This window comes from Microbispora sp. H10949 (assembly GCF_014161435.1).
Taxonomy (GTDB): Bacteria; Actinomycetota; Actinomycetes; order Streptosporangiales; family Streptosporangiaceae; genus Microbispora; species Microbispora triticiradicis.
Map to the genome: position 1 here is coordinate 1 of NZ_JABBWZ010000001.1, position 56,221 is coordinate 56,221.

Sequence of the window (56,221 nt, forward strand, 5' to 3'; positions counted from 1 at the left end):
CCTCTGTGAAGGACTCGGCGGGTCTCGCGGGAGACACTCCCGCGAGACCCGCCGGAAACCCGGTCGGTGACGGCCGGCCCGGACCTCGGCAGCGCCCCGTCCGGCAGCGCCCGGACGGCCCCGCCTTCTTCGCGGCAGACGAGCGATGGCCCTTTCCGCCCCTGCCGGAAAACCAGGCGTGAGCGAACCAGCTGCTCATATACCGTGTTGCGGGTGATCTCGCCCATCCTGCGCCGCGCCCTCCCGCCTGGACCACAGCCGTGCTGAACCGGCTGCTCCGCGCATACCTGCGGCCCTACTCGCCCGCACTCACCGCGGTCGTGCTGTTCCAGCTCGTCGGCACCATCGCCTCCCTCTACCTGCCGAGCCTGAACGCCGACATCATCGACCACGGGGTGGCCACCGGCGACACCGGTTACATCCTGGCCACCGGCGGCTGGATGCTGACCGTGTCCCTCGTGCAGATCGCCTGCTCGATCGCGGCGGTCTACTACGGCGCCCGGGTGGCGGCCGGGTTCGGCCGGGACGTCCGATCGGCGGTCTTCCACCGCGTGAGCGGCTTCTCCGCCCGGGAGGTCTCCCAGTTCGGCGCCCCCTCGCTGATCACCCGTAACACCAACGACGTGCAGCAGATCCAGATGCTCGTGGTGATGACCTGCACGATGCTGGTCGCCGCGCCCATCATGGGGGTCGGCGGCATCATCATGGCCCTGCGTCAGGACGTCGGGCTGTCGTGGCTCATGCTGATCTGCGTCCCGGTGCTGCTGGTCTCGATCGGTTCCATCGTCTTCCGCATGGTCCCGCAGTTCCGCGCCATGCAGACCCGGATCGACACGGTCAACCAGGTGCTCCGTGAGCAGCTTTCCGGCATCCGCGTGGTGCGCGCCTTCGTCCGGGAGCGTGAGGAGACCCGCCGCTTCGCCGAGGCGAACGACGCGTTGACGGGGACGGCGCTGCGTGTCGGGCGGCTGACCGCGCTCATCTTCCCCACCGTGATGCTGATACTCAACGCCTCCAGCGTCGCGGTGCTGTGGTTCGGCGCCGCCCGGGTGGACAGCGGCGAGATGCAGGTGGGCGCCCTCACCGCATTCCTGATGTACCTGATGCAGATCCTCATGTCGATGATGATGGCCACCTTCATCTCGATCATGATCCCGCGGGCCGCGGTCTGCGCGGAGCGCGTCACCGAGGTGCTGGACACCGAGTCGTCGGTGCGCCCGCCCGAGCGGCCCGTACGGCACGTGGACCGCCGGGCCGAGCTGGAGTTGCGTGATGTCGAGTTCCGTTATCCGGGCGCGGCGGCACCGGTGTTGTCCGGTGTCTCCTTCCGGGTGACGGCGGGACGGACCACCGCCGTCGTCGGCAGCACCGGATCGGGGAAGACGACCCTGGTCTCCCTGGTGCCCCGGCTGTTCGACGTGACCTCCGGCGCCGTGCTGATCGACGGCGCCGACGTGCGCGACCTCGACCCGCGGATGCTCTGGACGCGCATCGGCCTGGTGCCGCAGAAGCCGTACCTGTTCACCGGCACGGTCGCGAGCAACCTGCGCTACGGCAAGCCGGACGCCACCGACGAGGAGCTGTGGGAGGCTCTGGAGGTCGCCCAGGCCCGCGACTTCGTCGAGGCGATGCCCGAGGGCCTGCAGGCGCCGATCTCCCAGGGTGGCACGAACGTGTCCGGCGGGCAGCGGCAGCGCCTGTCCATCGCCCGCGCGCTGGTCGCCAAACCCGAGATCTACCTGTTCGACGACTCGTTCTCGGCTCTCGACCTCACCACCGACGCCCGGCTGCGCGCCGCGCTCCGCCCGTACACGGCCGGCGCGGCGGTGGTGATCGTCGCCCAGCGGGTCTCCACCATCGCCGACGCCGACGAGATCGTCGTCCTGGACGACGGCGTCGTCGCCGGTGTGGGCACCCATGACGAGCTGCTCGGCTCCTGCCCGACGTACGTCGAGATCGTCGAGTCCCAACTCACCGCGGGGAGTGCGGCATGAGCGACCGGCCCACAGCACCCGTACGACCGCGACCGATGGGAGGCGGCGGTTTCGGGCCCTTCGGCGGCGGTCAGATGCCGGCGGAGAAGTCGCTCGACTTCGGCCCCTCCGCCCGGCGGCTGCTGCGGCGGCTGAACCCGGAACGGCCGAGGATCCTGGCCGTCATCGGCCTCGCGGTGGTCAGCGTGGCGTTCTCCGTCATCGGCCCGAAGCTGCTCGGCCGCGCGACGGATGTGATCTTCAGCGGGGTGATCGGCGCCCGGCTGCCCGCGGGGGCGACCAAGGAGCAGACCGTGCGGGCGCTGCGCGCCTCGGGCCACGGCGACTTCGCCGACATGCTCGCGGGGATGGACGTGGTGCCCGGTCACGGCATCGACTTCGGCGCGCTCGCCACGGTCCTCACGTGGGTCCTGGGGCTCTACGTGGCGGCGTCGCTGTTCATGTGGCTGCAGGGCCGGCTGCTGAACGACGTGACGCAGCGCACGGTGTTCCGCCTCCGGGCCGACGTCGAGGACAAACTGCACCGGCTTCCGCTGAGGTTCTTCGACGGTCAGCCGCGCGGCGAGCTGCTCAGCCGGGTCACCAACGACATCGACAACGTGTCCCAGACCCTGCAGCAGACGCTGAGCCAGTTGCTGACCTCGCTGCTCACCGTGGTCGGCGTGGTGGTCATGATGTTCCTCATCTCACCGCTGCTCGCGGTGATCGCCCTCGTGACGATCCCGGTCACGATGATCGTCACTGCGCAGATCGCCAAGCGCTCGCAGAAGCAGTTCGTCGCCCAGTGGGCGCACACCGGCACGATGAACGCCCACATCGAGGAGGCGTTCACCGGTCACGAGCTGGTGCGGGTCTTCGGGCGGGGCCCGGAGGTCGAGGAGGTGTTCCGGGAGCGGAACGAGGCCCTGTACAAGGCGAGCTTCGGCGCCCAGTTCATCTCCGGGATCATCATGCCGACGATGATGTTCATCGGGAACCTGAACTACGTCGCCATCGCGGTCGTCGGCGCCGTGCGGGTCGCCGGCGGGTCCATGAGCCTCGGCGACGTCCAGGCCTTCATCCAGTACTCCCGGCAGTTCACCCAGCCGCTGACCCAGGTCGCCTCGATGGCCAACCTGCTGCAGTCGGGGGTGGCCTCCGCCGAGCGGGTCTTCGAGCTGCTGGACGCCGAGGAGCAGGAGCCCGACCCCGCCGCCCCGGTGCTGCCCGGCACCCGGCGGGGACGCGTCGAGTTCGAGCACGTGTCCTTCAGGTACGACCCCGAGCAGCCCCTCATCGAGGATCTCTCGCTGGTGGCCGAACCCGGGCACACGATCGCGATCGTCGGCCCGACCGGCGCGGGGAAGACCACGCTGGTCAACCTGATCATGCGCTTCTACGAGCTGGACGCGGGCCGCATCACCCTCGACGGCGCCGACATCACCGCGATGCGCCGCCACGACCTGCGCGCCCAGATCGGCATGGTGCTTCAGGACACCTGGCTGTTCGGCGGGACGATCCGCGACAACATCGCCTACGGCGACCCCCGAGCCACCGACGAGGAGATCCAGGCGGCCGCGCGGGCGACGTACGTCGACCGGTTCGTCCGCACCCTGCCCGACGGGTACGACACCGTGATCGACGAGGAGGGCGGCAACGTCAGCGCCGGTGAGAAGCAGCTGATCACCATCGCCCGCGCCTTCCTCGCCAACCCGTCCCTGCTCATCCTGGACGAGGCCACCAGCTCGGTCGACACCCGCACCGAGGTGCTGGTGCAGCACGCGATGGCCGCGCTGCGCAGCGACAGGACGAGTTTCGTCATCGCCCACCGGCTGTCCACCATCCGCGACGCCGACCTCATCCTGGTGATGGAGGCGGGGAGCATCGTCGAGCACGGCACCCACGACGAGCTGCTCGCCGCCCGGGGCGCCTACCACCGGCTGTACTCCGCGCAGTTCGCCGGCGCCCTGGCCGGTGACGACGCCACCGCCGCCGAAGTGGGGTGACCGGTCCCGGCGCGCTCCGCGCCTCACATCACCGCTCGGCCACCGGTTCGCGGTCAGGCACGGCGGGCTCGGCGGGCACGGGCGCCTCGACCGGCACGGCCGCCTCCGGGGCGCCTTCGAGCCCGCGCAGCGTGGCACTCGTCGCGGCCAGGGCGCAGCACACCACGAGCGCGCCGCCGATGGCGAGCAGCGCGCCGACGCCGCCGGCCCGGTCCGCCAGGACACCGCCCAGCAACGGCCCGAGCGGGGCGAGGCCCATGGTCGCCACCCGGAGGAGCGAGGTCAGCCGGCCCATCATCGCGTCCGGGACGAGCGTCGCCACGAGTACGCGCAGAACCACGTTGAGCGCCGGAGCCGCGATCATCGCCAGGATGAGCGGGACCGCCGGCCAGTAGGCGCCGAACGGGAGGGTGGTCGCGCAGACGGCGAGCGCGAACACGCCGACCACCACCAGCATCAGCTTGCCGGGCGGCAGCAGGGCGCCGATCTTCGCCGACAGGGCGGCGCCGAGCAGACCGCCCAGCCCCAGGCCCGCGAGAACCATCCCGGTCACCGCGGGGTCACCCCCGCGGGAGCCGACCAGCACGACCACCGGTAGCAGCAGCGCGTTGGCGGCGAGGTTGGAGACCAGGGAGAAGATCAGCCCCGCCCGCAGCGCGGGACGACTCCACAGCCAGCGGCCCGCCTCCGCGATGTCCGCCCGCATCCGGGTCCTGCCGGAGCTCTCGACGTTCCCGGGCCGTCGCGGGACCCCGGCCAGCAGCACGCACACCATGGAGACCACGTAGGTGACCGCGTCCACGGCGAAGGGGACGACCCGGCCCAGGCCGAACAGGAGCCCGCCGAGCGGCGGCCCCGCGAGGACCGTCGCGTGGCCGCGCGCCTCGTCCTGCGCGTACGCCGACATGAGCCGGCTCGCGGGGACGACCGCCCGGATCGCCGCGTCGCGGGCGGGCCGGAAGAACGCGTCCGCGGCCCCGTTGGTCATGGCCACGGCGATCAGGTGCCCCATCGTCACCCGGTCGGCGAGGACCGCCACCGCGAGGGTGGCCAGAGCCACCGCCCGCACCCCCTCGCTGCAGAGCAGGATCCGGCGCCTGTCCCACCGGTCCACCCACACCCCCGCGGGGAGCGAGACGAGGATCCCGGCGGCGATGCGGCAGGCGGCGGTGAGCCCGGCCAGCGCGGCGGAGCCGGTGACGGCCAGGATCAACAGCGGCAGGGCGAGCCCGGTCAGCGAGGAGCCCAGCTCCGACGTCACCGAGCCCAGCCACAGGAACTGGAACCGCAGGTTGCGCCGCAGGGGCGGGGGTTCGCTCATGGGCCACCTCTGCCGGTGCCGACATCGACGGGAGAATCGAGGGCGGGAGTCCACGCGCCGCCCCGGACAGGTACCGGCATGGTGGACGCGACGCCGGTTGGGACCGCGCCGGTATGCGCGGCGCCGGTATGCGCGGCGCCGGTATGCGCGGCACCGGTATGCGCGGCATTGGGCGCGACCGCCCGCTCCGACGAGGCGGCGGCGGCGACCACCGCGTCGGCGGCGGCCGCGGCGCCTCCTGATGAGTTCAGGCGCGCGCCGAGCGCCCGCACGCGCTCGCCCAGCCCGCCCGCGTACGCGGTGCCGAGCGCCGCGACGCCGTCGCCCGCCGGTCCCGGGCCCGGGGGAAACCCGACCGCCACCCCGGCCCGTACGCACGCCTCGGACAGCAGCGGCTGCTCCGAGCCGATCGGCGCGACCGCCAGGGGCTTTTCCCGCATGAGCGCGGCGAGGACCGGAGACGAGGTGCCGTTCGTCAGCACCAGGTCCGACAGCTCTATCAGGGGGCCCATCCAGGGTTCGCGCACCACGACGACGTCCGCTTCCGGGGCGGGCCGCGGCTCGCCGGAACGGCCCCGCTCGACCACCGCCTGGAACGGGCCGCCGGTGAACGTCGTGTTCAGCCGGGGCCACATGCTCTCCCCGCCGAACACCCGGCCGAGATGCACGTACACGACGGGTTTGCCGATCCGGCGCACCCGCGCGGTCAGCCGGTGCAGCGCGGCCGGGTCGGCGGCGGGCTCCCACGGGCACGGCCCCACGTGGCGCACGCCCTCGGGCAGCTCCGCCCCCGGATGCTCCAGCGCCGGGTCGCCGCGGAGCAGCAGGCCCGAACCGATCAGCGGGAGGTCCCGCCGCCGGTCCCGGCGGGGCGGCAGCCCGGCCCGCTCCCGCGCGAGCTCGTATCGGCGCAGCAGCTCCAGCAGCCGCTGCTCCCGCATGGCGGCGCGCCCGTGCCGCTCCCCCTCGCCACCCCGGCCGTACGTCCACAGGTGGGCCGCGAAGCCCAGCACCACCACCGGCAGGTCGAGCGCCTCGGCGGCGAGGAGCGCGCCGTGGCACAGGATCGAGGTGACCAGCGCGTCGGCCCGGACCTCGCGGGCGGCGCGGACCACGGCCCGATACTGGGCGGCGCCGGTCTCGCCCCACCAGGCGACCGAGAAGGCGCGGGCTCCGCCGTACTCGTGCGCGTCCAGCGCGGCGAAGCCCGCCTCGCCCACGACGCCGGCCGCACCGGGCCGGACGAGGGGGAAGACGGCGTGCCCGCGCCGGCGGAGCCGCCGGCCGACCGCGAGGGCGGGGTAGAGGTAGCCGGCGTCGCTGAACGGGCAGAGGAGGACGTTCACGGCAGGCCCACCGGGTCGAGGCCGCAGTGCCGCGCGAGGAAGGCGATGACGTCGGCGAGCAGCCCGAGCTTCGCCGACACCGACCTGGCGCCGTGACCGACGCCCCGGTCCAGCCGGTGCAGCACGGGGCCCGGACCGGCCGACGCGTGCTGCAGCAGCGCGCACATCTTGCGCGAGTGGCCCGGGTCCACCCGGGTGTCGCCGTCGGCGACGGCGAACAGCACCGGCGGGTACGGCAGGCCCTCGCGCACCCGGTGGTAGGGCGAGTAGGCCAGCAGCGCGCGGAACTCCGCGGGGTCGCGCACGGTGCCGTACTCCGCCCGCCAGCTCGGGCCCATGCCCAGCCGCTCGTTGGCGAGCATGTCCAGCAGCGGCGCGACGCAGACGACCGCGGCGTACTTGTATGGATGCTGGGTGAGCGCCGCGGCGGCGAGCAGGCCCCCGTTGGACTCCCCCAGGACGCCGAGGCGGTCGGGGGCGGTCCAGCCCTGCCCGATCATCAGGTCGGTGGCGGCGTCGAAGTCGTCGAAGACGTTCTGCTTGCGTACGCCCGTCCCGGCGCGGTGCCACTCCTCGCCCTCCTCTCCCCCGCCGCGCAGGCACGCGATCGCGTAGACCCCGCCGGCCCGGACCCAGGCCAGCGCCTGCGGCGTGTAGGCGGGGGTCATGGAGGTGCCGAAACCGCCGTACCCGGTGAGGATCGCCGGGCGCCTGCGGTCCGGCACGCCGTGCGGCGAGAGGACGAACATCCGCACCATGACGCCGTCCCGGGACGGGAACGCGACCTGCGTGGTCGTCACCGAACCCGGCTCCGGCGACGGGAGAGGGGCCCCGCGACAAGCCGCGGGAGAACCCGGGACGGACGCCGGGGAGACACCCGGCGCACCAGACAGGACGGGTGCCCGCGACGGAGAGGCCATGGTGGGCGCCGCCGGGCACGGCCAGACCTCCAGCGTCCCCGTCCGGGCGTCGTAGCGCAGCACCGTCGGCGGCGTGACGTGGTCGTGGTAGCCGAACCACACCTCGTGCCCGCCCTCGGGCCGCATGCCGAACCGGCCGAGGGTGCCCCTGCCCGGCAACGGCACCTCGGCCAGTTCCCGGCCGTCGGCGAGGTCGTGCAGGGTGATCTCGGACACGGCGTGACGGGTCCAGGAGACCAGCGCCAGCGGACGCGGCAGCGCCGGGCCGCGCAGCGGCGCGAAGTCCTCCAGCACCGCGTCCGGCCGCTCCGGGATGAGCGTGCGCCACCGTTCCGCGCCGGTCTCGGCGCCGGCGGTGTCTCCGACGGTGCCGGTTACGGTGCCGGCGGGGGTGGTCACCACGATCCGTCCCCGGGGGGCGTCCAGATCCGTACGCAGCCAGATCGGGTCGCCGGGCGCCGTGCCCGGGCCGATGCGGAGCCTGCTGCGGGCCGGGCTCCCCGTCCGCACGGCGCGCAGCCGGGGCCGGTCGAGTGCGCCGTCCAAGCCGTCCACGTCTGTCAGGTCGGCCAGCCACAGATCGGTCGCGGGACGGGTGCCGACGGTCGACGAGACGCTCAGCCAGCGGCCGTCCGAGGTGAGGGCGACGGTGTGGAAGCTCGTCTTCTCCCGGCCCTCGCCGAAGACGAGCACGTCGTCGTCCGGGTCGGCGCCCACCCGGTGCAGAAAGACGCGCCGGTGGTAGCGCTCCTCCCCCGGATTCAGGCGGGGATGCAGCCGGCGCACGTAGTAGTAGGCCCGGCCGCCCGGCAGCCACGCGACCGGGGTCCGCCGCACCCGGTCGACGGGGCCGTCGACCACGGCGCCGGTGGCGACGTCGATCACCCGGAGCACGCAGTCCTCCATGCCGGCGGCGGACACCTGGAAGGCGAGCAGGTCGCCCTCGACGGAGGGATGCCACGCCTCCAGCACCGTGCGCCCGCCGGGGTCCAGGGCGAGCGGGTCCACCAGGGGCCGTACGGCGCCGTGTTCGGCGACCAGCAGCACCGGGTGTTCCGCGCCGGGCTCCCGGTGGGTGAAGAAGACGCGGTCACCGCGGGGGCGGGGCACCGACGACAACGGGAACGCGTGCAGGCGGGCCAGCGCCACCTGCCACTTCTCCAGGTGCGGCCACGCGGCCCGCTCGGCGTCGAACAGCGCGTCCTGGGCCGCGACCCACGCGCGGGTCCGCTCGTCGCCCGAGTCCTCCAGCCAGCGGTACGGGTCCACCACCACGTGACCGTGGAACACCTCGGTCCGGTCCTCCCGGGGAGCCGTGGGGTACTCCCCCGTACGGCCCTCGGTCATGCCCGCAGCCGGCCGGTCGCGCTGAGGTGGTCGAGGTGCGCCGCGTCCACCCGGTCGCGGAACCCCGCCGCCGCCCGCGTGTCGTCGGCCCGCCCGTACGTGTCCTCGCAGGTGAACCAGCGGTCGTCGGTCCGCTCGCGGGGCAGGTAGCCGTCGCGGGCCGTGCCAACCCGCCACTCGGGCCTGCCCGCGGTGGTCCAGGAGCTGTACAGTGCGCCGTCGGGGTTGACGACCGCGCCGTACTTGCCGTCGCGGTAGGAGCACGCTTTGCAGGGCCGCCGGACGCGGGGACGGGGTACGGCGAAGCCGAGGTCGATCGCGCGGCGCTGCCAGCGGATGAACCGGTCCGCCAGATCGTCGGAGTACGCCAGCGTGTCCTCGTAACCGACGCCGGCGTCGCCGACGCGGGCGAAGTGGATGGAACACCGGGACGGGTCCAGCGCAGCGGCCAGGCGCTCGACCAGCGTGTCGATTCCCGCCACGTTCCGGGCGGAGACGTTGACCCGCAGGTCGCATCTGAGCGAGGTGGTCTCCGTCATCGCGGCCATGGCGTCCACGATGGCGTCGAACGTGCCGCCGCCCGTCCTGCGCACCCGGATCCGGTCGTGGTCGGGCCGGTCGCCGTCGAAGGTCACCTGTACGTACCGCAGCCCCAGGTCGGCGAGCTGCCGGGCCAGCCGCGGGGTCAGCAGCGTTCCGTTGGAGATCATGCCCGCGCGGCGCAGCCCGTAGCGGGCGGCGCGTTCGAGCAGCTCACGGCAGCCTCGCGGGTTCATCAGCGGCTCTCCCCCGAAGATGGTGAGGACGAGGCCGTCCAGCCCCGACTCCGCCTGCCGCCGCCCCACGAACGTGAGGATCTCGGCGATGACGCCGGGGGTCAGCCTGACCGAGGCGATGCGCGGCGGCTTGGTGCCGCCGCCGTCCTGGTCCAGGTTCTGGAAGCAGTAGGCACAGCCCAGGTTGCACGCGGTGGCCGTCAGCACGGTCAGGGAGTAGCTGCGGCTGGGCCGTACGGTGAACAGCCCCTGCTCGCGGAGCCCGCGCTCGACGTCCGGGCGCAGCGTGCGCGCCGGGGTCAGATGCCCGTCCCCGAGCCGGGCGATGCCGCCCGGGCCCAGGAGCCACCAGCCGCGCTCGCCCCGGATCAGCCGCGGGGGCGCCTCGCCCTCGCGGTTGCTCCCTTCGATCACCGGATCCTCCAAGCGGGGACGACGAGGATGCCCGGCCCTCACGGAGGACCGGGCCGAGACGTGTCCGGGCGGCGTGACGGGCGCCGGGGCGTCCGGAGGATGTCCGGCCGCACCGGTCGGCCCGGCCGCCGGCTCACCTAAGTCGTGTCTGACAAATCAAGCCCTGCTGCGCGTGGAGCAGGCGGCGCCTCGCTGCGTTGTCGTCGTCGCCGATAACGCTGTTATCGGCTCCTCCTCCGCCTTGCGATGCATCCACCTGGATCCCCGCTCGCGACGGGCAGCATTTGTCAGACACTCCCTAGCCCTGCTCGATGTGGATCCCGTAGCAGTCGGGACCGTCTTCGGACTCCTCGTCGGAGTGCGCGACGACCTCGGGGGCCTCCTCGTCGGTGATCTCCGGCTCGACGCTCGGGTTGTCGCTCGCCTCGGGCATGGCTACTCCTCGCCTTCCAGGGGGCCGAAGCCGCTCACCAGGGACGACCCCTAAAGTAGGGAAGGCCAGTTCGGCGATGGTATGGCGACGGCATGGAGCCGCCATGGCACCGCTCGTGAGCGGCTCGGAGGCGGCGACGCTCAGGAGCGGGCCGACAGGGTGAACTCCTTGCGCGGTTCCTCGATGGCCCCCAGCGACACGATCTCCCTGGGGAAGAACATCCCGAGCGTCCAGTCCATGAGGATCCGGGTCTTCTTGTTGAAGGTCGGCATCCGCGTCAGGTGGTACGTGCGGTGCATGAACCACGCGGGGAACCCCCGGAGCTCCCGCCCGTAGATCTGCGCGACGCCCTTGTAGAGCCCCAAGCTCGCCACCGACCCCGCGTACTTGTGCCGGTACGGCCGCCGGGGCTGCCCGCGCAGCGTCGCCAGCACGTTGTCGGCGAGCGTCTTGGCCTGCCGTACGGCGTGCTGGGCGTTGGGCGGGCAGAACTCCCCCGGCCGGGTGAGGTCGGGGACGGCGGCGCAGTCTCCGGCGGCGAAGGCGAAGTCGGTCCCGTGCATGCGCATCGCGGCGTCGACCCTGACCCGGCCCTTCTCGTCGACCGGCAGGTCTCCGGCGCGCACCAGCGGGTGCGGCTTGACGCCGGCGGTCCAGACGAGGGTGTCGGTGTCGAACTCCTCGCCGTCGCTGAGCACGATGTGGCAGCCCTCGGCCGACTTGAGCATCGTCTTCATGCGGACCTCGATGCCCCGCTCACGCAACTGCTGGGCCGTCCACCTGCCCATGTCCGGCCCCACCTCGGGCAGGATCCGGTCGGTCGCCTCCACGAGCACCCAGCGCATGTCCGCGCGGCTGATCCCCTCGAAGTACTTGCAGGCGTCGGCGGCCATGTCCTCCAGCTCCGCCAGGGCCTCCACCCCGGCGTATCCCCCGCCGACGAAGACGAAGGTCAGCGCCCGGCGCCGAACCTCGGGGTCGGGTGTGGAGGCGGCCACGTCGAGCCTGCCGAGCACGTGGTTGCGCAGCGCGATGGCCTCTTCGATGGTCTTGAACCCGATGCCGTTGTCGGCCAGGCCGGGCACCGGCAGGAGCCGTGAGATCGACCCGGGGGCCATGACCAGGTAGTCGTACGCGATGGTGAGAGCGGGTCCCTCGTGCGGCTCGAACTCCGCCTTGCGGTCGGCCAGCCGCACCTGGGTGATCCGTCCGCTGAGGATCTGGCACCGGTTCAGCACCCGCCGGAGCGGGACGACGACGTGCCGGGCCTCGATGTTGCCGGCCGCGGCCTCCGGCAGGAAGGGCTGGTAGGTCATGTAGGAGTCGAGGTCCGCGACGGTGACGAGCGCCTCGCCGCGGCGGAGTCTGCGCTGCAGGCGCAGTGCGGTGTACATGCCGACGTATCCGCCGCCGACGATCAGAATCCGTGGGACAGCCATGGCCGTCCCCTACCCTCACTCCAGGAGGAAACGCATCACCACGGTGCTCCCACCGGGTCCGGCGGTGACGCGGAGGTCGTCGCTCAGCAGGCGGGCCACCCACAGGCCCATGCCGCTGGTCGCGTTCTCGGGCGGCGGGTCGTGGCCCGGCACGGCCGGCGGACGCCACTCGCGGCCGTCGTCGTGGACCGCCACCACCAGGGCCGGCCCCTCACGCCACAGTCCCAGCCGGGCCTTCGTCGACCCGTGTGTGACCGCGTTCGTGGCGACCTCGTTGAGCGCCACGAGGAAATCGCCCAGCGCGTCTTCCGGCATGCCGCGGCGCTGCGCCTCGGCGGCGGCGAACTCCCGCAGATCAGGAAGATCGGCTAAGGAGAAGGTACGCTCCCTCGCCGCTCCGGTGACGTGCGCGGGAACGCCGTCATCTTTCACGCGGTACACGCCTCCCGCCGCCAATTCGGGCTATCTAAGGACCTGTGGGCTGTGGGCAGGACGAAGATACCTCGGAGCACCGCCTGAACACAGGCGGTGCTCCGGGTATCGTCGCGATCTCCTCATCCCGCGACGAGCTCCGCCCGAAGCTGGTCGAGGGTCTTACGGAGGATCCGCGACACGTGCATCTGCGAGATGCCGAACTCCGCCGCGATCTCGGCCTGCGTCATGTTGCCGTAGAACCGCAGCAGGAGGATGTTCTTCTCCCGTTCGGGGAGAAGGTCGATGAGAGGCTTCAGCGCTTCCTTGTCCACGAGGGTGTCGAGCGCGTCGTCCTCTTCGGGGATCACGTCGCCGAGCGCGGCGGCGTCGTCGTCCGCGCCGATCGGCGCGTCCAGGGAGAGGGTGCTGTACGCCGCGGAGGCGTCCATGGTGAGGAGCATGTCCTCCTCGGACAGACCCATCTTCTTCGCGAGTTCGGCGACGGTGGGGAACCGGCCGAGCTCCTGGGTCATGTCGGCGACGTGCCGGTTCAGCTCGGCGCGGCGCTCCTGGTAGAGGCGGGGCACCCGGACGGCCCAGGTGCGGTCGCGGAAGTGCCGCTTGACCTCACCCGTCATGGTGACCATGGCGTACCCGCGGAAGCTGTGACCCAGGGTGGGGTCGAAGCCGTTGATGGCCTTCATGAGGCCGACGTACGCGGCCTGAAGGAGGTCTTCCATCGGCTCGCCCCGATTGAGGTACCGCCGGGCGATGTCCCTCGCCATCGGGCGGTGCATTTCGACGATCATTTCACGGAGGCGTTCCCGCCGGGCCTCGGACACGTCGTCCCGGGTGAGCTCGTCCAGGAGCTCCTCGGCGGTCGGATTGCTGGCGGTCTCTGCACGGACCTCGGCAGCCATCTGCGCAGTCCCCTCGTATTTCTTCTCGCGAGGGCGCCTACGCGGCTGGGGTGACCAGGCAGAAGGCACGCCTCGCTACAGTATCGAGACGAGGCCCTCTGCTGGACCTCTGCTTCAGTATATTGCCGCAAAGTCGGGAGTTTCACCACCCCTTCCGCGCCAGTAATGTTGCGGCAGAGGAGGCGCGAGGTGTCGAACAACGGATTGCTGTCCCTGTCGTCGAGCATGGCGGGAGACATCGTGGTGATCCACGTGAACGGCGTTCTCGACGCCACCACACGTGATCAGTTCTCGGACTTCCTGGACGCGGCGGCCGACGACCACGGCCCCGACATGGTCCTCGACCTGGGCGGCGTCACGTTCATGGACTCCCGGGCGCTCGGCCTGATCGTGCATCACTGGCAGCGCTCCACCACCGCGGGCGGCAACTTCGCGCTGGTCTCCGTGCAGTACCCGAACTCCAAGGTGATGTGGGTGACGGGCCTGTCCCAGCGGCTGCCGCTGTTCGACACGCTCGACGAGGCCCTGGCCGCGTTCGCCGCCTGAACCGCCGGACCACCCGAGCCGTTCGCACCGCTGGGCCGTTCGCGCCGGCGGGGCGCCGGAGGGCCGGCGGCCCGCCGCCCAGCGCCCGTGCCGGGCCGCGGGAACGTCGGGACAGGTGATCACTCCGGCGCCGCTCCCCCGTGCTTCTGCTGGTGCTCGGTGACGAGGAGCCGGGCCAGGTCGGCCACCTTGACCTGGTGGTGCTGGGACACCCGCCGGAGCTCCTCGAACGCCTCCTCGGCCGAGCAGCCGCTCTTGGACATGATGATCCCCTTGGCCTGGTCGATCACCGAGCGGCCGGCCAGCGCCTCCTGCATCTGCGCCGCGCCGGTCAGCACGTCGTCGAACTCCCAGATGTTGGCCAGCGCCACGGTCACCTGCTCGCGCAGCAGGGCCATCAGCGAGCCCCCGGAGGTGAAGACGCCGGGACGCACGCCGTACAGGCCGATGATCGCGACGGCGTTGTCGACCGCGACGGGCACGACGAGGACCGAGCGAACGCCGTGCCGTACGGCGGTGGCGGCGTAACGGGACCAGCGCGACTCGCGCATCACGTCCGGGATCGACACCGGGCGTCCGCTCGTCAGCGCCTCCCTCGACGGGCCTTCCCGCAGGTCGCGCTCGCGGTCGATGAGCGTGGTGAGCTCGCTGTGGGAGGCGGCGAGCAGCACCCGCTCCTCCATCCACAGCTCGGCGGTGCCGCCCGCGCAGCCGGGCACGCCCCGCGCGACCGCTTCGGTGATCCCGCGCAGGACGCTCTCCGCGGACGTGCCTTCCGTCACACGGCCGAGGGCCGCGAGGTCACGCGCGAGGATGGACGTTGTCTCCATGGTTGAAAGACCATTCCCATAGGTTCGGGGTTAATCCACGCCGGCCCGACATGCCGGCCGGGTGCCGGCAAGCGGCGTAATCCATGCCTGGGCTGCACGGTTCCAAGTGTACCGTTGGGACCATGGCTGAACGTATGAGCGTCCGGGAACTCCGGGACAACCTGGGCCGCCGCATCGACCTCGCCCACTACACCGGCGAAGCGACCATCGTGGAGCGGAACGGCGAACCACGTGCCGTCCTCGTCTCCTACGCCTCGTGGGTCGAGCAGCAGAACCGTCCCGCCTCGGCCAGGTGACGCCGATCCGCCGCTGCGCCGAATCGCTGTTCCCGCCCCGGTAGTCGATAGAGTCCGCTTCACCCCGGCTTGAAGGCCGCGGAGCACTGTGGACGAATCCGGTAGCGTCTACGTCGAGAGAGGGGGGCAGCTTGCCCGACACCGCCGAACTCGAGCGCGCGCTGAGCGGGCTCGCCGACCGCATCGCCACGCTGCGGGAGGATCCCGACCCGGCCGCGATGCTACGCGAGCTGGACGCCGCGGAGGAGCTGCTGCGCAAGGCCGTGGCCGAGGTGGCACGCAGCCGCAGGCGCAGGGACGGCGGCAGTCAGCGCGAGCAGAAGCTGCTGCGCCAGGTGTTCCGCGCACTGCCGATCCCCGTGATCATCATGGACACGGGCGGCACCGTGCGCCGCATCAACAACGAGACCACCCGCCTGCTCGGCAGCCCGGCCGGCTACCTCATCGGCCGCGCCTTCCCGCTCCTCATCGACGTGGCCGCCCGCGCGGCGTTCCGCCAGCGTCTCGCCGCCGTGCTGCACGGCGAGGACAGCGTCTCGTTCCCGACCCGTCTGGCACACCAGGGCCGCGCCCACAACGTACGGCTGGTGCTGAGCCGCCTGCGGATGCCGGGCGAGCCGCAGGAGATGCTCGCCGGGGTCGTGCTGCCGACGGAGGTCCAGCTTCCGGAACCGGCGGCGGAGGCGGACGTCCCCGACGACACGGACCTTCTGGCGGCGGCGCGGCGGCACGAACTGCTGTCGCGGCTCACCCGGCTGCTGCTCGACGAGGAGAGCCTGCGCGAGCCGGTCGCCCTGCTGCGCGCGGCGCGGCTGCTGGCCGCGGAGACGGCCGACTGGGTGATCGCGGATGTCGCCAGGGACGGCGAGCAGGTCAGGTCGGTCGTCATCGGGCCGAGCGACCAGCCGGTCGGGCGGCTGCAGCGGACGGTCGAGGAGGCCCCGCCCGCCGCGGCGCCGGTCGTCGGACAGGTGCTGACCACGCACAGCGGCGTCGTCCACGAGATGCTGAGCGACGACTCGCTGCTCGGCGGCGACGTGCTGCAGGCGATGCGCGCCGGCTCCCTGCTCAGCGTGCCGATCCGGACCGAGGAGGAGGTGCGCGGTGTGCTCACGCTGGTGCGCCTGCGCGAGCGGCCTCCGTTCGGCCTGGCCGACCTCGGCCTGCTGGAGGAGGTGGGCCTGCACCTCGGCCTGGCGATGCAGGCGCAGCGGGGCTTCCAGCGCCGCTCGCAGGCAGCCGACACGTTGCAGACCGGGGTGCTCCCCCGGACGCTGCCCGACATCCCCGGCTTCGAGATCGCGGCGGTCTACCACCCCGGCTCCGGCATGCGCGCGATCGGCGGGGAGTTCTACGACGTCTTCCCGGTCAAGAACGGCTGGGGCTTCGTCGTCGGCAGCGCGGCCGGGCGCGGCGAGGAGGCGGCGTCGGTGACCGCGATGGTCCGCAACGGGCTGCGCGTGCTGAGCGTGTGGGAGGACGACCCCGGAGAGGCGCTGCGCAAGGTCAGCGACGCGCTCGTCGCACAGAACACGGGCCTGTTCGTGATGGCCGCGGCGGGCTTCGTACGCGGCCGGAAGGTGCGGCTGGCCTCCGCGGGCCACCACCCGGCGGCGCTGGTCCAGCCGGGCGGCGGCGTCCGCTTCTCCGAGGGCGGCGGCGTGCCGCTGGGCTTCGAGGAGGGATCGGTGCCCGCCACCGAGGACCTCACGCTGTCCGCCGGGGAGACGCTGGTGCTCTACAGCGACGGCCTGGTGGGCTCGCAGAGCCCCGCCGGGGACAACTACGGCGAGGATCGGCTCACCGAGGTCCTCGCCCGCTGCGCCGGCCAGCCGCCGAGCACGGTCGTCAAGGCGATCGAGGAGGACCACCGGGGCTTCTGCGGCACGCACGCCGTCGACGAGATCACCGTGCTCACGCTGCGCCGATCCCGCTGAGCCGGACCTCGCGGGGGCACGGGAGATCTCATGATTTTTCCCGATTAGGTGTTTAGCGCGAATCGGAGTAAGGTAAACATCATCTACATCGATCGTGCCTAGGACGCAGGCACACCTTTTCAAGCGCCTTCCTGTCTTGAGGTGTGCCATGGATATCGCGATCGTCTCCGCGCACGAACTTACTCCCGACACGCCCGCCATCGCGCGTGAGCTGGCCAGAGGCCACCGGGTGACCGTCTACACGCGGTCGAGGACGAAGGTCGACGGCGTCGAGCACGTGCCCGCCGGACCCGACGTGGAGCTGTCCGAAAGCGACCTCCTCCCCTACATCCCCGACTTCAGCGCCGGCCTGGCCCAGCGGTGGCGGGAGCACCGGCCGGACATCATCCACGCGTACTCGTGGTCGAGCGGCCTGGCCGCGATCGCGGGCTCGGAGGGCCTGGACGTGCCGGTCACCCAGACCTTCCACAGCCACTACGACGACAGCCGGACCCCCGCGCCGGTGCGCCGGCTGGAGTGCGCGATCGGCCGCCGGGCCAGGGCGGTCATCGCCGCCTGCGCCGACGAGGAGTCCGAGCTGATCCGGATGGGCGTGCCCCGCCGCAACATCTCGGTCGTCCCCCACGGCATCGACGTCGAGCGCTTCCGCCGTCAGGGCCCGGCCTTCCCCAGGGGCGAGCGGCCCCGCCTGCTGCACGTGGGTCACGTGGGAGCGGAGTACGCGGTGCACGCGCTGCGGGCCGTGCCGGAGGCCGACCTGGTGATCGCCGGCGGCGACGACCAGAGCATCGAGCGGCTGCGGGCCCTCGCGGGCGAGCACGGCCTGGCGGACCGCGTGCAGATGCTCGGCATGGTCCCGCACACGGCGATGCCCAAGCTCATGCGCAGCGTCGACCTGGTGCTGTCGCTGCCGCCGACCGTCCCCACGGGCACGGCCGCGCTGGAGGCCATGGCGTGCGGCATCCCCGTCATCGCCTCGGCGTCCGGAGCCCACCTCGACTCGGTGGTGGACGGCGTGACCGGCTTCCTGACCCGGCCCGACCGCCCGCTGGAGATCGCGCACCGCATCCGCCGCCTGCTCGGCGACGCCACGCTGCGCACGGCCATCGGGTACGCGGCGGCCGACCGCGCCCGTTCCCGCTATTCGGTCGAGCGCATCAGCATGGAACTGCTCCGCGTGTACGAGAAGACGTGCGCCTGACCGGCAAGCGGCATTACCAGTTCCATCCCGTTATAAATGTCAATTCCTGTGGTTAACTCGGCTCATGTCACTTCATGGACCTGGTTCAGCTGTGGCGGCGGCGATGCTCATCGTCGCCGCCACCGCATGTTCGAGCGGGGACTCCACGAAGGTGTTCAACGCGGGTGGTGAGTCCGCGGCGCGGCCCCCCACCTCCTCCCCCGACCTTCCCGGCTCGGCGCCCAACGCGGCCGGAGCGGGCGCCACCCGGACCTCCGGCCCCGGCGACGAGGCCTCCACGGGCGACAGTGCCTCCAAGGGCACCTCCAGAACCTCCTCCGGCGCTTCGGCGGAGGCCGACGGCCGGTCCGTGCACGAACTGGGCGACGAGGCCGCGGAGACGGCCGCCGAGAAGATCGCGGACGAGCCGGTCGGCCTCGGCGACCCCGCGCCCTCGACCGGTCCGGCGCCGCGCCCGTCGCTCGTCAAGCGGGCGACGCCCCCGCCCACAGCCGCGCCGGGGGCCAGGAGCACCGGCAAGACCACCGGCAAGACCTCGGACGAGACCGATCACCCGATGCGCCCCGCCCAGCCGGCGCACACCGGCCCCCGGCAGGTGGACATCGTCCAGCCGCACGACGCCTCCGACGATCCAGTGATCACCGACCGGACGGGCGGGACCGCCACGGGGAGGCGGAGCTCCGGCGACGGCACGGCGGCCGGGTGGAGCGGCCCGGTTCTCACCGAGGACTTCGGCGACCAGCTCGACCCGTCCGGCTGGACGGCCACCGGCTCGCGCGGAGCGGGCGGCATCGGCGGCGGGGCGCTGCGCCTGACCGGCGGGACCGGCCTGGCCGGCAGACTCACCCAGCAGTACGGCCGCTGGGAGGTGCGCCTGCGCGCCACGGAGGGCTCGGGCACCCCGGTGGTGTCGCTGCGGCCGGGTGGCGGCGGCGCGGAGATCGGGCTGGCCGCGATCGGCGACCCGGGCCGGCAGGCGGCGGACGCCTTCGTCACCGTGGACGGCGGAGACCGCACCCACGGCGCGCTGCGGGCCGACTTCACGGGCTGGCACACGGTCGCCGTCGACTGGCTGCCCGACCGGGTGAGCGTCTGGCTGGACGGCGCCCGGGTCTGGGACCACACCGGCCGCGTCCCCGCACAGCGGATGGGCCTGTCGCTGCGCAACGTCTGCGAGGGCTCGGCGGCCTGCGGCGGGACGCTGTTCGTCGACTGGCTGCGCGTCTACCGGGCCGCCCAGCGCTGACGCCCTGGCCGCGTACGGCACCGGCGCCCCGGCGGCGAGCCCCTGGCCCGGCCCGGGACGCGGAAGGCGCCTCGGGAACCGGAGGCGTCGCGCGGGACCGGTGGTGCGACGTGCGGCGTGACGTGGAACGACCGGCGCGACGGCAGGACGCGGCGGTGCGGCGGGTCAGCCGCCGCCGAGGAGGGCGGCGGCCTTCAGCGACAGGTGGAGCAGCAGGCGGTCCTCGCCGTCGGCGAGGTCGAGCCCGGTGAGGTGGCTCGCCTTGTCGAGCCGGTAGTACAGCGTCTGCCGGTGCACGCCGAGCGCGGCCGCGGTCTCACCGGCGTGGCCCGCGTGGTCGAGGTACGCCTCGACGCTGGCCGCGATCCGGGGCGTGAGGGCGGCCGACTCGGCGGCGAGGCCGGCGAGGTCGCGCGGGGACAGCCGGACCAGCAGCCGGTAGACGCCGAGCGTGGCCCAGTCGGCGACCGGGGCGTGCCGCTCGGCGTGCTCGGCCACCCGCAGGGCCAGCAGCGCCTCGCGCCAGCTCTCCCACGCCTCGCGGGGGTCGTCGCGGGGGCCTCCGATCCCGGCGGCGAGGCCGTACAGGCCGTGCAGCAACCCCGCGACCCGGGCCGCCTGCGCGGCGGGCGCGAGGATCGCGAGGACCGCCCCGCCTGTGCCCGGCACGCCCGCCCCCGGCACGCCCGGCCCCCGCACGGCAGACCCGAACACGGCCGCCCCCGGTTCGCCCGTTCCCGCCCCGCCCGTCTCCGGCCCACCGATCTCCGGCCCACCTGTCCCGAAGCCCACCCCGAGTTCCCCTGTTCCGGGCCCACCTGTTCCGGGCTCGATCACGTCGGGGTCGGCGAGCACGCCGCGCGGCAGCGTCCGCGGCAGGGTGGGCGGCAGGCCCGCGTCCTGCGCCGGAGTCCGGACCGCGACGGCCGTCACCGGCCCCTCGGCCACCACCCCGGCGGCGGCGCGGGCCGCGGGGTCGGCGGAGAAGAACTGGCGCAGCGGGGCGTACCGGCCCCGGGCCTGCGCCGCCAGCAGCGCGGCCACCCGGCCGACCAGTGGCCCGGCTGCGGCCAGCCGCTCGTCGGTGAGCTCTCCCGACTCCAGCGCCCACAGGTATCCGTAGGTCACCCCGTCGTGCCGCAGCGGCACGCACACCCGGCCGAGCACGCCGGGCAGCCCGGGGATCCGCACCGGCCCGGTCGCCGTCGCGATGCCGTACGCCTCGAAGTGGGCGCGCACCTCGTCGGAGGCGCGCCTGCGCAGGATCGACTCCTGCCGGACGCTGTCGATGTCCCCGCTCTGCGCGCCGTACGCCAGGAGGTTGAACGATCGGTCCTCAAGCGTCACCGACGCGCCGAGCAGCCGGGAGATCTCATCGACGATGTCTTGCATGCTGACATTGTTGTGCATTTGTCCAAGAATGCTGTGGCGGATGTCCGTGGAACTTTGGTGACGTGCGGATTTAGCCTGTGGCCATGCTCGGTTCCCTGCTTCTCGCGGGCTCACGCAGCCCGCTCGCCCGCCGGGCCGTGTCGGGCCTCCCGCTCACGCGCAAGGTCGTCGACCGCTTCGTGGCCGGGGAGTCCGCCGCGGACGCCGTCGAGGCGGCGCGCCGCCTGACCGGTTCGGGGCTCTCCGTCACCATCGACCATCTGGGCGAGGAGGTCCGCGACTCCGGGGCCGCCGTCGCCGCCGCCAAGGCCTACGTCTCGCTGCTGGAGGCGCTGCGGCCACTCGGCCTCGGCGACCGGGCCGAGGCGTCGGTCAAGCTGTCGGCCGTCGGGCAGGCCCTCGATCCCGGCCTGGCCCTGGAGAACGCGCGGCAGATCTGCGCCGCGGCGCGGGAGTGCGGCTCCACCGTCACCCTGGACATGGAGGACCACACCACCGTCGACGCGACGCTCGGCGCGCTGCGCACGCTGCGGGAGGACTTCCCGGAGACGGGCGTCGCGATCCAGGCGTACCTGTTCCGCAGCGAGGCCGACTGCCGCGACCTCGCCGGGTCGCGGGTGCGCCTGGTGAAGGGCGCCTACGCCGAACCCGCCTCCGTGGCCCACCAGCGCAGGACCGACGTGGACCGCGCGTACGTGCGGTGCCTGCGGGTGCTGATGGCGGGCAGCGGTTATCCCATGGTGGCCACGCACGACGACCGGCTGATGGCGATCGCCGAGTCGCTCGCGGTGAGCGCCGGGCGCGGCCCGGACGACTACGAGTTCCAGATGCTCTACGGCATCCGGGCCGACAGGCAGGCGGCGCTGGCCGCGGCCGGGTCGCGGGTGCGCGTCTACGTCCCCTACGGCGACGACTGGTACGGCTACTTCATGCGCCGCCTCGCCGAGCGCCCGGCCAACGTCGCCTTCTTCCTTCGCGCTCTGAGGGGTGGATGATGGATTCGATCACCGAGGTCCCGGTGCCGGCGAACGAGCCGGTGCACGGGTACGGGCCCGGCAGCGCCGAGCGCACTGCCCTGGAGACCCGGATCAAGGAGCTGGCCGGGGCGTCCCTCGACCTCACGATGACGATCGGCGGCGAGCGGCGCATGGCCGGCGGCGCCCCCATCGACGTCGTGCAGCCGCACAACCACGCCGCCGTGCTCGGCCGTACGGCCGACGCGACCGCGGCCGACGTCCGGGCGGCGGTGGACGCGGCGCTGGAGGCGGCGCCGCGCTGGCGGGCCCTGCCGTTCGAGGAGCGCGCGGCGGTCTTCCTGCGGGCCGCCGAACTGCTGAGCGGCCCGTGGCGGGCCACGCTGAACGCGTCGACCATCCTCGGCCAGTCGAAGTCGGCGCAGCAGGCCGAGATCGACGCCGCCTGCGAGCTGATCGACTTCTTCCGGTTCAACGTCTCCTACGCCCGCCGGCTGCTCGCCGAGCAGCCGCAGTCGTCGCCGGGGGTGTGGAACCGGATGGAGTACCGCCCGCTGGAGGGCTTCGTCCTGGCGATCACGCCGTTCAACTTCACCTCCATCGCGGCCAACCTGCCGGCCGCGGCGGCGCTGATGGGCAACGTGGTGGTGTGGAAGCCGTCTCCGACGCAGCAGTTCTCGGCGCACTTCACGATGCGGCTGCTGGAGGCGGCCGGGCTGCCGCCCGGTGTGATCAACATGGTCACGGGCAACGGCGCGGCCGTGTCCGAGGTCGCGCTGCCGCATCCGGAGCTGGCCGGGATCCACTTCACCGGGTCGACGGCCACCTTCCAGCACCTGTGGCGCACGGTCGGGGAGAACATCGCGGGCTACCGCGGCTACCCGCGGCTCGTCGGCGAGACGGGCGGCAAGGACTTCGTCCTCGCCCACCCCTCCGCGGAGCCCGGGGCGCTGGCGACCGCGCTGCTGCGGGGGGCGTTCGAGTACCAGGGCCAGAAGTGCTCGGCGGCGTCCCGGGCGTACGTGCCGCGCTCGCTGTGGGCGCGCATGCGCGACGACTTCGTCTCGGCCGCCGAGTCGCTCACCGTCGGCGACGTGTCGGGCGACCTGTCCACGTTCATGGGCGCGGTGATCGACGCGCGGGCGTTCGCCAAGCACCGCGAGGCGATCGACCGGGCCCGCTCGACGGACTCGATCGAGGTCCTGACCGGCTCCTACGACGACTCGGCCGGCTACTTCGTGCGGCCGGCGGTGCTGGAGTGCGCCGACCCGGCCGACGAGGTCTTCGTGAAGGAGTACTTCGGCCCGATCCTCGCCGTCCACGTCTACGACGACGCCGCCTACGACGCCGTGCTCGACCAGATGGAGAGTGCCAGCCCGTACGCGCTGACGGGGTCGGTCATCGCCCAGGACCGGTACGCCGTGGAGGCGGCCACGGAGCGGCTGCGCTTCGCGGCGGGCAACTTCTACGTCAACGACAAGCCCACCGGGGCGGTCGTCGGGCAGCAGCCCTTCGGCGGGGCCAGGGCCTCGGGCACCAACGACAAGGCGGGCTCGATCTTCAACCTGATCCGGTGGGTCAACGTCCGCACGGTCAAGGAGACCTTCGTGCCGCCGGTGGTCGGCGGGCCCTACCGGGGTGACGTGCCGCAGGGCGGCTGGCAGCAGCCCGACCTGGGTACCCTCGGTTACTGACCGCGCCGCCCTCCCCCGCCGCCGCTACAACGCCGGCGGGGGATACCGGTGGATCTCCGCCCGATGGCCCGTGGATCCGGCGAACTTGGCGTCGTCCGTGAGAAGCGGGACCTCCAGCGCCTCGGCGAGTGCCACGTACATCGCGTCGTACGCGGTGAGGTTGTCGCGGAGCTCCAGTGCCCTGGGCTGCAGCGGCAGCATCGGGTGCCGGACGATCTTGAGCTGCGCGTAGCGCTCCAGCATCGTCCGAGCCCGTGCCTCCGAGATGCGCACCTCCGGCTTGCCGATCAGATGCCCCCGTACGACACTGGCGATCTCGACGTCGATCAGCGCGGGCGCGTGCAGTTTTCGGGCCAGCCTCTGCCGGAGCAGGTCGTCGCCTTTCACGTTGGCCAGCAGGCGGAAGACGATCGAGGTGTCCACCACGAGGCTCACGGGCGGCCCTCGCGCAGGATCTCACGCACGAAGTCCGGGTCGTACGCCACCGGCTCGTCGTCGGCGATCCGCGCCATCACCTCGTCGAGGGTGGGGGTGGCGGCCTCCTCGTTCAGCAGGTCACGCACATACGCGGTGAGCGACTTGCCCTCCCGCTCCGCCCTCTCCTTGAGCGTGCGCTCGGTCCCGTCCGGCACGTCTCGAACCTGAATGATCCCCATCCCCACACACTAGCATGCAACTTGCATGCACTCCCAGGACTCCGGCGGACTGGAGAGGCGGGCCGAGGGGCGCTGCCGGAGATTGGGTGTTTGGGGAGGTAGGAGGCGCGTTTTCGGGTACCGAGGGCGAAAGACGCTCCGCGAGCGAGCCGAGGTCGACATGCGTAGGTTCCTGGCAGCTCTTCTCATCGGGGCCGTGGCCCTGACCGCCGCCTGCTCCGACATCAAGCAGGACTGGTACACCCAGACGATGCCGCAGAACGACGGGGCGAACGCGAACCTGCCCGGGCTGCTGCTCCGCAACGCGTTCGTCATCGGCCCGCAGACACCGGCCTCGCCCGGCGCCGACATGCCGATGTACCTGATGCTGCTGAACGAGAGCGGGCGCTCCGACCGGCTCGTGTCGGTGGACACCGGCGGCGTCTTCCGGGAGGCCCGCCTGCCGGCCGGCGGCCTGGAGATCCCCGGCGGGAGGTACGTCGGCGGCACGGCGCTCCCCCAGGTGCTGCTCGCCGGCCTCACCCGCCCGCTGACCGCGGGCACCGCGATCCCCGTCACGTTCCGCTTCCAGAACGGGGGCGAGACGCGGGTGAACGTCCCGATCCTGCCGCCGGGACAGTGGAGGGCGACCTACTCCCCCTGGCCCGGAGTGCCGGAGCCGTCGCCCGCCCCCTCGCCCACCCGCTCGCCGACCCCGCTGCCCACGGGCGCGCCGCCCACGTCGGGCTGACCGGTCAGCGGATCGCCGGATTCGCGACGATGATCTCCTCGGCAACGGTACGCAGGCGGGGAAGGTAGGCCGTCACCTCGCGGGCCCGGTGCCGAAGCGCGTCCGGCGACCCGGCGCCCAGGTCGGCCGCGAGATCCGCGAACCCCGCCGCGTGCCCCGTCTCCCCTGGCGCGTCCACGGCGAGGATCTTCAGGCACCGGGCGTACGTCGCGGCGATCCAGAAGACGGCCTCGCGGTGCAGGCCCCGCAGGAGGAGGTCGCGGCTGCCGTCGACGGCCACCGGCCGGGCCGCCCCGGTGATGTCGGAGGAGAAGGGGAACGGCGTGCGGGCCACGGCCGCCGCCGCGTCGAACGCGCTCGTCATCGCGGCGAGGTGGCCGCCGATCCGCTCGCGGGTCAGGTGCGCGCAGCCGAGCAGGCCCAGCAGTTCCTCGTAGACGTCCATCCGGCCGTACGCCTGGAGCAGGTCGCGGACGGCCGGGTAGCGCAGCCGTACGGTGGGGTTGCGCAGACCGGCGGTGAGAAGCACGTGCGTCGTGATCCCGGCGGGGAACAGCCAGGCCGTGACCTGGTCGTGGAACGGCCGGTCCGGGTCGAGCGACGCGAGGCCGCCGATGATCCTGCGCTCGGCGTCCTCGCACCGCAGGCGGACCCACCGCCGTTCGGCGAAGCCGGCCGACACGGCGGCCCGGAGGCGGGCCAGCCGTCCGGTCGGGTCGGCGATCAGGGTCGCGGGGTCGTCGGCGCGGAAGGCGCCCGCCAGGTGGCAGGAGGCCAGCACGTCCGGCGCCGAGGCGATCTGGTTCCAGGACAGGTACGTGACCTCCACGAGCACCCCCTCGAACGCGATCTTTCCGAGCTTGGGGGGCGCGACGGGATCGGTGACGACCACCGTCACGTCGACGTCCGACGTGGGCGGCAGCACCGCGCCGGGGTCCGCCCAGGCGGCCGACCCGGTCAGGAAGGCCCCGGCGAAGTTCGCGGCGGAGGTGGCCTCGGCGGCGACCCATCGGGCCGCGGCGGCCCGCGCCTCCCGGACCCGTGTCCCTCGCATGATCCACAGTGAACCACAGGGACGGACGGCCGGGGTCAGATGGGGATCTTGAGCACCATGACGGCGATGTCGTCGCGGGGCAGCCCGGACTGGAAGGCGACGGCCTCGTTCACGATCGCCTCGGCGATTCCCGCCGCCCCCATCGCGCGGGAGGCGCCGAGCAGGCGCCGCAGCCGTTCCTCGCCGTACATCTCCTTGTCCCTGCGTCCCTCGACCACGCCGTCGGTGTAGAAGAGGACCGCGTCGCCGGGGGCGAGGTCGACGTCGACGTCGGTGAGCCTGACCCTGGGCAGCAGGCCGAGGACGTTGCCGGGCCGCCCGATCTCGCCGACCGCGTCCCCGCTCGCCCACAGCGGGTATGGGTGACCGGCCAGGGAGACGGTCAGCCGGAAGTGATGGCCGACGGGCGCGAGCTGGCCGTACACGGCCGTCACGAACCGGCCCGCCCGCTCGCGCAGCAGGGTCCGGTTGAGCGCGGACAGCACCGCCGAGGGGCTGGGTTCCCGGATCGGCGCGGCCCGCAGGGTGTAGCGGGCCAGGCTGGTGACGACGGCGGCGTCCACACCCTTGCCGCACACGTCGCCGAGGGCGAGCGCCCAGCCGCCGGCTGTCTCGTACATGTCGTAGAAATCGCCGCCCACCAGTTCGCCGCGCCCGGCGGGCCGGAACGCCCCGGCGACCTGGAGTCCCGGGATCTCCGGCAGGGCCGGGGGGATGAAGCTGCGCTGCAGCGTGCGGGCCAGCTCCCGCGCCTCCGCCTCCGACCGCTCGGCGCGCTGGCGGGCGCGCAGCAGCTCGCGTTCGTACTCCCGCCGGTCCGTCGCGGCGAAGACGCAGAAGCGGATGACGCCCGGGTCGTCCCGCATGACCGCGTTGAGCAGCACCGGCAGCCGGGTGCCGTCGGCGCGGCGCACGTCGACCGCGATCTCGCGGACGATCGACTGCATCGCGAGCAGCGGGGAGAAGTGGGGCTCGTAGAAGATGCGGTCGCCGACGGCCAGCAGGTTCTGGATCCGCATGCCGCCGGTCAGCTCGCCGGGGTCGTACCCGGTGAGCTCCAGCAGCGTCCGGTTGACCCGGATGATCGTCCCGTCGGGGAGGGTGGACAGGTATCCGCACGGCGCGTGCTCGTAGAGCTCCTCGAAGTCGTCCTCGACGCCGCCCGCACCGGCACCCGGGACAGGTCGGCGCGGTTGTCGGACATGAACGTCACCGTCGCGAACCGCCTGGCGATCTCCGGATCGGTCCGGCAGAAGCTGTTGGTCAGCTCGGCCCCCAGCTCGGGACGGCCGGGGTTGCCCATGATCACTGGAGCCATGGCGCCGGACCAGCCGAGGTAGTTGCTGTCGAGGGACTCCAGCAGTTCCTCGATGTCGGCCGCGCTGAAGCCGCCGACGTAGCCCTCGTCGTCGATGTAGCGGGGCGAGGGCCCGACCATCACCAGCGCCCCGAAGCGCGCCGGCTCCCTGATGGCCGCCAGCGCGCCGATCACCGCGCTCACGCAAGCGCATCACCGGCGATTTGGGGGGCGGCCGTGTACGTGGCGCGGTCACGGGTAGGCGGCGTGAATCCCCTAGGCAACGGAGGCGTCATGGACACCATCTCCTCCAGGACCACCGCACGCACGCCCGTGCAGACGGCCGCCCTGGTCGTGGGCGTCGTGTTCCTCCTGGTCGGCGTCCTGGGCTTCATCCCCGGGATCACCCGGAACGTGGACCAGCTGCAGTTCGCCGGGCACCACTCCGACGCCATGCTGCTCGGCGTCTTCGAGGTGTCGATCCTGCACAACATCGTGCACCTGCTGTTCGGTGTGGCCGGGGTGACGCTGGCCCGCACCTGGTCGGGCGCCCGCTCCTACCTGATCGGCGGCGGCGCCGTCTACCTGGTGCTGTGGCTGTACGGCCTGCTGGTGGGCCACGACAGCGCGGCCAACTTCGTCCCGGTCAACAACGCCGACAACTGGCTGCACCTGTTCCTCGGCCTCGGGATGGCCGCCCTCGGCTTCCTGCTGACCCGCCGCGCGGTCCACGACCGCATCTGAGCATCGCTCCGCGGCCGGCCTCCCGGCCGCACCCGACACACACGAAGAGAGGAGAAGGCATGACGACCGCTCGCGACATCATGACTCCCTGGGCGGAGTTCGTGCGCGCCGACGAGACCGTCTACGACGCCGCCGAGAAGATGGCCCGCCTCGACGTGGGCTCGCTGCCGATCTGCGGCACCGACGACCGGCTCAAGGGCGTGCTGACCGACCGCGACATCGTCGTGAAGGTGCTGGCCCGGGGCAAGGACCCCAAGTCGTGCCAGGCCGGTGACCTCGCCCAGGGCGAGGCCGTCACGATCGGCGCCGACGACGACGCGGCGGAGATCCTCGACACGATGGCCTCGCACAAGGTCCGCCGCCTGCCCGTCATCGACGGCAACAAGCTGGTGGGCATCATCGCGCTGGCCGACGTGGCCCGCGCCCTGCCCGACGTGCCCGTCGGCGACCTCGTCGACGCGATCAGCACCGACTGACACAGGCCGCCGTACGGCGGACGATCGCGAGCCCCGGCTCTGTGAGCCGGGGCTCCGTGTGTCCGGCACGCCCGCGACCGAACGGCGCGCCGAGGGAGAGATCGGTGCCTCAGCGGGGCACGCCGTACGCCTCGTCGCTCACGAGCCTGGCCGCGCCGATGACCGCGGCGTGCTCGCCCACGTCGCTCAGCACGATGGGCAGGTTCTTCGTCGCCAGGGGCAGCGAGCGCCGGTAGATGACGCTCCGGATCTCGGCGAGCAGGACGTGGCCCAGCACGGCGAGCCCGCCGCCCAGCACGATGAGGCTCGGGTTGAAGAACGACACCAGGCCCGACAGCACCTCGCCCACGCGCCGTCCACCGGTGCGCACCAGCTGGAGGGACGTCGCGTCGCCGGCCGCGACCGCCTCGGCCACCGCGGCGGCGTTCAGCGTCCCGTCACGTTCGAGAAGCTCCCCGAGCATGGGCGAACGCCCCGACCTGACCGCTTCGAGGGCGTCGCGGGCCAGCGCCTCGCCGCCGAAGGTCGCCTCCAGGCATCCGCTGTTGCCGCACGCGCAGACCGCGTCGGAGTCGGCGACCTGGATATGCCCGATGTCTCCCGCGCAGCCGTCCATGCCGCGATAGAGCTCGCCTTTCGCCACGATTCCGCACCCGACGCCGGCGCCGATTTTGACGAACAGGAAGTTCTCGACCGTGCGCGCCGCGCCCGCGTGTTGTTCGCCGAGCGCCATGACATTGACGTCGTTGTCCAGCACGACCGGGCATTCGAACCACCGGCCGAGAAGATCGCGAACGGGGTATCCGTCCCATCCCGGCATGACCGGCGTCGCCACGGTGATTCCGCGGCGGAAGTCGACCGGGCAGGGGACGCCGACTCCGACTCCGAGCGGCCGGTCCACTCCCGCCTTGGCGAGCAGCCCGCGAGCGCGCTCCGCCGCGAGTTCGAGCACCGGTTCGGGACCTTGGCGCACGTCGCACTCGGTGCGTTCGAACGCGACGATCCGCAGCCTGCCGTCGGTGATCGCGACGGACACCGCGCCGGTGTCCACGGCGATCGCGACGAATCTGATGTCGCCCGCGATATCGATGACGGTCGAACGCCGCCCTCCGCGGGATGCGGCCGGGCCGATTTCGGCAATAAGGCCCATGGCCGTCAGCCGGCCGAGTTCCGCCCCCATCGTCGTACGCGACACTTCGAAGTGGTCCACCAGCTCAATGCGGGATCGAGGACCGGCATCACGTAATCGCGCGAGTATTCTGGCCTGCAGTTTCGTTTCGGGGCGGCCTGGGACCGATGTATCCACCCGATAAGTTTCTCACCAGGCGCGCGTGGCTTGTCACTCGGCGGGAACGGGAATTCGCGCGTCAATGCGGGACGCGGGACCCATTCCGGCGTGATCGTCAGCCCGCCTCGCCGTGCTCGGCGACCTGGCCGAAGGTCCTGTCGCGGGCCAGGTCCGACAGGCGCACCGTGTCCACTCCGTCGCAGACCAGTTCGGTCGAGGCGATCGCGGCCCGCACCGCGGGCGTGTCCGGCCCCGGCAGGGCCACGGTCGCGGTCTGCAGGTACGTCCACTCACGCAGCGCCTTCAGTGACGCCTCGGGCAGCCGGGCCGAGTATTCGATCACCAGGGCGTCGTCCTTGACGAGCAGGTGATCGAGGCTCGTCCTGGTGGGGATGTCCTCGTCGGACGGTTCGTAGAAGGACTTGGCCGGATGGGTCCAGGAGGTCACCTCGCCGGGGGCCGTCCGCGGCCGCAGGTCGCACGTCACCGGAGACCCCGCCGTACCGGCCGCGGGCCCGCTCGCGGCACCGGCCGCGGACGCGCCGGCGGAGGGGGCTGCGGAGGTGGCACCTCCGCACCCGGCGCAGAACGCGAGCGACGTCACGGCGAGTGCGACCCGGGTGAGGGCCTGGCGCATGGATCACTCCTGGTTCTCGTCGGAAAGGCGCCGGTGGCCCGGGCGCGTCGCGCGCCCGGGCCACCGGGAGGGGGTCAGCGCCCGCTGACCTTGAGGGAGGCCGAGCGGGAGACGACCTCGCCGGTCGGGTCGGTGATGCGGACCCGGTACTCGGAGTCCGCGACCTCCGGCGCCGCCGTGACGGCGATGGCGAAGGACTTCTCGCCGGTCATGTCGGTCCAGTCGGCCGAGCCCGGCGACTTCACCTGCCACTGGTAGGCGACGTTCCGGCCCTCGGCCGGCGCGGAGAAGACCGCGAGCTCGCCGGCGCCCACGGCCGTCGTCTTCGGCTGGGACACGAAGCCCAGGTGGACGCTCTTGCCGTCGAGGGTCCTCATCCAGGTGACGAGCTCGTGGGCCCGGTCCCGGAGCACGCTGTGCGCGCGCCCGCCCTGGCTGGAGTCGATCAGCCGGCGAAGGGTGGTCGCCTGCGTGAGCGCGTCGGCGTAGTCCTTCACCAGGTAGGCGTCGTACGACGCGGTGAGCGCCTGGTTCAGGTCGGCGGCCAGACCGGCGTCGATGGAACCGTCGGCGGTGCCGGCGGCGACGAGCTTGCGCACTTCGTCGTGGCTGACGCAGTTCGCCTCGGTCCGGCCCGCGGCCCACTTGATGCCCTCGAGCATGTTCTTCTGGAACAGCGGGTCGAGGGTGTTCTGCCAGTTGTGGAGGAGCGCCTGGGTGAAGGAGCGTCCGCCGTCGTAGTTCTGGCACCAGGAGATCGGGTGGTCCGCGCCCTCGACCCGGCCCGCGCTGGCGCCGATGCTGCCGACGTACGTCGACTCGTTCAGTGTCTGCAGGACGTGCGTCTTCTGGCGCGGCAGGCCGACCCAGTTGTAGAGCTCGTCGACGATCTTCAGCCGCTCCGGGAACTGGCTGGTGGCCGGGTTGGTGTCGTCCTCGGTCACCAGCTCGCCGATGTTGCAGGCCCCACAGGTGTTCTGGAGACCGCTGCCGTTGGAGCCGTGGTTGTCGAACTCGCCGCCGGCCAGGCCCTTGTACCAGTCCCACCCGTGCATGGAGTCGGTGGCGCCGTGCAGCGCGACGAAGCCGCCGCCCTGGTTGACGAACTGCTTGAGCACGGCCTGCTCGTCGACCTTGACGTTCGGGTCCGCCTGAGTGGGGCGGGCCGTGGAGAACACGCCGTTGCCCACGCTGGAGACGCCGATGACCACGTCGTACTTCGACAGGCGCTCGATGCTCTCGAACGGGTTCGGCACCGACACGTCGGGGCTGAGGTAGTCGTAGACGTCGACGTCGAAGTTGTTGGCCCGGCCCATGTCCTGGATCACGGCCATGGTCAGCGGGATGTGCTCGTGCCGGAAGGCGCCCGGCTGGTTGCCGAAGAGGAGGACCCGGAACTTCGGCTTCTTGTTGACCACGGACGCGGTCGGGAGCCGGAAGGGGGCGCGCTCCATACCCGGCGCCGCGCTCACGGTGACGCCGGTGGCGACGTCGGGGTGCTTGACCCCGCGCAGTTCCTCCACCAGGTAGGCGGCGTCCTGCACGAGGGAGTCGCGCATGTAGCCCTCGGGCACGACCTGCGCGGCCAGCGCGCCGAAGCTCGTCAGGGCGGACACCGCGGCGTCGCCGCCGGCGTCGGCCTGGGCGAGCAGCGCGAGCAGGCGGTCGCCGTTCGACGCCGAGACCTTGCCGGCGGAGACGTACCGCTGGACCAGGGCCCGGACGTCCCCGACCGAGGTGGTGATCTGGAAGGTCAGGGTGTACTTCGCGCCGTTGCCGGCGGCGTCTCCGAGCGCGACCGCCCAGGTGTGCACGCCGACGGACAGGGTGGCCGGGTCCAGCGGCAGGGGGTAGGCCCACTTGCCGTCGATCCACATGTCCCGCACCGCGGCGCCGCCCGACCCGGGGGTGGGGTCGGTGCGCGTCGGGGTGATGGAGGCGGCGGCCGCGCTGTGCGCCACCTTGCCGCCGGAGACGCCCGGCCAGGCCGCGACCGGCGGCTTGGTGTCGATCCGCACGCTGATCGTCTTGGCCGCCGAGGCGTTGCCGGCGGCGTCGACCGCGACGTAGCGGACCGTGCTGTTGCGGTCGCCCTTGACGACGTAGGTGGCCGTGCCACGGTTGCCGCTACGCACAGCCGGCACCGTGACGGCGGCCTCCGTGCCCACCGTCACGACGAACGACGCGACGGCGTCGTCGTCGGTCGCGGACAGGTTCAGCGTCACCTCGTCGTTGATGAACCAGCCACCGGCGCCGGTGGTGGTCGACGGGGTGTAGGCGGTGTTCGTCGCGCCGTTGTAGTTCGGCTCGGCGATCGGCGACAACGTGGCCGTGTCGAGGACGGGCGCCGCTCCGGACTCCGCGGCGGCGGCGGGGCCCGTGGAGCCGAGCACCAGGGCCGGCACCGCAAGCGCAGCGGTGGCGAGGGCCGCTCGCGACCGCAGTCCGGATCGTGTGCGTGAGGACATGTCACTCCTATGTCGGGACAGAAGTGCATCGCGCCTTCGGACGCCGACCCCACGAGCGCCGACCCGGTGAGGTGGTGATCTACGGTTAACGCGACGACTCTCGGAAGTGTGAGCTGCGCCTCACATCTTTGTCAATAACACGCCCTAACTTTCGACGATTTCAAGGAAAGTAACGAGCGCCAGTGAAATAGTTCATTGGAACGTGTCAAATCTCTCCTCCTGCGCCGAACGGAAGAGGCCCCGGGGCCCCCATCGGTGGCGAGCCGACTCCTGTTTGAGGCTGCCCATGGGGGTATGTCGGCTCTGCGGCGAGGACCGCGGCAGGTGTCCGGCCCGCCGGCCCTGGCACGACGCGGGAGGGGAAGCGATGACCGACGACACCGGCGCGGGCGCGCCGCGCCGTTTCACGTTCGACTTCGATCCCCGGTTCGCTCCCCTGCTGGCCGTCGTGGGCGTCCGCCCGGAGACCGCCGGGGTCCTGGTGGGTCCCGGCACACTGCGCGTGCGCTTCGGGCCCTGGGTGGTCGAGACCCCGCTGACCAACGTCGCGGGCGTGGAGACCACCGGGCCCTACTCGCCGCTGCGGGTGATCGGGGTCCACGTGTCGCTCGCCGACCGCGGGCTCAGCTTCGGCACGAACGCCCGCCGGGGCCTGTGCGTACGGTTCCACGAGCCGATCCGCGGCGGCGAGCCGTCCGGGCTGCTGCGCCACCCCGGGCTGACGGTGACGGTCGACGACCCCGAGGCGCTGGCGGACCGGCTCTCCCAGCGCCTGTGACACACCCCCAGAAGGAGACTCCGTGATCCGCCGACTCGTCCGGGGCGCCGCCGCCGGCGCGCTGTCCACGCTCACCATGAGCGCGGTCATGCTCGCCGGGCAGCGCGCCGGGCTCATGCCGGGCCAGCCGCCCCGGCACATCGTCAGGGCGGCCCTGCCGGGCCACCGGCACCGGCCCAAACGCGGGGAGAAAGCTCTCGGCGCCCTCGCGCACCTGGGCTTCGGCGCCGCCACCGGCGCGGCGTTCGGCCTGCTGACCGGGAACCGGAGGCCCACGGTGCGGCTCGGGGTGGGCTACGCCCTGCTGGTCTGGCTGGGCGCCTACCAGGGCTGGGTGCCCGCGCTGAACATCCTGCCGCCGGCCTCGCACGACCCCGCGCCCGGCCGTCCGGCCGTCATGGCCGCGGCCCATGTCGTGTACGGCGCCACGCTCGCGCTCGCGCTCGACGCGATGCGCCGGGCGGGCGGAACAGCAACCAAGGAGGACAGATGACGACGCCGGACAGGCAGCTCGCACTCGTGACGGGCGCCTCCAGTGGCATCGGATACGAGCTCGCCAGGCAGTTCGCCCAGCACGGCTTCGACGTGGTGGTCACCGCGGAGGACGCGGAGCTGGCGAGCGCCGCCGAGTCCCTGCGGGAGTACGGCGGGCAGGTGATCGCGGTACGCGCCGACCTCACGCGGTACGACGAGGTCGAGCGGCTGTGGACGGAGACCGTCGCGGTCGGGCGCCCGCTCGACGCCGTGGCGGTCAACGCGGGCGTCGGGGTGGGCGGCGAGTTCGCCCGCGGCACGTCGCTGGAGGCCGAACTCGGGCTCATCGAGCTGAACGTCGTCTCCTCGGTCCACCTGGCCAAGCGCGCCGTCGCCGCCATGACCTCCCGGGGCGCGGGGAGGATCCTGTTCACCTCCTCGATCGCCGCGCTCATGCCGGGGCCGTTCGAGGCCGTGTACGCGGCCAGCAAGGCGTTCCTCCACTCGTTCGCGGAGGCGCTGCGGAACGAGCTGAAGGACTCGGGCGTCACCGTCACCTCGCTCATGCCGGGACCGACGGACACCGAGTTCTTCGAGCGGGCGGGGATGCAGGACACGAAGGTGGGCGCGGGCCCGAAGGACGACCCGGCCGAGGTCGCCAGGCAGGGCTTCGACGCGCTGATGAAGGGCGACGACAAGGTCATCGCCGGTTCGTTCACGAACAAGGTCCAGGGCGTGGCGAGCAGGATCGCCCCCGACCGGGCCAAGGCCGCCATGCACCGCCGCATGGCCGAGCCCGGCACGGGCGACGCGTCCGGGGACGAGGAGTAGAGGACCCCGGGGCGCGGTGAGGCCGCGGTGCGGGATCGGACGTTCCGTCCCGGCACCGCGGCCTCACGGCGTCTTCCACCACGCCTGCCGGCGTCGGTACGGGTCCGTCCGGGGCGGCGGGGCCGGCGCTCCGCGTCAGAGGGCCGCGGCCACCGGGACGACCCGCTCGCCGAGGATCCGCAGCGGGTCCAGCCGGTGGACGTCCACGACCGCACCGAGCGCCTCGCTGAACCCGAGCTCGGCGAAACGCCCGAGGTCGTCGATGACGCGCTGGACGTTCTCCCCCTTCTCCCCCACGTCGTACCGGTAGTAGACGGTCTTGACGATCTCGTCGTAGTCGCGGCCCTCGGCGTCGCAGTGGGCCCGCAGCACGTCGAGCTTCCTGGCCAGGTCGGGGGTGGGGAACAGGTTGCACGCCTGGGCGTACCGCGCGACCAGGCGCAGGGTCTTCTTCTCGCCCCCGCCCCCGACGAGGATCGGCGGGTGCGGCCTCGACAACGCCTGGGGCGAGTTGAGCGGGCGCTCCAGCCGGTAGTGCCTGCCGTCGTAGGGCTTCTCGTCGCCGCCCCACATGCGTAGGCAGATCTGGATCGTCTCCTCCAGCCGTTCGAACCGCTCGGCCAGCGGCGGGAACGGCAGGCCCAGGCCGCGCGACTCCTCCTCGTTCCAGGCCGCGCCGATGCCGAGCCAGGCCCGCCCGCCCGACAGCACGTCGAGCGTGGTGACGATCTTCGCGAGCAGCCCGGGCTCGCGGTACACGGTCCCGGTGACGAGCGTCAGCAGCTTGGCCCGGGACGTGTGCCCGGCCAGGTAGCCGAGCGTCGTGTAGGCCTCCAGCATGTCGTGCTCGGTCGGCCCGACGACGCCGATCTGGAAGAAGTGGTCCATCACCGCGACGGTGGCGAAGCCCGCGTCGTCGGCCGTCCTGGCGATCTCGGCCAGGTCCGTGCCCAGGGTCGCGGGACCCCCGGGGTAGGTGAAATCAGGGATCTGCAGTCCGATCTTCACAAGCACCTCCTGTTACATGCTTACACCGATGCATCGCACTGTGCGCCGGAAGCGGCGGCGGTGCGTCGCGCGTGGTCGGGTAAGCGCTGGTGCCAGGAGGGTCAGGCCGTCATCTCCTTGTACGCGACGACCTTGCGCACGCTCAGGCGCACGAGGACGGCGCCGGGGACGCTGTAGCGCTCGCCGAGCTCCTCCGCCTGCTCCTTGCCCACGTAACGGCCGCCGATCTCGGCCGCCCACCGCCGCACCTCGTCCAGGTCGTCCGACAGCGACGCCTCGCCCTCGAACATCACGAACGAGTACGGCGGACGCTGGTCGTCGACGCAGAGGGTGGCCCGGGGGTCGCGGCGCAGTTCCCTGGCCTTGACGCTGCTCTCGTGGGTGGTGAAGACCACGTCGCCGCCGTCCAGGGTGAACCAGACGGGGGTCGCGTGCGGACGCCCGTCCAGCCTGGTGATCGCGAGCGTGCCCGTGCGCGTCTCCGCCGTCGCGAACTCGCGCCACTCCGCCTCGGTCATCTGGTCCATGGTCCGAAAGTAACGTCCGCCGGACCGTCCGGGTATCAGCGCGCTCTCACCGCACGGTGCCCCTCTCACGGACCCGTCTCGCCGCACCGTGCCCACTCATCGCACCATGCTCACCCCTTTCCCGGCTTTCCGTATATGTACGGATACTTCTACGGATATTCAGGCGCTGATCACGGCTCTAGCGTCACGGCAGAGGCCGCCACCCCCCAGCCGGACCCCGGCCCACCACCACGGACCGACACCACGGACCACCGCCCCGGACCGCCACTCCGGCCGCGACGACAGAGCAAGGAGCACCGTGACGTGACCTCTTCCTAGGTCCCGGATGACGCGGGCGGGCCATCCTCGCCCCGGCTCCCCGGAACCACGCGTTTCTCTCCTCACCCCCCGAATCCCACCGTGTCCGCCGCCCGGCCTCTCCCCCGGCGGCGCGACCGCCGTCGCCCGCCCACCCAAGCGGACGCGGCGTGGGAGGCAGAGAAAGGACGACGCCCATGAGGCGTGGAGCACTGCTCGCAACGGCCGCCGCGCTGGCCCTGGCGGGCCTGGCCGCCCCCACCACCGAAGCGGCCGCCAAACCCCCTCCAGGCAGCCAGGAGCAGGTGCGGTCCGCCGCCGCCGACCCGGCGCAGCGCGCCGCGGCCGCGGCCGACCAGGCCGTCGCGAGCGGCCTGGACGACCTGCGCGTGACCCCCAACGAGAGCTATCGGCGCAGCGCCGTGACGGCGGGCGCCGGCGGCATGTACTACGTCAGCTACGAGCGCACCTACAAGGGCCTGCCGATGGTGGGCGGCGACGCAGTGGTGGTCGCCGACGGCAACGGACGCGTCCGCGACACCACGGCGGCCTCCGGCGCCACGACCCTGGGTGTGCCGACCTCGCCGTCGGTGAGCGCCGCGAGCGCCACGGAGAAGGCGAAGACCGTGCTGACCCGGGTCGACGACAGCGCCGCCCCGCGCCTGGTGGTCCTCGCCTGGGGCCACAAGCCGCGCCTGGCCTGGGAGGCCGTGGTCTCCGGCCTCGCCTCCGGCCGGCCGAGCATCCAGCACGTGTTCGTCGACGCGGCCACCGGTGAGATCGCCGACTCCTACGACCAGGTCAGGGAGGGCAGCGGCACCGGTTACTACTACGGTGCGGTGACCATCAACACCAGCGGCTCCGGCACGTCGTACTCGATGACCGACTCCACCCGCAGCGGCCTCAAGTGCGGCGGGCAGAACGGGTCGGCCTACACCGGCACCGACGACGCGTGGGGCACCGGCAGCGGGACGAACCTGGAGACCGCCTGCGTGGACGCGTTGTACGCCGTCCAGCGCGAGTGGGACATGCTCTCCAGCTGGCTCGGCCGCAACGGCATCAACGGCAGCGGCGGCGGCTTCCCCACCCGTGTGGGCCTGTCCGACGTGAACGCGTACTGGAACGGCAGCTACACCAACTTCGGCCACTCGCAGGACAACGCCCGCCAGGCCACCTCGATCGACGTGGTGGCGCACGAGTTCGGCCACGCCATCTTCCAGACCACCCCGGGCGCCGCCGGTTCCGGCAACGAGAACGGCGGCATCAACGAGGGCACCGGCGACATCTTCGGCGCGCTCACCGAGGCGTACGCCAACAGCCCGAACGACGCGCCGGACTACCAGGTGGGCGAGCTGGTCAACCTCGTCGGCGACGGGCCGATCCGGTACATGTACAACCCGTCGCTCGCCGGCGACCCCAACTGCTACTCCTCCTCGATCCCCAGCACCGAGGTGCACGCCGCGGCCGGCCCGCTGAACCACTGGTTCTACCTGCTCGCCGAGGGCTCCTCGCCGGGCGGCGGCAAGCCGAACAGCCCGATCTGCTCCGGCGGCCCCTCGTCGGTGACCGGCATCTCCATCCAGAAGGCCGGCAAGATCTACATGGGCGCGCTGCAGCGCAAGACCTCGACCTGGAAGTACGCGGGCGTCAGGTCGGCGTCGCTGGCGGCGGCGGTCGAGCTGTACGGCGCGAGCAGCGCCGAGTGCGCGGCCACCAAGGCGGCCTGGAACGCGGTCGGCGTCCCGGTGCAGTCGGGCGAGCCGAGCTGCAGCGCCTCGGGCAACGACTTCTCCCTGTCGCTCAGCCCCACCGCGGGCACCGTGACCGCCGGCCAGTCGGCCACCACGACCGTCTCGACGTCGACCACCTCGGGTAGCGCGCAGACCGTCGCCCTCACCGCCTCCGGGCTTCCGTCCGGGGCGACCGCGTCCTTCAGCCCGTCCTCGGTGACCTCGGGCGGCTCCTCCACCCTGACCATCGCCACCAGCGCGTCGACGCCCGGCGGCACCTATCCGGTGACGATCACGGGCACCGGCTCGTCGGGCGGCCACACCGCGACGTACACCCTCACCGTGTCGGGCACCTCCGGCGGACGCACGTTCACCAACGGCACGGACTACACCATCAACGACCTCACGACGATCACCAGCCCGGTCACGTCGAACGCGAGCGGTAACGCGGTGTCCCCGGTCCAGCTCAGCGTGACCATCTCGCACACCTGCGCCGAGGACCTGCGGATCAGGCTCCAGGGCCCGAACGGCACCTGGTACACCGTCAAGTCGAGCGGCGGCGTCAGCTGCACGTCGTTCGGCACCCGCACCTACTCGGTCGCGGTCACCCAGCCCGCGGCGGGCACCTGGACCCTGGAGGTCAGGGACCAGTACACCCTCGACACGGGTTATCTCGACTCGTGGAGCATCACCGTCTGAGCGACGGCCATGAGGACCCCCGGGACCGGCTCCACCGGTCCCGGGGGTTCCCGCGTTCCGTGGCCTCGACGGCGAGGCTCGCGCGGTTCGTGCCGGGCCGGACGTGGTCAGGCGGGCGGCGCGATCTGGGTCCGCGAGCGGACGCCGAGCTTGCGCAGCACGGTGGCGACGTGGGTCTCCACCGTGCGCGTCGACAGGAAGAGCACATCGGCGATCTCCCGGTTGGTCCGGCCGAGCGCGACGAGCCGGGCCACCTCCTTCTCCCGCTGCGACAGCCCGCCGGCCTTCCTCCCCCGCCCGCCCGGCAGCCGGACCTCCACGCCGATCTCGCGCAGCAGCCGCCGGCAGCGGGCGGCGTCGTGCGTCGCGCCGAGGCGGGCGTACCGCTCGGCCGTCTCCCTCAGCGCGGGGGTGGCGGCTCCGTCCCCGAGGGCGAGCCGGGCCCGCGCCTCGCCCTCCGCCGCCCGCGCCGCGGCGTACGGCTGGGGCAGGACCCCGTACGCCCGGCGGGCGCGGGCGAACAGGCCGGCGGCGTCGGCGTGCCGGCCCTCCGCGGACGCGAGCGCGGCCAGCGCGGCGTCGAGCGCGGCGTGCGCGGCGGGGGCGACCCGGCCCGCGACTCCTCCGGCGTACTCGGTCGCCAGGTCGTGCGCCGCGCGCAGCCGGCCGGCCGCGGCGAACGCGGTCACGGCGGACGGCACCAGCGTCGCGCCCCACACCCACACGCCCTTGCGGCGCAGCCGGACGACCGCCCGCTCGGCCTCCGTCACCGCGGCGTCCACCCTGCCGCGGGCGAGGTGCAGCTCGACGAGGCCACCGGCGGCGGCCGCCACGACCGGGGCGTGCCGCGACTCCGGCGCGTCCAGCCCCGCGTTGTGGAAGTGCTTGAGTGCCTCCTCCCACTCGCCCGTCGCCAGGGCGAGCAGGCCGAGCACCAGCCAGAGGTCCACCGCGATCAGCGGGGTCTCGGTCGCCAGCTCCCCCAGGGACGCCGCCCGGTCGCGGAGCCCGTCCCAGCGTCCGGTGAGCCACTCCCTGCGGATCGTGGAGGCCTCGACGAGATAGGCGGGATACTGCGCGCCGGTCTCCAGTGCGAGCCGCCGGCCCTCCCGGGCGAACCGCTCGGCCGCACCGTAGAGCCCCAGCGTGGTCGCCGAGTCGTGCAGGTTGCAGAACGCCCGGGCGGCCTCCCGCCGCACCTCCGTGACGGGGTCGGCGACCGGAAGCCGAGCGGCGACGGCGAAGGCGTCGGCGGACCCGATCGTCATCTCGAAGGAGGCCCGGTTGGCCAGCACCGCCGCCGCGAGCTCCGGGTTGTCCGCGGCGGCGACGAGCGCCTCGGCGCGGGCCATCCATCCTGCGTGCTCCGACACCGGTTCGTCACCCCACTCCGGCATCGCCAGGCTGGCCCAGCCGCGCGCCGCCAGCGTCGGACGGTCGCTCAGTTCGGCGAGGGCGGCCGTCATCTCCGGCCGACCGGCGGCGACGTCGCCGGCCTGGTTGGACAGCACCAGGCCGAGGTTCAGGCGCACCTCGCCGCGTACGTCGCCGGACAGGAACTCGCCGCGCAGCAGGTGACGGAGCAGCCGTACCACCCGCTGGTGCGACAGGCCGGTCGCGGCGAGCCGGCTCAGCATGAGGGCGAGCGGGCCGCGGGCCGGGGCGGGCAGGCCGGGATCGTCGAGCATTCCCTCGATGACCTCCACGGCCAGGGCGGTGTCACCGAGCGCGGCGGCCTGCCGGGCGGCGGCCGTGCCGTGGCCGATCCAGGCCGCGGTGTCCCCGGCGTGCCGGGCGTGGAACGCGAGCTGCACCAGCGGCGGCGACTCCATCGCCCCGAGCGCGGTCATCGCCCGGTCGTGCGCCGACCTGCGGTCCGGGCCGGGAACGGCGTCGTAGACGGCCTGCTGGGCCAGCGCGTGGCGGAAGCCGTACCGGCCGCCGGGGTGCTCGTGCAGCACTCCGGCGCGCAGCGCCTCGCCCAGCCCGGCGGAGTCGCCGCTCACCGCCGCGATCAGATGCTCGTCCGCGGGGAGCCCCAGCACCGCCGCCGCCTGCACCGCGCCCACCGCCGCCGGGGACAGGCAGGCCATCCGCTCCGCCATGGCCTCACGCAGCAGCAGCGGCACACCGGCACGTTCCAGGGCGTCGGGCTCCTCGACGCCGGGAAGCGAGCGGACCATCTCCTCCACCACGAACGGGATGCCGGCCGTGCGCTCGTATAACCGCGCGACGAACCCGGCCGGCAGGTCGGAGCGCTCCAGCAGCGCGCCGGCCAGGCTGCCCACGCCGGACACGTCCAGCGGGGTCAGCCGGACCGTCAGGTGCGCGGTGTCGGGCTGGTGCCGGTAGGCGAGGCCGAGCGGCGGCCCGGGCGGGCCGCCCTCCTCGCGCCTGCGGGTCACCACGACCGCGAGACCCTCTGGCGGCTGGCCGCTCAGGAACCGCAGCAGGTCGCGGGTGCCGTCGTCGGCCCAGTGCAGGTCCTCGATCACCAGCACGGCCGGTCCGACGGCCGTCAGCAGGGCGCGTATCCCCCGGAACACCCGGTGCCGTTCGGCCCGCGGATCGTTCAGCGGCTGCGGCGACGGCGGCAGCGCGCCGGCCAGCTCGGGCAGGTGCCCGCGCAGCGCCCCGGTGACCGGGTTGAGCCGGTGCGCCGCCGGGAGCCGTCCCCTGATGTCCCGCAGCGCCTCGAAGACCGGCCCGTACGGGAAGGGCTCGCGGATCTGGTGGCAGTAGCCGAGCAGGACGGCGCGGTCGCCGCGCGGGAGCCGGTCCAGCGCGGCGCGGACGAGCCGGGTCTTGCCGATGCCCGCCTCGCCCTCCACCAGGACCACCGCGGGCGGGCGGGCCATCGCGTCGATCAGGGTCGCCAGCTCGGGTGCGCGCCCGACCAGCGGGGACGAGGGCACGATGCTCATGCACGGCTCCAAGGTGACGGTTGCGAGGCCCCCGAGCCAGTTATCCCCGCCCCTTGACCCATGGTCAAGCCTTGTACGTAACAGCCTTGTTGCGGAAGCGGTCATATCCCGCGCAGCGGTGTCACACCGGCGGGCGGGCCCGCCGGTGACGGCGAGCCTCGGGCTACCTCCGCCGGGAGCGGTCGGCGGCGTCGAGCGCGGCGGCCTCCTCCGGGGTGGGGGCGGTGCCGCCGAGATGGGCCGGCTGCCACCACACGGCCTCCGGCCGGTCGGGATAGGTCCGCTGGGCCTCGTCGAGCAGGTCCGCCATCCGCCGGCGCAGGTCCGCGGTGAGCCCGGCGATGTCGTCGCCGATGCCGGGGTGCAGGGGCTCGCCGACCAGGATCGTGATCGGGACGTGCCGCTGCAGCAGCCGGCGGGGCCGCCCCTTGGTCCACAGCCGCTGGCCGCCCCACAGGGCGACCGGGATCACCGGCACACCGGCCTCGGCCGCCATCCGGATCGGGCCGCTCTTGATCTCCTTGAGCGTGAACGACCGGCTGATCGTCGCCTCGGCGAAGTTGCCGACGATCTCGCCGTCCTTCAGGGCGCGTACGGCGGCGTCGTAGGCGCCCGCGCCGGCCGACCGGTCCACCGGGATGTGGTGCATGCCGCGCATCAGGGGACCCGACACGGGGTGCTCGAAGACCTCCTTCTTCGCCATGAACCGGACCAGCCGCCCGGCGGGGTGGGCCGCGAAGCCGGCGAAGACGAAGTCGAGGTAGCTGACGTGGTTGCTCACCAGGACCGCGCCGCCGCCGCGAGGGATCCGCTCCGTGCCCTCCATGTGGAACCTGAGGTCGAGCAGTCTGAAGGCGGTCAGGGCGGTCCGCAGAACCGGCGGGTACACGATCTCGGCCATGCCTGAAACCGTAACCTACTCACGCGTAACTTCTACGGCCGCCCGTTCTCCTCGGACGTGTCACGCGGGACCGCGCCTCAGTGCCCGCGGAACGCCTCCTCCAGCCACCACGCGGGGGTGTCGGCGGTGACCTTCGCGTGGACGACGAGCGGCTTGTCGCGCGGGCCCTTCAGCCAGGCGGCGACGCCGGCCAGGTCCTCCTCCGTCCGCACGGTCACCGCCTCGCACCCGAAGCCCCGGCCGATCCCGGCGATGTCCACGGGCGGGAAGGTGACGACGCCGAGCGGGAGCCCGTGCGGGGCGAAGTGGTGCACCTCCGCGCCGTACTCCTCGTCGTCGTAGACGACGATCATCATCGGCAGGCCGAGCCGTACGACCGTCTCCAGTTCGGCGATGCCCATCAGGGCGCCGCCGTCGCCCAGCGCGGCGACCGTCACGCGGTCGGGCCGCGCGAGGGCCGCCCCGATCGCGGTGGCGAGGCCCAGCCCGATCGACTGGAACGCCTGCGTGAAGCAGAACGCGCTGCCGTCGGGCACGGTGAGGAACATCGAGGGATAGCCCATGAAGTTGCCCGAGTCGACGGCCACCAGGCGCTCCTCCGGGAGCAGGTCGTCGAGCCCGATCGTCAGCGTGCGGGGGTCGATGCGCCCCCCCGCGCTGGTGTCCTCGTACGGGACGTCGCGCCAGCGCCCTTCCCGGGCGATCCGTGCGGCGATCTCGGGGGTGCGGTAGCCGGGCGCGGGCTCACCGCGGCCCCCGGGCCCGGCGAGCAGGGCGCCGACCGCCCGCGCGGTCTCGCGGACGTCGCCGACGACGCCGAGGTCCACCTCGCGGTGCACGCCGAGGGCGTCGGGGTCGAGGTCGACCTGGACCACCTTGGCCTCCGGCCCGATGAGCGTGCCGTGCCGGGTGGTCCACATGGTAAACGAGCACCCCCAGCCGACGACGAGGTCGGCCTCACGGATCAGCTCGGCCGCGAGCGGGGTGGCGAACCCGCCGCTCACGTCGAGGTCCCAGGGGCTGCCGTGGAAGTGGCCCTTGGCGACCGCCGAGGTGGCGAACAGCGCGCCGACGTGCTCGCCGAGCGCCTCCAGTTCGCGGCGGGCGCCCCGCGCGCCCCGCCCGGCCACGAAGACCGGGCGGCTCGCCCCGGCCAGCAGCCGCGCGAACCGGGTGAGCGCGTCGGACGGCTCCGCCGCGAGCCCTTCGGGCTCCCCCTCCTCCGCCTCTGCGGCCGCCTCGGCGGGCGGCTCCAGGGGGAACGTGAGCCCCCAGGGCGCGGGGACGCGGCTCGCCACGCCGCGGTGCGCGCCGCCCCGGCCCGCCACCAGTTCGCGTACGGCCCCGGCGACCTCTTCGGGAAGCTCCTCGGCCTGCACGTCCAGCGGCAGGTTGAGCACCACGGTGCGCCGCCCGAGCAGGGCGGCGAGGAAGGCCATCACGGTGTCGTCCACGACCGTCTCGGCCGACCCGATCCGGGCGCAGTGCGCGCCCACGGCCTCGGCGAGCGCGGTCTGGTCGATCCGGAAGTTGGAGGTGGGCGAGGTCACCTCCGGGGCGAGCACCAGCAGCGGCGTCCGGCTCTTGGCCGCCTCGGTGACGCCGGTCAGCGCGTTGGTCAGGCCCGGCCCCTGGTGGACCGACACGACCGTGACCGTGCCGCTCATCCGCGCGTACGCGTCGGCCATCGTGGCGGCGCCGCACTCGTGCCGCGCCGCGACGTACCGCACGCCGTGCTCGGCGAGCGCGTTGGTGACGTGGAAGTTGCCGCTGCCGACGACGCCGAAGGCCGCCCTCACGCCGAGGGAGGCGAGGACCGCGCCGACGGCCTCCGCGACGTTCACCGCTCCACCAGCGCCAGCACGCGGACCGGGCTGCCCGAACCGCCGACGATCGGCAGCGGGCCCGCGATCACCACCGCGCCGACCGGCGGCAGCCGGTCGAGGTTGCGCAGCTGGGTCAGGCCGTACTTGCCCGCGCCGAGCAGGTACGAGTGGCAGGGGAACGCGGGGTCGAAGGAGTGCGCGGCGCCCGCGTCGGTGCCCACGGTCTCCACGCCGATGCCCGCGATCGGCGTCTCCTCGGCGAGGAACCGGGCGCAGTCGGCCGACATGCCGGGCGTGTGCGGGCCCGTCTCGTCGGCGTTGAGGAACTCCCCCTGGTCGTGGGCGCGTACGTCCCAGCCGGTGCGGTAGAGCAGCCAGCCGCCGTCGGGCAGCGGGCCGTGCTCGGACTCCCACGCCTTGACGTGGTCGATCTCCAGCAGGAAGTCGGGGTTCTCCGCCGACCGAGCGCTGAAGTCCAGCACGACCGCGGGGGCGATCAGCCGGGCGGGGGCGACCTGCGACACGTCCTCGCCGTCACGCCCGGTCACCCAGTGGACCGGGGCGTCGAAGTGCGTGCCGGTGTGCTCGCCGGTCGTGAAGTTGTTCCAGTACCAGGCCGGGCCGCGGTCGTCGTACCGGCTGATCTCCTGGAGCGTGAACGGCACCGTCTGGCCGAACGGCTCCGGCAGGGCGAGGATCGGTGTCCGCTCGCTCAACGGCGCGGTGAGGTCCAGGACGTCGATCCCCCCTCCCCGGATGCCGTCCACCAGATCCCGCAACACCGACATTCCGCCTCCCCAACAGTCAGGACACCCCCTGCCGATCCTCCTACACCGCCACCCCCGAACGCCATATGACGCTCTTTACAGAAGCGGAGCCGTACGGACGACGGCCCTTGACGCGGCCGGTCCGCGCGGACGAAGGTCGAGGACGGGCCGATCAGGCCTGCGGCGGCGCGAGGAAGCGCGTGGAGGAACGAGGGAGACGTCTGTGAAGAAGCTGATCAACAGCGCCGGCTCGCTCGTCTCCGACGCGCTGCGCGGCATGGCCGCGGCCCACCCCTCGCTCCGCGTGGACCTGGAGAACGCCGTCGTCTTCCGCGCGGAGGGCCCCCGTCCCGGCAAGGTCGGGCTGGTCTCCGGCGGCGGCTCGGGGCACGAGCCCCTGCACGCCGGGTTCGTCGGGCACGGCATGCTCGACGCGGCCTGTCCCGGGGAGGTCTTCACCTCGCCCGTGCCCGACCAGCTCGTCGAGGCCACCAAGGGCGTGGACGGCGGGGCGGGCGTGCTGCACATCGTGAAGAACTACACCGGCGACGTGCTGAACTTCGAGATGGCCGCCGAGCTCAGCGGCGACGAGGGCGTCGAGGTCGCCACCGTGCTGGTGAACGACGACGTGGCCGTGCGCGACTCCCTCTACACGGCGGGCCGCCGGGGCACCGGCGCCACGCTGTTCGTGGAGAAGATCGCCGGTGCGCTGGCGGAGACCGGCGCGCCCCTCGCCGAGGTGGCGCGGCTGGCCCGGGAGGTCAACGAGCGGAGCCGGTCCTTCGGCGTGGCGCTGACGCCCTGCACCGTGCCGGCGGCGGGCAAGCCCACCTTCGAGCTCGGCGAGACGGAGATCGAGCTCGGCATCGGCATCCACGGCGAGCCCGGCCGCGCCCGCGCCGCGATGGGCGAGGCCCGGGAGATCGCCCGCATCGCCGTGGACGCGATCGCCGACGACCTGCCGCCGTCCGGCGAGACGCTGGTGATGGTCAACGGCATGGGCGGGACGCCGCTCATCGAGCTGTACGTCGTCTTCGCCGAGGTGGAGGCGTACCTTCGGGAGAAGGGCGCGACGGTCGTGCGCAGCCTGGTCGGCAACTACGTGACCAGCCTCGACATGCAGGGCTTCATGGTGACGACCTGCGCGCTGACCGGCGAGCTCACCCGGCTGTGGGACGCGCCGGTGGAGACGCCCGCGCTGCGCTGGGGCCGCTGACCGCCGCCCGGCCGGGAGGTGTGCCCCGGAACACGCCTTCAGCTCGGTCCCGAGATCCCCTCTGAGATCCGCCCTGAGATCCGCCCTGGGAGCCGCTTCGTGAACACCGAGTTCTTCGCCGCCTGGATCGAGGAGATCACTTCCGCCGTACGGGCCGGGCGCGACCACCTCACCGAGCTGGACGCCGCGATCGGCGACGCCGACCACGGGACGAACCTCGACCGCGGGTTCACCGCGGTCGGTGAGGCGCTGGCCGCCGCCCCGCCGGGGACTCCCGGCGCGCTCCTCGTGCTGACGGGCACCACCCTGATCCGCAAGGTGGGCGGCGCCTCCGGCCCCCTCTACGGCACCGCCTTCCGGGAGATGGGCAAGGCGTTCGGCGAGGCCACCGAGATCTCGGCGGCCGAGCTGAGCGCGGGCGTGGACGCGGCCCTGGCCGGCGTACGGCGCCTCGGCTCGGCGGCGGAGGGCGACAAGACGATGGTCGACGCCCTCGCCCCCGCCGCCGCGGCGCTGTCCCGGGCCGTACGGGACGGACTGAAGCCGGAGGAGGCCCTGGAGGCGGCGGCCACGGCGGCGGCGGAGGGGGCGAGGGCCACGGTGCCGCTGCAGGCGCGCAAGGGCAGGGCGAGCTACCTGGGACAACGCAGCGTCGGGCACGAGGACCCCGGCGCGGCCTCGACCGCTCTCGTCTTCGGCGCGCTCAGGGCCGCCGCCTCCCGATGACCGGGAGGTGGGCGCGGCGTTTCCGGGGAGGGCGTGGCGCGCCCGGCTCACGTTCCGATCACGCAGCACGGCAGGAGTGACGAATGGTCGGCATCGTACTGATCTCGCACAGTGGCGGCCTGGCCGCGGAGACAGCCGCGCTGGCCAGGCAGATCGGCGGGGCGAAGGTGCCGCTGGCGGCGGCCGGAGGCACCGAGGACGGCGGTCTCGGCACCAGCCCCGACCGGGTGAGCGCGGCGGTCGAGGAGGTGGACCAGGGGGACGGCGTCGTGCTGATCCCCGACCTCGGCAGCTCGGTGCTGACCGCCCGGCTGTTGGAGAGCCCCGGCCAGGTGGTGATCGCCGATGTGCCGTTCGTGGAGGGCGCCGTCTCCGCGGTCGTGGCCGCGGGCGGCGGAGCATCTCTCGACGGCGTGCTGGCCGCCGCCGAGGAGGCATGGCACTTCCGCAAGCTCTGAGCCTCCGGCCCGGGCCCGCGCTCGGCGGCTGACCGGCCACCGCCGCTCCCGCCGACGGTGCGAGGGCCCTTTCGGCCGCTCCGGGAGGTCGCGGATCTCGCCGGTCTCCGGCGGCCTCAGCGACTCCGCGTGCGCCGGGTGCGGGGCACGCCGGCGTGCTCGTCGCGCCGGATCTCCTCCAGGTACGTCCGCATGAGGTCGCCCGCGCGGGTGAACCAGTCGGACAGCACGGCGATCTCGCCGGGCGTGTAGTCGGCGAACAACTCGTTGAGCCTCCGGTAGAAGGGCTCGTACACGGCCGTCACCGTGACGACCGCGGCCGGGTGGGCGACGACCCGCACCCGCCGCCGGTCCGCCGGGTCCGCCTCCCGATGCGCGTATCCGGCCCGTTCGAGGCGGTTCAGCACGCCGGTCACCGCGCCCGTGGTGAGACCGGCCTGCCGGGCGAGCGCGCCCGCGCTGATCGGGTCGTCCCCCGCCGCCAGGACGAAGCCGAGACAGGTCAGGTCGGTGACGTTCAGCCCGAGCCGCTGGGCGATGTCCTGCTGCCCGACCAGGCTGAGCGCGATCAGCTGGTCCATTCCGGCGAGGGCCTGCTCGTGAGTCGCCTCCGGGCGCGGCTTGCCGTCCATCCCCGATCTCCTTAGTATCTAAGATGTTTAGTAGATAAGATACTTCTTCCCCGCATCGAGGAGAATCATGAGCGGCCTGCACGACGACGTCGATCTCGGGCACACGATCGCGGGCTGGACCGGCTGCGCCGTCGTGCTGGCCGGCTGCACGACGGTGGGGGTGGCGATGTGCGCGGCCTGGCCGCTCGGCATCCGCCTCGGCCTCGCCGTGATCGTCCTGGGTGGTCTGGTCACCTGGGCGCTGCACCTCGCGGGGTGGGGCAAGCCCAGTGGCCCCCGGCCTCCGGAGCAGTGGGACTGGCGGGTGAAGGACCCGATGACGGGCCACGACCGCTGCCTCGCCTGCCGACTCGCGGGCCGCCCGAGCGCCCCGGCGACCAGCCCGGAGATCAGCCCGGTGCACCGGTCCGCGTACGGCGCCGAAGTCCTACGCGGGAGCGGGAGCGGAATCGGCCGGGAGTCCGCCACCGGCGGTGCCGTGGCCCCCGGTGCCGCCGTCCCCGGCCGGGTGCGAGTCCCGTCGTCCGACGCCGTCCCGGTCGCGGTGGAGGTCACGCGCGCGCCCGTGACCGCGCCGCCACGGCGATGACGACCAGCCCGGCGCCGGGCGTCCGGGGCCGGTGGCGGCGCGGCCTCTCCTCCCCGGGGATCCATCGAGTCATGTTCTGATCTTCGCTTGCCCGAGTCCACCGGCCCTCAGGAGCACGACGACGGGCAGGACAACGGCCGGCACAACGATGGAGATCGTCTGGACCGCCGCTTCGGCGGCACTCAAGTGGTGCAGGTGGAGGCCGTGAAACGCCGACCTGGGCGGTGTTCGGCTGGTCCGGGTCGCGGCCGCTGACGGGGGGCGGGCGACCGCGCGGATATTCGGTGGCTCCCGGAATCCACATGGCCGAGGATGCTGTGGTGACCACCTCTGATGCGGGCGAACCCCTTCTCACGCGCTGGACGAAGTCGACCGTGTACCGCGACATGTGGGTCGACCCAGACGACGACCCGCGCGAAACCGATGTCGCGGCGATCGACGAACGAGGCGTACTGCTCGACTATCTGCGCCATTACCGCCTGACCATGGAAATGAAATGCGCGGGCCTGGATGCCGAACAGCTTGCCCAGCGGTCCGTACCACCGTCCACGATGTCCCTGCTCGGGCTGGTGCGGCACCTGACCGAGGGGGAGAGACACCTGCGCCGGGTCATGGCCGGCGAGGACGCGCCGCACCTGTACCGCACCGACGAGGACCGCGACGGCGACTGGAACGGCGCGATCGCCGACCCGGCGGTCGTGGAGGACGCCTGGCGGCAGTGGCGCACCGAGGTGGAGCGCACCGACCAGTTCGTGGCCGGAGTCGCCGACCTCGGCACCTGGAACGCCGGCGTCTCCGACCTCGGCCCAGACGGGGCGGACCTGCAGCTTCGCGACATCCTGGTGGCGCACATCGTGGAGTACGCGCGGCACTGCGGCCACGCCGATCTCCTGCGCGAGCGCATCGACGGCCGCGTCGGCCAATAACCGATGAGCGCCCGAGCCACGGCACGCGCAGCGGTCAATTCGTAGAGTGCCCGCAACGATCACGCGTCGGGCCCTTACTTCCACGGGAAGTGCTCGTCCGTCGCTCTGGCCTGCGGTAACTGTGATGACCACCTCGATGACCTGGAATGGTCGTCTCAGTGGCGCTCGGTGTTTCAGAGATCTTGCATGCTCCGGCGGAACAGCGACGGAACAGCTGGCGGACTGGACGACGGGTCCTTGTCATCGATGCCGCACCGCTTAACCACCGGAGGGTGACATATTCGTAGAAGCCAATCGGGAAGGGAGCCTCGCGTCCATACAGCTCGTTGAACGACGCGACGGTCCCCTCTCGGAGGTGCGCATGGACGGCACGGTTTGGGTCGCGGTTCTTACCGGCGCGACGGCGGTTATCGCGAGCTGGGTCACCAGCCACGGCAACCGCCGAGCTGCCACGGCCCAGGAGGAGCTGTCGGCGCGCGCGCAGTTTGTGCGGGAGCAGCGAGAGGCACGCAAGGCGGCGTATCTGGAATTCATGCGTCAGGCGGGCGTCACTGAGGAACTTTACTTCCGCCTAGATGGCATCCTGTTCCCGTCGGGCGGGAACGATCAAGCAGACGTCGACGCGCATATCAAACGGACCAGAGACGCGCTGAGGAACGCTTTCGAACCGCTCAAGCACGGGACTCGCGTAGTCGTCCTGGAGGGACCCGCAGGTGTCGCCGAGTGTGCGGAGGCTGTGCTCCAGGCCGCCTTCTCAGGCAACCGCTGTCTCTACGAACTGGCCAACGGCCGAGACGAAGGGCGCGCCCGCTTCGAGGAGGCTCGGGACGCGTACCGTAAGTGCGTTCGGGACTTCGCCGCCGCCGCGAGCGTCAGTATGGACCGCCATATCTGACGTGACGGCTGCGGCAAGCGCACTGTGGCGAGCTGCGCTCATACGAGGGCGCTGAACGGTAGTCACTCAACGAGCAGAACACCGGTCCCGCGATACAGTCGCGGAATACCTCGGACACGCCAACCCGGGTTTCACGCTCCGGACGTACACCCACCTCATGCCGAACGCAGCAGATCGAGCGCTCAAGGCCATGGACGCGTTCTTCACCCAGGAGCAAATCAGGCCGATTGCCCTCGTTGTGCCCTAGCGGAGATCAACAGGGCGTTTACTCCCGCAGACGAGAGATGCCCTTACTTCCACTGGAAGTAGACGAACAGACGGCCGTGGTTCTTGGCGTCCTTGTCGATCCGGTGGTAGAGCGCCTTGATCTCCTTCTGCTCCAGGAAGCGCAGCACCTTCTTCTTGAGCTGGCCGGACCCCTTACCGGGGATGATCTCCACCTGCGTCGCCTTCTTGCGTACGGCCTCCTGGATGATGCCGTGCAGCGCCCGGTCGATCTCGCTGCCCTTGTTGTAGATGTCGTGGAGGTCCAGCTTCAGCTTCACACGAGCCAGTCTAGATCGCCGTCCGCGCGGCGGCACGGGGCGAGGCGGCCGAGGGCGGCCCCGCCCCGCGGGGGGCCGTCAGCCGTTGATGTAGCCGACCAGGGCCTCCCGTTCGCTCTCCAGTTCCTGGATCGAGCTCTTGACCACGTCGCCGATGCTGACGATGCCCGCCAGGCGGCCGTCGCGGACCACCGGCACGTGCCGGATCCGGTGGTTGGTCATCGTGCGGCGCAGGTCGTCCACGTTGGCGTCCGGGCCGCAGGTGCGCACCTCCGAGGTCATGATCGACGAGACGGGCCGGCCGAGCAGCGCGGCCCCGTCCTCGTGCAGCCGCCGGACGACGTCGCGTTCCGACACGATGCCGTCGATGGACAGGCCATCCTCCGACACCACCACCGCACCGATGTTCAGCTCCGCCAGCCGGGCGAGAAGCTCTGACACCGTGGCGTGCGGTGGAACGGTCGCCACGCCTGTTCCCTTACTCTGCAAGATCGTCCCGATGAGCATCGACACCGCCTTCCCAGGGGCACCCGGGGGACTCGTCCCCGTCTTTCCCGCGCCGGCCGCCCGGCGCGGCGCATCCTGTTTCCCCAGGCAACAGCGACCGTCTTCCCTCGTCAAGGGCCTACGCCCCTACGATGGTCAAATATCGCCGCCGCCTGGAGATGATCGATGACGGACAAGCAGCTCAACACGGGAAGTCACGATCTCCCGATCCCGGCGGCGCTCGCGGAGTTCATGCGGGGCGGCTGGGCCGGCGCCGCGGAGACCGCGCCGGCGCCGCTGCCCGTCGCCGCGTACGCCGCCAAGCGGCGGGCCCGGCTCGCCGAACGCCTGCCCGGCGAGCGGCTGGTCATCCCCTCCGGCACCCTGGTCGCGCGCAGCAACGACGACGACCACCGGTTCCGGGCGCACAGCGCGTTCGCCTACCTGACGGGAGCTCAGCAGCCCGACGAGGTCCTCGTCATCGAGCCGTCCGGCGAGGCGCGGCTCTTCCTGCGCCCCCGCCCGTCCCGCGCCGATTCGCAGGAGTTCTACCGCGACCGGCGGTACGGCGAGTTCTGGGTGGGCCGCCGGCCCGGTCTCGCCGAGACCGAGGCGGCGTACCAGATCGAGTGCGCGCCCATCGACAGCCTGCCGGCGGCGCTGCGCGGCCCGGCCCGGGTGCTGCGCGGGGTGGACGCCTCGGTCGACGCGCTGGTCTCCCCTGCGGACGGCGACGCCGAACTGGCCGCGGTCCTGGCGGAGCTGCGGCTGGTCAAGGACGAGTGGGAGATCGCGGAATTGCAGCAGGCGGTGGACGCGACCGTGCGCGGGTTCGAGGACGTCGTGCGCGCGCTGCCCGCGGCGATCGCGCATCCACGCGGCGAGCGGTACGTCGAGGGCGTCTTCGGGCTGCGCTCGCGTCTGGAGGGCAACGCGGTGGGCTACCAGTCCATCGTGGCCTCCGGGGCGCACGCCTGTGTGCTGCACTGGATCCGCAACGACGGCCGGCTCGACCCCGCGGAGACGCTGCTGCTGGACGCCGGGGTCGAGGGCGACAACCTCTACACGGCTGACGTCACCCGCACGCTGCCGTTGTCGGGCCGGTTCGGCCCGGTGCAGCGGCAGGTGTACGACCTGGTGTACGAGGCGCAGACGGCGGCCATCGCCGCGCTGCGCCCGGGGGCGCGCTTCCGCGACTTCCACGAGACCGCGATGCGGGTCATCTCCGACGGGCTGGTCGAATGGGGTCTGCTGACGCGGGCGCAGGCCGGCGCGGGGCTGCACCGGCGCTACACGTTGTGCAGCAGCGGCCACATGCTCGGCCTCGACGTGCACGACTGCGCGCGGGCGCGGGCGGAGACCTACCTCGACGGCGTGCTGGAGGAGGGCCAGGTGCTGACCGTCGAACCGGGCCTCTATCTCCAGCCCGACGACCTGACGCTGCCGCCCGAACTGCGCGGGATCGGCGTCCGCATCGAGGACGACCTGGTGATCACGGCCGGCGGAGCCCGGTTGATGTCGTCCGCGCTGCCGCGCCAGGCGGACGACATCGAGGAATGGATGTCCGCGCTCTCCGGGTGAGCGCGGGCGAGGCGCGGACAGGCGGCTCCGGCGGCCGGTTGAGGGCGGCCGGCGGCGGGTGAGCGCGGCGGGAACCGTCCGGAGCACCCAGTTCACTTGATCGTCACATCGCTGTCCTACAGTGACGGTGTGCGCCCTCCACTGGCCGTGGCCGGCCACACCGACGACGTGCTCGAACTGGTCGGCGGCACCCTGACCCCGGCCGAGCGCGAACGCGCCGAACGCTTCACCCGCAGCGGGGACCGCCGCGACTTCGTCGCCGCCCACCTGCTCGTACGGCACTGCGCCGCCGAACTGCTGGGCACCCGCGCGTGCATGCTGACCGTGGTGCAGCGCTGCGAGGAGTGCGGGCAGGCGCACGGGCGGCCCTGGCTGGCCGAGGCCCCCGAGGTGTCGATCAGCCTCGCGCACACCTCCGGATACGTCTGCGCGGTCGCCGGCTATGGCCGGGTCGGGGTGGACGCCGAGCACGTCACGGGTGGCCCGGCCGACGAGAACCTCGTGGCGCTCGCGCTCACCCCCGCCGAGGCGAAGCTGGTGGGCGACGACAACCGCGGCCTCATCCGCCAGTGGGTGCGCAAGGAGGCGCTGGTCAAGCGGGGCGAGCTGACACTCGGGCGGTTGCGCGAGGCGGACCTGTCGGCCCTTCCGCTGGTGGACGGGCTGACGGTGCCGCTGGAGTGGCAGGGCCGTCACTTCCTCGAGTGGACGGCCGGCACCGTGATCGCCTCGGCCGTCACCGACGAGCCCGCCAAGCTACACCTCCTCGGCGGCTGACCGGCCGGGTGTGGGGTCGAGGAACACCTGCTTGATCTCCGGGAAGCGCTCGGTGAGCCGTCGTTCCACCTGGTCGGCGGCGAGCTCCAGCCGCTCCCCCGTCGTCTCGTCCATGAAGTCGATCTTCGCGGCGACGAGGATCTGGCCGGGGCCCATCAGGACGGCGGCGAGCTCGACCACCCCCTCGACCTCCGGCTGCTCGGCGAGCACGTCCTTGATCTTCTCCTGCAGCGAGGCCGGAGGCGCCTGCCCGATCAGCAGCGACGCGTTGGTCCTGATCAGGGTCAGCGCCACCCAGAGCAGCAGCAGCCCGATGACGATCGACGCGGCGCCGTCCCACACGGCCGATCCGGTGAGCTGCGACAGCACCAGGCCGACGGCCGCCACCGCGATGCCGATCAGGGCGGCCGCGTCCTCCAGCACGACCGCCTTGAGCATGGTGTCGGAGGTGCGCTCCAGCAACCGGCCGGGGCTAACCCGCCAGCGCCGGGCCTCGCCGCGCAACTGGCGCAGGGCCCGCCAGAGGGAGACCGACTCGATCGCGAACGACACCGCGAGCACGATGTAGGAGACGCCGATGTCGCCGAGGTCCTCGCCCCTGGTGATGGTCTGCCAGCCGTGCGTGAGCGAGAAGCCCGCCCCCACGACCAGGGTGAAGCAGGCGGCCACGATCGCCCAGAGATAGGCGGCGCGGCCGTGCCCGAGAGGGTGACGGGCGTCGGCGGGCCGCTCGCCGTGCCGGATCGCGGCGAACAGCACGACCTCCGTGGCGGTGTCGGCGGCCGAGTGGGCGGCCTCCGACAGCATCGCCGAGGAGGAGCTGATCAGACCGGCCACGAGCTTGGCCAGCGCGATCGCGAGATTGGCCGCACCCGCTACCACCACGGTGCCCAGGCTCTCGCCGTTCTCGCCGTCAGGCATACCCGCTCCATCCGTTCACTTGATCTTATGCTGGTCGATATGGACCACCACCGCTGGCTGACCCCGCACGAGCAACGCGCCTGGCGGGCCCACCTGGCTGCGCACCGACTCCTCTTCCTCCAACTCGATCGAGAGCTCCAAGGGAGCGGCCTTTCGCTGAACGACTACGAGATCCTGGTCAACCTCTCCGAGAGCCCCGGCCGCCGCATGCGGATGAGCGAGCTCGCCGACGCGACCATCCAGTCGCGCAGCCGCCTGTCCCACCAGATCTCCCGGATGGAGGCGGCCGGTCTGGTCACCCGTGAAGAGTGCGAGGACGACCGGCGGGGCACCTTCGCCGTCCTGACCGATCAGGGGTGGGAGACGATAAGACGGGTGGCGCCGGACCACGTGGACAGCGTCCGGCGGCACTTCATCGACCTGATGACCCCGGAGCAGGTGTCCGAGCTGGAACAGATCTACGCGCCTGTCATCGACCATCTGCAGGGGGTCCGCGGCGTCCGGCGAACCGACTAGTGATGACGACGGGGTGGCGGGGGAAGCGCACCGGTCCCGAGTTCCCCTGACATGGTGCGTCAAACCGATTCCCGCGGGAACGCGTGCCACCCCCGCCCGCTCGCTACGATCCGGCTGTGCGAACAATCCTCGGGCTGGTCGTGGCCGGCCTCCTGCTCGTGACCGCCTGCGACGCGAAGAGCGAGACGGCCCTGCCGGACGGCCCCGCCCTGATGACGCGGTCGGCCGAGGCGATGCGGGGGGTCAAGACGGTGGCCTTCACGATCGAGACGAAGGACAAGCCCGCCGTGCCCGTACGGCACGCCGAGGGCAGCCTCACCAAGGAGGGCGACGCCAAGGGCACCGTGCAGATCGAGATGCTGGGCCTGCAGGAGATCGACTTCGTGCTCGTCGGCGACACGGTCTACTTCAAGGGC

54 protein-coding genes (1 of these 54 cut by a window edge) are annotated in these 56,221 nt (G+C 72.5%); 26 read left to right on the forward strand and 28 right to left on the reverse strand.

Features of this window, described 5'->3' with window-relative positions:
* The first annotated feature begins 260 nt into the window (after positions 1-260).
* Both HHX40_RS00005 and HHX40_RS00010 read left to right on the forward strand, forming a co-directional pair.
* On the forward strand, positions 261-1,994 hold the full coding sequence (locus HHX40_RS00005; protein ID WP_182878954.1) for an ABC transporter ATP-binding protein: 1,734 nt from the start codon (positions 261-263) through the stop codon (positions 1,992-1,994).
* The gene (locus tag HHX40_RS00010; RefSeq protein WP_182878955.1) at positions 1,991-3,979 is read left to right on the forward strand and encodes an ABC transporter ATP-binding protein; all 1,989 of its coding nucleotides are present in this window, start codon (positions 1,991-1,993) and stop codon (positions 3,977-3,979) included. The genes HHX40_RS00005 and HHX40_RS00010 overlap by 4 nt, the downstream gene beginning before the upstream one ends.
* A 28-nt stretch (positions 3,980-4,007) precedes the next feature.
* Here HHX40_RS00010 and HHX40_RS00015 read toward each other — a convergent pair whose 3' ends face one another.
* The 8 genes from HHX40_RS00015 to HHX40_RS00045 form a co-directional block, all read right to left on the reverse strand.
* Complete coding sequence (locus HHX40_RS00015; protein ID WP_182878956.1) at positions 4,008-5,300, reverse strand: MFS transporter; 1,293 nt, start codon at positions 5,298-5,300, stop codon at positions 4,008-4,010.
* Complete coding sequence (locus tag HHX40_RS00020; protein WP_182878957.1) at positions 5,297-6,646, reverse strand: glycosyltransferase; 1,350 nt, start codon at positions 6,644-6,646, stop codon at positions 5,297-5,299. The genes HHX40_RS00015 and HHX40_RS00020 overlap by 4 nt, the downstream gene beginning before the upstream one ends.
* Positions 6,643-8,913 (reverse strand): prolyl oligopeptidase family serine peptidase, encoded by a 2,271-nt coding sequence (locus HHX40_RS00025; RefSeq protein ID WP_182878958.1) that lies wholly within the window; start codon positions 8,911-8,913, stop codon positions 6,643-6,645. The genes HHX40_RS00020 and HHX40_RS00025 overlap by 4 nt, the downstream gene beginning before the upstream one ends.
* Complete coding sequence (locus tag HHX40_RS00030) at positions 8,910-10,103, reverse strand: radical SAM protein (protein WP_220498513.1); 1,194 nt, start codon at positions 10,101-10,103, stop codon at positions 8,910-8,912. The genes HHX40_RS00025 and HHX40_RS00030 overlap by 4 nt, the downstream gene beginning before the upstream one ends.
* Before the next feature lie 298 nt (positions 10,104-10,401).
* Positions 10,402-10,536 carry a hypothetical protein gene (locus tag HHX40_RS36110; protein WP_259403188.1) on the reverse strand — a complete coding sequence of 45 codons (135 nt, stop codon included), beginning with the start codon at positions 10,534-10,536 and terminating at the stop codon, positions 10,402-10,404.
* Between the two features lie 140 nt (positions 10,537-10,676).
* Positions 10,677-11,975, reverse strand: coding sequence for an NAD(P)/FAD-dependent oxidoreductase (locus tag HHX40_RS00035; protein ID WP_182878959.1), 1,299 nt, complete (start codon positions 11,973-11,975; stop codon positions 10,677-10,679).
* A 15-nt stretch (positions 11,976-11,990) separates the two neighbouring features.
* The gene (locus HHX40_RS00040; protein WP_225311330.1) at positions 11,991-12,407 is read right to left on the reverse strand and encodes an ATP-binding protein; all 417 of its coding nucleotides are present in this window, start codon (positions 12,405-12,407) and stop codon (positions 11,991-11,993) included.
* A gap of 122 nt (positions 12,408-12,529) precedes the next feature.
* Complete coding sequence (locus HHX40_RS00045; protein ID WP_117409372.1) at positions 12,530-13,309, reverse strand: SigB/SigF/SigG family RNA polymerase sigma factor; 780 nt, start codon at positions 13,307-13,309, stop codon at positions 12,530-12,532.
* Between the two features lie 189 nt (positions 13,310-13,498).
* On the opposite strand from HHX40_RS00045, the gene HHX40_RS00050 reads away from it, so the two are divergent.
* On the forward strand, positions 13,499-13,855 hold the full coding sequence (locus HHX40_RS00050) for an STAS domain-containing protein (protein WP_310737877.1): 357 nt from the start codon (positions 13,499-13,501) through the stop codon (positions 13,853-13,855).
* A gap of 119 nt (positions 13,856-13,974) precedes the next feature.
* On the opposite strand, the gene HHX40_RS00055 is transcribed toward HHX40_RS00050, so the two are convergent.
* On the reverse strand, positions 13,975-14,685 hold the full coding sequence (locus tag HHX40_RS00055) for a GAF and ANTAR domain-containing protein (RefSeq protein WP_117409374.1): 711 nt from the start codon (positions 14,683-14,685) through the stop codon (positions 13,975-13,977).
* A gap of 122 nt (positions 14,686-14,807) precedes the next feature.
* On the opposite strand from HHX40_RS00055, the gene HHX40_RS00060 reads away from it, so the two are divergent.
* The 4 genes from HHX40_RS00060 (at position 14,808) to HHX40_RS00075 (ending at position 19,365) form a co-directional block, all read left to right on the forward strand.
* Positions 14,808-14,981: a type II toxin-antitoxin system Phd/YefM family antitoxin gene (locus tag HHX40_RS00060; protein ID WP_165900861.1), complete on the forward strand. Its 174-nt coding sequence runs from the start codon at positions 14,808-14,810 to the stop codon at positions 14,979-14,981.
* Positions 14,982-15,112: 131 nt separating this feature from the next.
* Positions 15,113-16,918 carry a SpoIIE family protein phosphatase gene (locus HHX40_RS00065; protein WP_259402977.1) on the forward strand — a complete coding sequence of 602 codons (1,806 nt, stop codon included), beginning with the start codon at positions 15,113-15,115 and terminating at the stop codon, positions 16,916-16,918.
* A gap of 148 nt (positions 16,919-17,066) precedes the next feature.
* Positions 17,067-18,119, forward strand: coding sequence for a glycosyltransferase (locus HHX40_RS00070; protein ID WP_182878960.1), 1,053 nt, complete (start codon positions 17,067-17,069; stop codon positions 18,117-18,119).
* Positions 18,120-18,222: 103 nt separating this feature from the next.
* Entirely contained in the window at positions 18,223-19,365 is a 1,143-nt protein-coding gene (locus HHX40_RS00075; RefSeq protein WP_182878961.1) for a glycoside hydrolase family 16 protein, read from the forward strand.
* Between the two features lie 165 nt (positions 19,366-19,530).
* On the opposite strand, the gene HHX40_RS36115 is transcribed toward HHX40_RS00075, so the two are convergent.
* Positions 19,531-20,757 (reverse strand): PucR family transcriptional regulator, encoded by a 1,227-nt coding sequence (locus HHX40_RS36115; protein ID WP_182878962.1) that lies wholly within the window; start codon positions 20,755-20,757, stop codon positions 19,531-19,533.
* An 83-nt stretch (positions 20,758-20,840) separates the two neighbouring features.
* Here HHX40_RS36115 and HHX40_RS00085 point away from each other — a divergent pair, with 83 nt between their 5' ends.
* Positions 20,841-21,752, forward strand: a complete 912-nt coding sequence (locus HHX40_RS00085; RefSeq protein ID WP_182878963.1) for a proline dehydrogenase family protein — start codon at positions 20,841-20,843, stop codon at positions 21,750-21,752.
* Positions 21,752-23,425 (forward strand): L-glutamate gamma-semialdehyde dehydrogenase, encoded by a 1,674-nt coding sequence (gene pruA, locus HHX40_RS00090; RefSeq protein WP_182878964.1) that lies wholly within the window; start codon positions 21,752-21,754, stop codon positions 23,423-23,425. Before HHX40_RS00085 ends, pruA begins: the two co-directional genes overlap by 1 nt.
* 24 nt (positions 23,426-23,449) lie before the next feature.
* Here pruA and HHX40_RS00095 read toward each other — a convergent pair whose 3' ends face one another.
* Both HHX40_RS00095 and HHX40_RS00100 read right to left on the reverse strand, forming a co-directional pair.
* The gene (locus HHX40_RS00095; protein ID WP_182878965.1) at positions 23,450-23,860 is read right to left on the reverse strand and encodes a type II toxin-antitoxin system VapC family toxin; all 411 of its coding nucleotides are present in this window, start codon (positions 23,858-23,860) and stop codon (positions 23,450-23,452) included.
* Positions 23,857-24,081 carry a FitA-like ribbon-helix-helix domain-containing protein gene (locus HHX40_RS00100; RefSeq protein WP_182878966.1) on the reverse strand — a complete coding sequence of 75 codons (225 nt, stop codon included), beginning with the start codon at positions 24,079-24,081 and terminating at the stop codon, positions 23,857-23,859. The genes HHX40_RS00095 and HHX40_RS00100 overlap by 4 nt, the downstream gene beginning before the upstream one ends.
* A 196-nt stretch (positions 24,082-24,277) precedes the next feature.
* Between HHX40_RS00100 and HHX40_RS00105 the strand changes: the two genes are divergently transcribed.
* Positions 24,278-24,811: a hypothetical protein gene (locus HHX40_RS00105; protein ID WP_182878967.1), complete on the forward strand. Its 534-nt coding sequence runs from the start codon at positions 24,278-24,280 to the stop codon at positions 24,809-24,811.
* 4 nt (positions 24,812-24,815) lie between these two features.
* On the opposite strand, the gene HHX40_RS00110 is transcribed toward HHX40_RS00105, so the two are convergent.
* From HHX40_RS00110 to HHX40_RS37475, 3 genes are read right to left on the reverse strand one after another with little or no spacing between them, the layout of a single operon-like run.
* Entirely contained in the window at positions 24,816-25,865 is a 1,050-nt protein-coding gene (locus HHX40_RS00110) for a hypothetical protein (RefSeq protein WP_182878968.1), read from the reverse strand.
* A gap of 35 nt (positions 25,866-25,900) precedes the next feature.
* On the reverse strand, positions 25,901-26,974 hold the full coding sequence (locus HHX40_RS00115; RefSeq protein ID WP_310737941.1) for a PP2C family protein-serine/threonine phosphatase: 1,074 nt from the start codon (positions 26,972-26,974) through the stop codon (positions 25,901-25,903).
* Positions 26,893-27,366, reverse strand: coding sequence for a hypothetical protein (locus HHX40_RS37475; RefSeq protein ID WP_310737943.1), 474 nt, complete (start codon positions 27,364-27,366; stop codon positions 26,893-26,895). Before HHX40_RS37475 ends, HHX40_RS00115 begins: the two co-directional genes overlap by 82 nt.
* Positions 27,367-27,456: 90 nt before the next feature.
* On the opposite strand from HHX40_RS37475, the gene HHX40_RS00120 reads away from it, so the two are divergent.
* Positions 27,457-27,906, forward strand: coding sequence for a DUF4383 domain-containing protein (locus HHX40_RS00120; RefSeq protein ID WP_182878970.1), 450 nt, complete (start codon positions 27,457-27,459; stop codon positions 27,904-27,906).
* 59 nt (positions 27,907-27,965) lie between these two features.
* Entirely contained in the window at positions 27,966-28,382 is a 417-nt protein-coding gene (locus tag HHX40_RS00125; RefSeq protein ID WP_117409384.1) for a CBS domain-containing protein, read from the forward strand.
* Positions 28,383-28,491: 109 nt separating this feature from the next.
* Here the strand turns inward: HHX40_RS00125 and HHX40_RS00130 are convergent, their stop codons facing one another.
* The 3 genes from HHX40_RS00130 to HHX40_RS00140 form a co-directional block, all read right to left on the reverse strand.
* A complete protein-coding gene (locus HHX40_RS00130) occupies positions 28,492-29,592 on the reverse strand; it encodes an ROK family protein (RefSeq protein WP_244302276.1) in 1,101 nt (366 codons plus the stop codon).
* Between the two features lie 193 nt (positions 29,593-29,785).
* Positions 29,786-30,307, reverse strand: a complete 522-nt coding sequence (locus HHX40_RS00135) for a hypothetical protein (RefSeq protein WP_182878972.1) — start codon at positions 30,305-30,307, stop codon at positions 29,786-29,788.
* 74 nt (positions 30,308-30,381) lie between these two features.
* Positions 30,382-32,775: a ThuA domain-containing protein gene (locus tag HHX40_RS00140; protein ID WP_182878973.1), complete on the reverse strand. Its 2,394-nt coding sequence runs from the start codon at positions 32,773-32,775 to the stop codon at positions 30,382-30,384.
* A gap of 367 nt (positions 32,776-33,142) precedes the next feature.
* Here HHX40_RS00140 and HHX40_RS00145 point away from each other — a divergent pair, with 367 nt between their 5' ends.
* The 3 genes from HHX40_RS00145 to HHX40_RS00155 are packed head-to-tail and all read left to right on the forward strand — an operon-like array spanning position 33,143 to position 34,858.
* Positions 33,143-33,553: a hypothetical protein gene (locus HHX40_RS00145; protein WP_182878974.1), complete on the forward strand. Its 411-nt coding sequence runs from the start codon at positions 33,143-33,145 to the stop codon at positions 33,551-33,553.
* Positions 33,554-33,575: 22 nt separating this feature from the next.
* Complete coding sequence (locus HHX40_RS00150; protein WP_182878975.1) at positions 33,576-34,046, forward strand: DUF6789 family protein; 471 nt, start codon at positions 33,576-33,578, stop codon at positions 34,044-34,046.
* Positions 34,043-34,858, forward strand: coding sequence for an SDR family NAD(P)-dependent oxidoreductase (locus HHX40_RS00155; RefSeq protein WP_182878976.1), 816 nt, complete (start codon positions 34,043-34,045; stop codon positions 34,856-34,858). The genes HHX40_RS00150 and HHX40_RS00155 overlap by 4 nt, the downstream gene beginning before the upstream one ends.
* Positions 34,859-34,993: 135 nt before the next feature.
* Here the strand turns inward: HHX40_RS00155 and HHX40_RS00160 are convergent, their stop codons facing one another.
* Positions 34,994-35,866, reverse strand: coding sequence for an LLM class F420-dependent oxidoreductase (locus tag HHX40_RS00160; protein WP_182878977.1), 873 nt, complete (start codon positions 35,864-35,866; stop codon positions 34,994-34,996).
* A gap of 101 nt (positions 35,867-35,967) precedes the next feature.
* Positions 35,968-36,393: a PPOX class F420-dependent oxidoreductase gene (locus tag HHX40_RS00165; RefSeq protein WP_182877405.1), complete on the reverse strand. Its 426-nt coding sequence runs from the start codon at positions 36,391-36,393 to the stop codon at positions 35,968-35,970.
* 494 nt (positions 36,394-36,887) lie between these two features.
* On the opposite strand from HHX40_RS00165, the gene HHX40_RS00170 reads away from it, so the two are divergent.
* Entirely contained in the window at positions 36,888-39,119 is a 2,232-nt protein-coding gene (locus HHX40_RS00170; RefSeq protein WP_182878978.1) for a M4 family metallopeptidase, read from the forward strand.
* A gap of 107 nt (positions 39,120-39,226) precedes the next feature.
* Here HHX40_RS00170 and HHX40_RS00175 read toward each other — a convergent pair whose 3' ends face one another.
* The 4 genes from HHX40_RS00175 to HHX40_RS00190 form a co-directional block, all read right to left on the reverse strand.
* A complete protein-coding gene (locus HHX40_RS00175) occupies positions 39,227-42,043 on the reverse strand; it encodes an ATP-binding protein (RefSeq protein ID WP_182878979.1) in 2,817 nt (938 codons plus the stop codon).
* A gap of 163 nt (positions 42,044-42,206) precedes the next feature.
* Positions 42,207-42,944: a lysophospholipid acyltransferase family protein gene (locus HHX40_RS00180; RefSeq protein WP_182878980.1), complete on the reverse strand. Its 738-nt coding sequence runs from the start codon at positions 42,942-42,944 to the stop codon at positions 42,207-42,209.
* Between the two features lie 77 nt (positions 42,945-43,021).
* Positions 43,022-44,788 carry a thiamine pyrophosphate-binding protein gene (locus HHX40_RS37480; RefSeq protein WP_182878981.1) on the reverse strand — a complete coding sequence of 589 codons (1,767 nt, stop codon included), beginning with the start codon at positions 44,786-44,788 and terminating at the stop codon, positions 43,022-43,024.
* Positions 44,785-45,558 carry a cyclase family protein gene (locus HHX40_RS00190; RefSeq protein WP_182878982.1) on the reverse strand — a complete coding sequence of 258 codons (774 nt, stop codon included), beginning with the start codon at positions 45,556-45,558 and terminating at the stop codon, positions 44,785-44,787. Before HHX40_RS00190 ends, HHX40_RS37480 begins: the two co-directional genes overlap by 4 nt.
* 202 nt (positions 45,559-45,760) lie before the next feature.
* On the opposite strand from HHX40_RS00190, the gene dhaK reads away from it, so the two are divergent.
* The 3 genes from dhaK (at position 45,761) to dhaM (ending at position 47,937) form a co-directional block, all read left to right on the forward strand.
* Positions 45,761-46,753 (forward strand): dihydroxyacetone kinase subunit DhaK, encoded by a 993-nt coding sequence (gene dhaK / locus HHX40_RS00195; RefSeq protein WP_182878983.1) that lies wholly within the window; start codon positions 45,761-45,763, stop codon positions 46,751-46,753.
* Positions 46,754-46,852: 99 nt separating this feature from the next.
* Complete coding sequence (gene dhaL, locus HHX40_RS00200) at positions 46,853-47,479, forward strand: dihydroxyacetone kinase subunit DhaL (protein WP_182878984.1); 627 nt, start codon at positions 46,853-46,855, stop codon at positions 47,477-47,479.
* Positions 47,480-47,562: 83 nt separating this feature from the next.
* Positions 47,563-47,937 (forward strand): dihydroxyacetone kinase phosphoryl donor subunit DhaM, encoded by a 375-nt coding sequence (gene dhaM, locus HHX40_RS00205; RefSeq protein ID WP_117409034.1) that lies wholly within the window; start codon positions 47,563-47,565, stop codon positions 47,935-47,937.
* Between the two features lie 116 nt (positions 47,938-48,053).
* On the opposite strand, the gene HHX40_RS00210 is transcribed toward dhaM, so the two are convergent.
* Complete coding sequence (locus HHX40_RS00210) at positions 48,054-48,569, reverse strand: MarR family winged helix-turn-helix transcriptional regulator (protein ID WP_182878985.1); 516 nt, start codon at positions 48,567-48,569, stop codon at positions 48,054-48,056.
* A gap of 67 nt (positions 48,570-48,636) precedes the next feature.
* Here HHX40_RS00210 and HHX40_RS00215 point away from each other — a divergent pair, with 67 nt between their 5' ends.
* The 3 genes from HHX40_RS00215 to HHX40_RS00225 all read left to right on the forward strand — a co-directional run bounded on the left by HHX40_RS00215 (position 48,637) and on the right by HHX40_RS00225 (position 50,979).
* Positions 48,637-49,158, forward strand: coding sequence for an HGxxPAAW family protein (locus HHX40_RS00215; RefSeq protein ID WP_182878986.1), 522 nt, complete (start codon positions 48,637-48,639; stop codon positions 49,156-49,158).
* 320 nt (positions 49,159-49,478) lie between these two features.
* Positions 49,479-50,084: a DinB family protein gene (locus HHX40_RS00220; RefSeq protein WP_208759174.1), complete on the forward strand. Its 606-nt coding sequence runs from the start codon at positions 49,479-49,481 to the stop codon at positions 50,082-50,084.
* Between the two features lie 361 nt (positions 50,085-50,445).
* On the forward strand, positions 50,446-50,979 hold the full coding sequence (locus tag HHX40_RS00225) for a hypothetical protein (protein WP_182878988.1): 534 nt from the start codon (positions 50,446-50,448) through the stop codon (positions 50,977-50,979).
* Between the two features lie 290 nt (positions 50,980-51,269).
* Here HHX40_RS00225 and HHX40_RS00230 read toward each other — a convergent pair whose 3' ends face one another.
* Together HHX40_RS00230 and HHX40_RS00235 are read right to left on the reverse strand one after the other, a co-directional pair.
* Complete coding sequence (locus HHX40_RS00230; protein WP_036321177.1) at positions 51,270-51,524, reverse strand: Smr/MutS family protein; 255 nt, start codon at positions 51,522-51,524, stop codon at positions 51,270-51,272.
* A gap of 78 nt (positions 51,525-51,602) precedes the next feature.
* On the reverse strand, positions 51,603-52,031 hold the full coding sequence (locus tag HHX40_RS00235; RefSeq protein ID WP_182878989.1) for a CBS domain-containing protein: 429 nt from the start codon (positions 52,029-52,031) through the stop codon (positions 51,603-51,605).
* A gap of 165 nt (positions 52,032-52,196) precedes the next feature.
* On the opposite strand from HHX40_RS00235, the gene HHX40_RS00240 reads away from it, so the two are divergent.
* A complete protein-coding gene (locus tag HHX40_RS00240) occupies positions 52,197-53,591 on the forward strand; it encodes an aminopeptidase P family protein (protein WP_182878990.1) in 1,395 nt (464 codons plus the stop codon).
* Positions 53,592-53,720: 129 nt separating this feature from the next.
* Positions 53,721-54,368 carry a 4'-phosphopantetheinyl transferase family protein gene (locus HHX40_RS00245; RefSeq protein ID WP_182878991.1) on the forward strand — a complete coding sequence of 216 codons (648 nt, stop codon included), beginning with the start codon at positions 53,721-53,723 and terminating at the stop codon, positions 54,366-54,368.
* Here the strand turns inward: HHX40_RS00245 and HHX40_RS00250 are convergent.
* A complete protein-coding gene (locus tag HHX40_RS00250) occupies positions 54,348-55,289 on the reverse strand; it encodes a cation diffusion facilitator family transporter (protein ID WP_117409031.1) in 942 nt (313 codons plus the stop codon). The two genes, HHX40_RS00245 and HHX40_RS00250, sit on opposite strands and share 21 nt — an antisense overlap.
* Before the next feature lie 39 nt (positions 55,290-55,328).
* Between HHX40_RS00250 and HHX40_RS00255 the strand changes: the two genes are divergently transcribed.
* Entirely contained in the window at positions 55,329-55,805 is a 477-nt protein-coding gene (locus HHX40_RS00255; protein WP_259402978.1) for a MarR family winged helix-turn-helix transcriptional regulator, read from the forward strand.
* A gap of 116 nt (positions 55,806-55,921) precedes the next feature.
* On the forward strand, positions 55,922-56,221 hold the 5' portion of the coding sequence (locus HHX40_RS00260; protein WP_182878992.1) for an LppX_LprAFG lipoprotein. The gene runs 348 nt beyond the window's last position; the window shows 300 of its 648 coding nt (coding positions 1-300); it begins with the start codon at positions 55,922-55,924; the stop codon falls past the right edge of the window.

Excerpts from the sequence above, each read along its gene's own strand:
- HHX40_RS00010 (WP_182878955.1), top strand. The coding sequence starts at position 1,991 with ATGAGCGACCGGCCCACAGCACCCGTACGACCGCGACCGATGGGAGGC.
- HHX40_RS00015 (WP_182878956.1), bottom strand. The coding sequence starts at position 5,300 with ATGAGCGAACCCCCGCCCCTGCGGCGCAACCTGCGGTTCCAGTTCCTG.
- HHX40_RS00025 (WP_182878958.1), bottom strand. The coding sequence starts at position 8,913 with ATGACCGAGGGCCGTACGGGGGAGTACCCCACGGCTCCCCGGGAGGAC.
- HHX40_RS36110 (WP_259403188.1), bottom strand. The coding sequence starts at position 10,536 with ATGCCCGAGGCGAGCGACAACCCGAGCGTCGAGCCGGAGATCACCGAC.
- HHX40_RS00035 (WP_182878959.1), bottom strand. The coding sequence starts at position 11,975 with ATGGCTGTCCCACGGATTCTGATCGTCGGCGGCGGATACGTCGGCATG.
- HHX40_RS00045 (WP_117409372.1), bottom strand. The coding sequence starts at position 13,309 with ATGGCTGCCGAGGTCCGTGCAGAGACCGCCAGCAATCCGACCGCCGAG.
- HHX40_RS00055 (WP_117409374.1), bottom strand. The coding sequence starts at position 14,685 with ATGGAGACAACGTCCATCCTCGCGCGTGACCTCGCGGCCCTCGGCCGT.
- HHX40_RS00060 (WP_165900861.1), top strand. The coding sequence starts at position 14,808 with ATGGCTGAACGTATGAGCGTCCGGGAACTCCGGGACAACCTGGGCCGC.
- HHX40_RS00070 (WP_182878960.1), top strand. The coding sequence starts at position 17,067 with ATGGATATCGCGATCGTCTCCGCGCACGAACTTACTCCCGACACGCCC.
- HHX40_RS00075 (WP_182878961.1), top strand. The coding sequence starts at position 18,223 with ATGCTCATCGTCGCCGCCACCGCATGTTCGAGCGGGGACTCCACGAAG.
- HHX40_RS36115 (WP_182878962.1), bottom strand. The coding sequence starts at position 20,757 with ATGCAAGACATCGTCGATGAGATCTCCCGGCTGCTCGGCGCGTCGGTG.
- HHX40_RS00085 (WP_182878963.1), top strand. The coding sequence starts at position 20,841 with ATGCTCGGTTCCCTGCTTCTCGCGGGCTCACGCAGCCCGCTCGCCCGC.
- pruA (WP_182878964.1), top strand. The coding sequence starts at position 21,752 with ATGGATTCGATCACCGAGGTCCCGGTGCCGGCGAACGAGCCGGTGCAC.
- HHX40_RS00100 (WP_182878966.1), bottom strand. The coding sequence starts at position 24,081 with ATGGGGATCATTCAGGTTCGAGACGTGCCGGACGGGACCGAGCGCACG.
- HHX40_RS00110 (WP_182878968.1), bottom strand. The coding sequence starts at position 25,865 with ATGCGAGGGACACGGGTCCGGGAGGCGCGGGCCGCCGCGGCCCGATGG.
- HHX40_RS00120 (WP_182878970.1), top strand. The coding sequence starts at position 27,457 with ATGGACACCATCTCCTCCAGGACCACCGCACGCACGCCCGTGCAGACG.
- HHX40_RS00125 (WP_117409384.1), top strand. The coding sequence starts at position 27,966 with ATGACGACCGCTCGCGACATCATGACTCCCTGGGCGGAGTTCGTGCGC.
- HHX40_RS00135 (WP_182878972.1), bottom strand. The coding sequence starts at position 30,307 with ATGCGCCAGGCCCTCACCCGGGTCGCACTCGCCGTGACGTCGCTCGCG.
- HHX40_RS00140 (WP_182878973.1), bottom strand. The coding sequence starts at position 32,775 with ATGTCCTCACGCACACGATCCGGACTGCGGTCGCGAGCGGCCCTCGCC.
- HHX40_RS00145 (WP_182878974.1), top strand. The coding sequence starts at position 33,143 with ATGACCGACGACACCGGCGCGGGCGCGCCGCGCCGTTTCACGTTCGAC.
- HHX40_RS00155 (WP_182878976.1), top strand. The coding sequence starts at position 34,043 with ATGACGACGCCGGACAGGCAGCTCGCACTCGTGACGGGCGCCTCCAGT.
- HHX40_RS00165 (WP_182877405.1), bottom strand. The coding sequence starts at position 36,393 with ATGGACCAGATGACCGAGGCGGAGTGGCGCGAGTTCGCGACGGCGGAG.
- HHX40_RS00170 (WP_182878978.1), top strand. The coding sequence starts at position 36,888 with ATGAGGCGTGGAGCACTGCTCGCAACGGCCGCCGCGCTGGCCCTGGCG.
- HHX40_RS00175 (WP_182878979.1), bottom strand. The coding sequence starts at position 42,043 with ATGAGCATCGTGCCCTCGTCCCCGCTGGTCGGGCGCGCACCCGAGCTG.
- HHX40_RS00180 (WP_182878980.1), bottom strand. The coding sequence starts at position 42,944 with ATGGCCGAGATCGTGTACCCGCCGGTTCTGCGGACCGCCCTGACCGCC.
- HHX40_RS00190 (WP_182878982.1), bottom strand. The coding sequence starts at position 45,558 with ATGTCGGTGTTGCGGGATCTGGTGGACGGCATCCGGGGAGGGGGGATC.
- dhaM (WP_117409034.1), top strand. The coding sequence starts at position 47,563 with ATGGTCGGCATCGTACTGATCTCGCACAGTGGCGGCCTGGCCGCGGAG.
- HHX40_RS00210 (WP_182878985.1), bottom strand. The coding sequence starts at position 48,569 with ATGGACGGCAAGCCGCGCCCGGAGGCGACTCACGAGCAGGCCCTCGCC.
- HHX40_RS00215 (WP_182878986.1), top strand. The coding sequence starts at position 48,637 with ATGAGCGGCCTGCACGACGACGTCGATCTCGGGCACACGATCGCGGGC.
- HHX40_RS00225 (WP_182878988.1), top strand. The coding sequence starts at position 50,446 with ATGGACGGCACGGTTTGGGTCGCGGTTCTTACCGGCGCGACGGCGGTT.
- HHX40_RS00235 (WP_182878989.1), bottom strand. The coding sequence starts at position 52,031 with ATGCTCATCGGGACGATCTTGCAGAGTAAGGGAACAGGCGTGGCGACC.
- HHX40_RS00240 (WP_182878990.1), top strand. The coding sequence starts at position 52,197 with ATGACGGACAAGCAGCTCAACACGGGAAGTCACGATCTCCCGATCCCG.
- HHX40_RS00250 (WP_117409031.1), bottom strand. The coding sequence starts at position 55,289 with ATGCCTGACGGCGAGAACGGCGAGAGCCTGGGCACCGTGGTGGTAGCG.
- HHX40_RS00255 (WP_259402978.1), top strand. The coding sequence starts at position 55,329 with ATGGACCACCACCGCTGGCTGACCCCGCACGAGCAACGCGCCTGGCGG.